The following is a 57,132-nucleotide window of genomic DNA, read 5'->3' on the forward strand; positions in this document are numbered from 1 at the left end:
CATAGCCACCCGATACGACAAAACCCGCGAATCCTACGAAGCAGCACTCACCATCGCGTCACTCCTGATCTGGATATGACCCTTTGAAGACAGGCCCTAGGGGCCGAAGGGCAGGGGCCGGGCGGAACGGTGAGGGTGCGGTTGGGCGGCCGGCACCGGGTTCTCCTGCATATGGAGGCCGAGGCGGAGGAGGACGGCCGCGGAACGTCCGTCGCGCGGATCGCAGCCGTGACCTCGGACCAGGGTCTCTCCGCTTCACCGGTGCTGCCGGATGCGGCGACCTGGGTGCTGCCCGACCTCGAGCTGCTCCGTACCGGGGCCATCGAGGCCGGTCAGCTGCACCCGCTGGTCGCGCGGGCCCTCGTACCGGATCTTCCGCAGCCGGCTCCGGCAACTGCGCGCTCCCGCACCGGCGACCGGGCGGAATCCTGGCGCCTCGTGGAATGCCGGGGAGCGCAGCACCGGATCGGCCTGGTCCAAGGGGCTCTGGCTCCGCTGGACCACGACCCGGCCGAGGTCCGCCGAGAAGAACTGCTGGTCGCCCTGACCGGTACTCCGCTGCCCTGCCTCCAGGCCATCGACGAGGCGCACCGACGGCCGGACTGTCTCACCGGTGTCCGCGAACGCCTCGACCACGGGGACATCGCCGGTGCTCTGGCCGTCGTCGAAGGGCTGCTCGGCCCCGAGGCGGTGCTGCGCGACGGTCCCCTGCGGGACGAACTGGAGGCCGCCGCGCAACGGCGGATCATCTACGGGCTGTTCAGAGTGGATCTGCCAGTCCCCGGCCCTGGCCGCCACCGCCCGGACCAGCGGCGTCCCGTTGGCCGTCGCCCGCGCCCGCATCGCATCACCGTCCGCTGAACCGGGGCCTCCGGCCCGGCCTATGTACTCATTCGCCCCTTCTCACACCCTCAGGTGATCACCCATGCTCGCTGTCGCCTCGTCCTCCGCCGATTCCCCACTCGCCGTCGCCGACACGCTGATGGCCCTGCTCCGCGACACCACCACCGAGCCGCGCCCCGACACCCAACTTGAGGCGCTGACCCTGGCGGTCTCCGCCGACCTGCCCGTGCTGCTCTGGGGCGAGCCGGGGATCGGCAAGACCGCGGCCCTCACCCAGCTCGCCGCCTCCCTGGACCTGCCGTTCACCACGGTCATCGCCAGCGTGCACGAGCCGTCCGACTTCTCCGGGCTGCCCATCGTCGGCGACGACCCCGCCGAACAGGGAGTGCCGATGGCCCCGCCGGACTGGGCCGTCCGCCTCGTACGGGCAGGGCGCGGGCTGCTGTTCCTGGACGAGCTGTCCACCGCGCCGCCCGCCGTGCAGGCCGCGCTGCTCCGCCTCGTACTGGAGCGACGCATCGGCGCCCTCCAACTCCCGCCCGGCGTACGCATCGTGGCCGCCGCCAACCCGCGCTCCTCGGCGGCCGACGGCTGGGAGCTGAGTCCGCCGCTCGCCAACCGCTTCGTACACCTCCAGTGGGCCCACGACCACGAGGTCGTCGTCCGCGGCCTCGCCGGGACCTGGCCCCGCGCGACGCTGCCCCGCCTCGCCCCCGAGAAGCTGCCCGAGGCCGTCGACTTCGCCCGGCGCGCGGTGTGCGGGCTGCTCTCCGCCCGGCCGACGCTCGTACACCGTCTGCCCACCACCGAGACGCGCCGGGGCGGTCCGTGGCCGTCACCGCGCAGCTGGGACATGACGCTGAGCCTGATCGCCTTCGCGACCGCCGCCGGATCCTCCAGGGAGGTGCTGTCCCTGCTGGTCAGGGGAACGGTGGGGGACGGCCCGGGGCTGGAACTGGTGGCGAGCCTGGACCGGATGGACCTCCCGGACCCCGAGACGCTGCTCGCCGACCCGGCGGGCGCCGTCCTGCCCGAGCGCGGAGACCTCCGGCAGGCCGCGCTGGAAGGAGTCGTCGCGGCGATCCGTACCCGCCCGGACAGGGCCCGCTGGGATGCGGCGTGGGCCCTCCTCGTCCGGGCGCTGGAGACCGGAGCCCCGGACCTGGTGGTCGTCCCGGCGACCACGCTCGCCGCGCTGCGGCAGGAGGACTGGGACGTACCGGCGGCCATCGAGGATCTCGCCGGGGTGGTGGCCCTGTCCCGGCGGGCGGACCGGGCGGCGGGCCGCAGCGCGATGGGGAAGGCGGGCCGGTGACGGCGACCGACGCACCGGGCGCACTCGACCTGGACAAACTCTTCGCCGCCCGACTGCAGGCGGCCCGGGCCCGCCCCTATCTGGCCACGGCGCTGTTCGCCCTGCACGCCGTGGAGTCATGGCAGGTCCCGACCATGGGCGTCGACCGGTACTGGCGGTGCTACGTCTCGCCCGTCTTCGTGGCGCGGACCCCGGTCGAGGAGCTGGCAGGAGTCTGGGTCCACGAGGTCTCGCACCTGCTGCGCGACCACCACGGCCGCAGCGACCGGGTCGCCCGGCAGCGCGGGTTGACCGGGCCGGGGGAGCGGCTGCGGATGAACATCGCCGCCGACTGCGAGATCAACGACGACGTGTACGGGGACGGCCTGGCCCGGCCGAAAGGCGCTGTCTACCCGTCGACACTGCACCTTCAGCCCGGAGAGCTGATGGAGGACTACCTGTATCAGTTCCGCCTCGGCCCGCGCACCCGGGAGCTCGCCTGGCTGGACTGCGGGAGCGGCGCCGACGGACTGGACCGTGAATGGGAGCTGGGGCCCGTGGGGGCACACGGGCTCAGCGCACAGGAACAGGACGCGGTCCGCTTCCGGGTGGCGCAGGGCATCACGGGCCGACCGGGAAACGCCTCGAAGGGGTGGAAGCGGTGGGCCGAGGAGGCGTTCCATCCGCCCCAGCCGTGGCGCCAGTTGCTGGGCGCGGCAGTCCGCTCGGCGGCTTCGAGCGGCGGAGCCGGCGAGGACTACACCTATGGCCGCCCATCGCGGCGTTCCACCGGACTGCCCGGAGTCGTCCTGCCCAGCCTGCGCCGCAGACCGCCCCGGGTCTCCGTCGTCATCGACACGTCCGGCTCGGTCAGCGACGCCGAACTGGGCAGCGCCCTCCTGGAGGTCGCCGCCATCTCCCGTGCGGTGGGCGGCCGCCGCGACCTGGTCACGGTCCTCGCCTGCGACGCGGCGACCCGGGTCGTGCACCCGCTGTGCCAGGCCGAGGACATTCCCCTGGTGGGAGGTGGCGGCACGGACCTCCGTACGGGCTTCGCCAGGGCGCTGCGGATACACCCCCGGCCCGACGCCATCGTCGTCCTGACGGACGGGCAGACACCATGGCCCGCAGCGCAACCGGCGTGCCGGACGGTCATCGGCCTGTTCCCGAGGGAGCACGGGCGCCGCTCCTGGGACGAGGACGACCCTGACTACATTCCGCCCGGGCCGCCGACGTGGGCGCGGGTGGTGGAGATCGGGTAGCTGGCCCCGACGAGGGCGGCGCGCCGCGTCAGCACGCCCCCACCAGCTCCGCCAGCGCCCCCGCCAGCGCGTCCAGCCCCGGGCCCGCGGGGCCGCCCGGCTCGGTCATGTACGTGTCGCGGCGGATCTCGATCATCAGGGCCGTGACCCGGCGGTCCGTGCCGTAGTGCTTCAGCGGGACGTACGTACCGGCGAACGGGCTGTCGACGCCCGTCCCGCCGAAGCCCGCGAACGCCGTCTCCGCCAGGGCGCGCAGCTCCGGCGGGGTGTGGAACGGGTCGGTGCCCAGGCAGACGGGCGGGCGGGGGCCGGTGCCGTGGAGTTCGTACGGGAGGGGTGCGCTCGGGTACGAGTGGACGTCGACGATCACCGCCCGGCCCGTGGCGGCGATGCGGGCGTCGACCGCCTCGGCCAGAGCATGGGCGTACGGGTGGAAGTAGCGTTCCAGCAGCGGGCGTTGGTCGACGTCCGGGGCGCGCAGGCGTTCGCGGTGGGTGGTGTCCGTGTAGACCGCGCCCATGCCGACCGCGCGCATCTCCTCGCGGTCGTCGGGGAAGCGTTCCGGGTCGACGACCAGGCGGGAGAGGGCGTTGACGTAGCGCCAGGGCCGGACAGGGCAGGACTCGGCCGCGCGGGTGGCCAGTTCGGCCGTGTGGGAGTCGGTGATGTGGTCGAGTTCCCGCTCCAGAGCACCGTCGTCCAGCAGGATTCCGTCGCGTACCTCCTCGGGAATCGTCCGGGATCCGTGCGGTACGTGCAGCAGTACCGGGGAGTCGGGGTTTCCGGGGACGAGGTGGAACGACGGCTGGGCGGCGGTGCTCATCGAGCGGGTCCTTCACGGCCGGGGCGGGGGCCCCGATCGTTTCATCTGCGGCGTCAGTTGGCGGAGCCGATCACCGGGTAGTGGTCGGAGAGGTTCGTGTACGTGTAGTTCGTGCCCCAGCTGGAGACCGTCCAGGGGGCGCTCTGCTCCTTGATCACATCGTTCTTCCAGCCCGACGGCTTCACATGACCGGCGCGGTGCAGGACGTGGTCCAGGTCCTCGCGGGGGTCGTTCGGGTAGCGCTCGGCGGCGATCGAGTTGTCGCGGGTGTCGAAGGAGTACGTGTGGCCCGTCTTGGTGTCGGCCGCCCTCAGGTCCGCGTCCTTGAGGAAGGAGGCGTACTCGGCGGAGTGCCCGTCCACGTTGAAGTCGCCCGCCACGATGACCTGTTCGGAGGCCGGGATCTTCTTGGCATCCAGGAAGGCGTCCATCGCCTTGAACTGGAGACTGCGCATCCGGGCGGCCTCGCCCGCCGAACAGCCGGGGTCGGTCGACTGGGCGTGCGTGCCGACGACATGGACGCGGGTGCCGTTGACGTTCAACACCGTGTAGGCGAAGCCCTTGTTGGACCACCAGTCGCCGCCGCAGGCGTCCTTGAAGACGTACTGCTCCTTGCGGATGATCGGCCACTTGCTCAGGATCGTGACGCCACCGTCCTCCGGGGTCGTCGCCGAGTACGAGCCGCTCGTGGCGTCCCAGCCGCTCTTGCTCCGGCCGACCACCGGCGTCTGGTACGGGTACTGGGCGGCGGAGTTCCGCAGCAGGGCGTCGGAGGCCCCGTTGTCGAAGGCCTCCTGGATCACGACCACGTCGTTGCCCCGGAAGAACGAGGTCTTCGGGATCTCTGCCGCCCGGTGGTCCTGGCCCCAGTTGGGGTACAGGGTCTTGCTGAAGATGAACGCGTTGTACGAGAGTACCCGCAGCGACGGGGTGTCGGCGGTGGTCGCCGCCGCGGCCTGGGGCGTGTTCACGGCCAGCGGGACGGCGGCGAGCGCGGCGGAGAGGGCCACGCCGGAAAGGCGGCGGAACGTGGAGTGCGGCACGAGGTCTCCTGCTGAATGAGTGGGGGCGTACCGGGTGGCACCCATCAAAGCAGCGGGAGTTACCCACGGGTAGACATCGGATGCCCTGAGTCTGTCCGGGCGAATGCCATCAGGATTCAGCCAGAGATCACATCGGCACGACGCAGCGCCGGTCAGCCCAGCTCGGCGTAGACGATGAGGTTGTCCACGGGGTGCCCCTCCGCGTCGAACGCGCCGTCGCAGGTCACCAGCCGCAAGGTGCTGTTCTTGGTGGCGCCGTAGACCCGCTCGGTGGGGAACGCGTTCTTGCTGACGGTCTCCTTGCCCGTGACGGTGAAGCGCAGCGACTTCCCGTCGCCGCCCCGGACGCGTACCTCGGCGCCCTTGCGGATGTCCTTGAGGTCGTGGAAGACGGCCCGGCCGAAGCGGGTGTCGTTGTGGCCGATCAGGACGGCCGGCCCCGGACGGCCGGGTACGGCTCCGCCCGTGTACCAGCCCGCCGTCATGCCCTTCTCCGCGGGCGGGACCTCGACCGTGCCGTCCGCGTTGAGCCCCAGGCGCATGAGGGAGCTGCTGATCTTGAGGGAGGGGATGGTGACCTGGGTGGGGGCGGCCGAGGCGTCCGTGGAGGGCGGTTGCTTGTGCGTGGTCGTGGGGGTCGGCGCCGAGGACGCCGGAGCGGACGCTGCCGCCGGTGGTGCGGCGGCCGACGGTGCCGGTCCCGCGCAGGCCGTCAGGGCCGCGCAGGTGACGAGTGCGGTCAGCAGGGCGGCCGGGCGGGGGTTGCGGGAGAAGGTGCTGCGGGAGAAGGCGCGGACGTGCATGGGGGCTCCAGGGGGTGACCACCGGGCGTGGCGCCGCCCCGGTGCGGGACGGCGCCACGCCCGGTCTCAGTGGTGAGGGGTGACGCGAGGTCAGCCGTTGCGGCGGCGCAGCACGAGCGTGCCCGCGCCCGCGAGCAGCGCGGCACCGGCCACCGAGCCGGCGAGGGCCGTCGTGCTGTTGTTGTCGCCGGCTCCGGCCGGGCGCTCACCGGCCGCCACGCCACCGCGCGGCGTGACCGCCGGGGCGGTCGCGGCCTCACGGGGTGCCGCGGGTGCCGGGCGGTCGCCCGCCGCGACGCCGCCACGGGGGGCGACGGAGGGGCGGGCCGCCGTCGGCGCGGCCTCGGCGGCCTTCGCCCGCTCCGGCGACACCTCCGGAACGCTCTCGGCGGGCGCCGACGGCCTCGGGGTCGCGTCGGCGAAGGCGGCGGTGGACGGGACCAGCACCGCGGCGGCGGCTGCGGCGGCGAGCACGGCGGTGCGCAGGGAGAGGCGAGCGGTCGAAGCTGTCATACGGATGGCTCCATTCATACGTCGCCCCGTGGCGGGCCCGGATGCCGTTGTGCACCGGGTACGGGGCAGGGAGCCAGGCTGACCGGAAGTTATGTGGAAGCTGTCAGGACACTGTGGTCATCCCATCAGGGCCACCTGCCGGGAGCCGGAGCGTGAAGGTGGAGCCCTCGCCCTCCGTACTGGTCGCGCTCACCGTCCCGCCATGGGCCTCGGCCAGCTTCCGGACGATGGCGAGGCCGAGGCCGCTGCCTCCCGTACGGCGGCTGCGGGACTTCTCCGCACGCCAGAAACGGTCGAAGATGTACGGGAGGTCTCCGGCCGGAATGCCGGTCCCGGTGTCCGCCACCTCGATCACCACCTCCCTGGCCCCGGATTCGGAGCCGTCCTCATCCCCGTCTTGGGTCCCGAAGGACCCGTACGCCCGCAGCGTCACCCTCCCGCCCGCCGGCGTGTGCCGTACGGCGTTGGAGACCAGGTTCCCCACCGCCTGCCGCAGCCTGACCGGGTCCGCAGGCAGAGTCGTGGCCGTCCCCGCCCCCGCCTCCACCGTCAGCGTGACCCCCGCCGTCTCCGCGCGCGCCTGGTGCGCGGCGGCGACCTGGCTCAACAGCTCCTCGACGCGGACCGGTTCGGGGTGCAGTCGCAGCACCCCCGCGTCGGCCGCGGCGAGGTCCTGGAGGTCGTCGATGATGTGCTGGAGCTGCACCGCCTCCTCAAGGAGCGAGGAGACGAAGGCCGGATCCGGGTCGGCCAGGCCGTCCTGGGCCGCCTCCAGCCAGCCGCGGATGTTGCTCAGCGGGGTGCGCAGCTCGTGGGCCACATCGCTGACCATGGCCTTGCGCTGTTCCTCCAGGCGCGCCCGGTGCGCGGACATGTCGTTGAAGGCGGCGGCGAGCCGGCCGATCTCGTCGTCCCCCGAGACCGGCACGGAGGCGTGCTCCTCACCGTCCCGCATCCGCTGCGCCGCCCCGGTCAGCGCGTGCAGCGGGCGGACCAGCCGGGCGCCCGCCAGCACCGAGGCGCCCACGGTCAGCGCCAGGACCAGCGCCGCCGCACCGGCGATCTTCGCGGTGTTGGCGGGCGAGAGGTCGAAGCCGGGCACCGTCGCGCCGCCCTCGTCCCCGATGAACAGGAGCGCGGGGGAGGCCACGTACGAGCTGAGCTGTTCGCTGCGCGCCGTCCCCACGCAGGAGGCGATGGCCCGGTCGTCCTCCCCGGTGAACTCCCGGGGCGGCTCGACCGCCGGGGCGGGGGCCGCCTCACGCGCGTCGCTGGGCTCAGGAGCGGGCCGGGGAGCGGGCAGAGGGCCGGGCACGGGTACGGCGACCCCCTCGCCCCACGACAGGTCCCGGTTCAGCCGCACCTTCCCTCGGTCCTGGCGCTTCAGGCAGGCGTCGGCCAGGTCGTTGAGCGCGGTGAGCGCCTTCTTCTCCGTACGGGTGGGCGCGTCCAGGTCCGCCGGATCGCACCGGGTCCCCAGCGCCCGTTCGGGGTCGTTGCCCACCATCTGCACCCGGGGCCGGCCGCTCGGCCCGACGACCACGTCCGCCGCGATCCCCACCCGGTTCAGGCACACCACCTGCCGGTCGGCGGTCCGCCGCAGCGCCGCCCGCTCGGCCGCCGGCAGCAGGAACGGCCCCACCGCCCGCGGGTCGATCCGGTCCGCGGCCGTGCCTTTGACCTCGGTGGACCGGGCGGCCAGCACGGTGTCCACGGACAACGGGTCGACCACCGCCGACGCCTCCGGCGGCAGCGCGGGCACAGTCGCCGCGGTGGCGGAGTCGGCGAGCGGCTGTCTGCTCTGCGTGGTCAGCGCCACGCGCCGGCCCGACTGCTCGGCCAGCTCCCGTACGGTCGCGTCCACCCCGTCCCAGGTCGGGTGGCGGGCCGCGTAACCGAGCAGGGTGTCGTAGATCCGGGCGTCGGCGGTGAGGTTCTGGCCCTGCTCCTGTTTGATCGCGCCCGAGGTGGTCTGGACGGCGAGCCAGGCCGTGGCCGCCACCGAGCACGCGGCGACCAGCGCCGACACACCGAGCAGCCGCCCCAGCAGACTCCGCCGCAACGGGACCCGGGAGCGGGCCCGGCCCCCTTCGCCACCCCGGTCCCTACGCACGCCGTGCGGCCTTCGCCGGGTCGGTCAGCTTGTAGCCGACCCCGAAGACGGTGAGCAGGCGCACCGGCCGCCGGGGAGCGGGCTCGATCTTCTTGCGCAGGTTCATGACGTGCACGTCGACCGTCCGGTCGCTGATGTACCGGTCGAAGCCGTGCAGCTCCTCCAGCAGCCGCTGACGGCTGAACACCCGGTCGGGACCGGCCGCCAGCGCGGCCAGGATCCGGAACTCACCCCGCGTGCACTCCACCGGCTCGCCGTCCACCGTCACCTCGTGCCGCTCCGGATCGACCACGAGGCCGCCCACCCGCAGAACGTGGTCGTCGGCCGCTGATGCCGCACCGCCCGGCCGCCGGGTGCGGCGCAGCAGCGTACGGACCCGGGCCATCAGCTCACGCGGGCTGTACGGCTTGGTCATGTAGTCGTCCGCGCCGAGGTCGAGCCCGAGCAGCAGATCGTCCTCCGTGGAGCGGGCGGTCAGCATCAGCACCGGCAGCTCCCGGGCCTCGGCCCGCAGCACCCGCACCACGTCCAGGCCGTCCGCCCGGGGCATCATGACGTCGAGAACGAGCAGGTCGGGTTCCTGGTGCCGGACGGCGTCGAGCGCGGCCAGCCCGTCGCCCACGATCCGTACGGCATGTCCTTCCCGTTCCAGATAGCGGCGTACGAGTTCGGCCTGCTTCTCGTCGTCCTCGGCAACTATGACGTCTGCGCACACGCCCCCGATCGTAGAGCGGGGCTACAGTGCGAGGCCGGGGCGGGTTCCGGAACACGGAAGCCGGGAAGGGGACCGGCGCGTTCATCTCGGTGAGGTGGCCGCACCGGCGGAAGGAGACGGGTTGAGCAGCCTCGGTACGGGTGGCGGCGGGACGACGCACAACACGGTGTCGGGGACGCCGTCGTCGTCGGGCCCCTCCTGATGGCGCAGCACATCGAGGGCATCCAGCTGCCGCCCGCCCCGCCCGACGCTCCGCCGAGTCAGGGGCCCCCGCCCAGCCGGGTGTTCGTCAACCGTACGAAGGAACTCACCGATCTGCGGGACGCCGCCCGGGCCCTGGCCGCCGGGCAGGAGCCGGGCGTCCTGATGGTGGTCGGGGTCGGCGGGGTCGGCAAGACGCAGCTCGTCGCCCAGTCCGTCCGGCGTGAACTCATGCAGTTCTTCCCGCAGGGGCAGCTCTACGTCGACCTGGAGGACCTGCGCCAGGACGGGGTGGTCGACCTCGCCGCGGTCCTCGGCGGGTTCCTGCGCGCCCTCGGGGTCAACAAGGACTACGTGCCCGGCGGACTCGCCGAGCGCACGGCCCTCTTCCGGAGCGTCGCCGCGCGCAGCCGCCTCCTGGTGATGGTGGACAACGTCCAGCACGCCCCGGAGGCCCGGGCGCTCGTGCCGCCGCGGGGGCTGCTGGTGGTGACCGGCCGCCGGGTCCTGCCGTCGCTGCTGATGGACGGGGCCGTCCTGATCGACGTCGCCCCGCTGGACGAGGCGGCCGGGACCGAGCTCGTACGCCGCTGGTACGCCGACGCGGACGAGGAGACCGCCGCCGACGTCGTACGGCTCTGCGCGGGGCATCCCCTGGCGCTGCGGGCCGCGGTGGAGTGGCTGGCGGCACGGCCGCACCTGACCCTGGAGGACGTGGTGCGCGATCTGACGGCCGGGCGGTACGGAACGGGCGACGACGGAGCACGTGAGGCGATGGGGGCGGCCATGGGCGCGAGCGAGGGAGCCGCCGAGGGCGGCGTGGGTGAGGCGGTCGGGGCCGTGCTGGACTCGGTGGTGGCCGGGGTGTCCGAGGAGACCCGTCACCTCTACGGCCTCTTCGGGGTCCTGCCCGGCACGACGGCGACGGCGGACCTGCTGCGGGCCGCTGGTGCCACCCGGGTCGACGAGGGGCTGGGTGAGCTCCTCTCCTCCCGGCTCGCGGTGCTGGTGGAGTCCGCGGACCGGCCCCGGCGCTACCGGTTGCACGACGTGGTGCGGGCCCACGCCCGGCTGCGCGCACGGGCGTTGCCCGAAGAGCGGCGGCGGGCCGTCCTGCGGCTCGTCGTGGACTTCTACGCCGACGCGGCGGCCCACGCCGATGCGTCGGTGCTGGGGGACCGGTTCAGGATCCAGCCGTCGCCTCTCCGCCCGCTCGCCGAACTCGGCCTGAAAAAACCGCTGTTCACGGGGCGCGCGGAAGCGCTGGAGTGGCTGGACGCGGAGCGCGTCAACCTCCAGGGCGCCATCCGTGTCGCCGCCGGCCAGGGGTGGCACCAGGAGGTGTGGCGGCTCTGCGAGTCGCTGTGGGCGCTCTACCACAGCCGTAAACACCTCGCCGACTGCGTGGAGTCGGGCCTCCTGGGCATCGAGGCGGCCCAGCACGAGGCGCGCCCCGACGTCGAGATCCGGATGCGGAACCAGGTGGCCCGGGCCGCTTACGAGCTGGGCGACCTGGACCGTGCGGAGTCCCAACTCGACGCCGCGGCAGGCCTTCTGGAGCTGGCGGGCGACCCGCGGCTGAGCGGCGTCGTCTGGGAGAGCCGCGGGCTGATCGCGCTGGCGCGCGGCCGGTCGGCGGGGTCGCCGCACGCGGCGGGTGAACGGGCCGAGGAGGCGCGGCAGTTGTTCGAGCGGGCGCTGGCGGCCAACCGCGCCGTGCCCGACCGGCACGGCGTCGTCGTACAGAGCTACAACGTGGCCCAGGCGCTGCTTGCGGGGGAGCGGTGGAGCGACGCGCTCGGCGTGCTGGACGAGGCGGCCGAGGTCGCCCGGGCCACCGGAGACGAACCCATGCTGCTCCGGATCGACCTCGTACGGGCCCATGCCTTCGTCGGGCTCGGCTCGCTGGATCGTGCGGTCACCGCGACGGTGGCGGCGGCCGACCGGGCGGCCGTGCTCAAGCAGTTCGCCAAGCTGGACCAAGCGCTCGAACTGCTGGCCGCACTCGCCGACCGGGCCGAGGACCGGCCCCTGAGGGCCGCCTGCGAGGAGAAGCTCGGCGCACTGCGGCGGACCATGGGACTGAGGCCACCGGCCGCACCCCCGGCCTGATCCTCTGCCTACCCTGTGGCCTGTCCCCTCACCTCTACCCGGAGCTCCGCGTTGTCCTCGGTGCCGTCGCTGCTCAGCCGTCCGTACGCCCGGTTCCGCCGTGGAGCCCGGCCCGGCCACGACCGGTGGAACACCTGGGACCCGCCGAAGGCGGAGGTGCTCGGGGTGGCGCGGACGCTCACCTCCGCCACCCGGCTGGTGGACGTCATGCACCTGCTGCGCACCGAGGACGGGATCGAGAAGTTCTTCACGGTCAACCCCGGGTCGGCGTTCGCGGACGGGCTGGACTCCTATCTCACCGGGCTCGGCGTCCAGGTGCTGAGCTGGAAGGAGGCCACCCGGCGCTCCTTCGACCTGGCGGTCAGCTGCTCGGTGCACCCGACGATGCGCCGGCTCGACGCCCCGCTGATGGTGCTGCCGCACGGCGCGGGGTACAACCGGCTCGTCACCGAGTCGACGGGCGACGCGCTGTCCCCGGCGGGGCTGTCCCGGCGGGAGCTGATGTGGCGCGGGAAGGTCGTCCCGCAGGCGATCGGCGTCTCGCACCAGGCCCAGATCGACCGGCTCGCCGAGACCTGCCCCGAGGCCGCCCCGTACGCCCTGGCCGTCGGCGACTGGTGTTTCCAGCGGATCATCGCGAGCATGCCGCACCGGGACCGCTACCGCTCGCGGCTCGGCGCGGTCGACGGGCGGCGGCTGGTGGTCGTCCACTCCACCTGGAGCCGGCACTCGCTGCTCGGCCGCCATCCGGAGCTGCCGCTGCGCCTGGTCACCTCGCTCCCGGCGGACGAGTTCGCCGTGGCGGCCGTCTTCCACCCCAACGTGTGGGCCCGGCACAGCCGCCCGGGGGTGCTGGAGCGGCTGGGCGCCGCGATGGACGCCGGGCTCATGATCATCCCGCCGCAGGAGGGGTGGCGTGCCGCCGTGGTGGCCAGCGACTGGGTGGTCGGCGACCACGGCAGTACGACGTTCTACTCGGCCGCCGCCGACCGCGTCACCCTGCTCGCCGCCACGGGCCTCGACGAGCTGGATCCGGCGTCGCCCGCCGCCGCGTTCGGGCAGGAGGCGCCACGCCTGGATCCCGACGGTGATGTGTACGCGCAGTTGCTCGCGGCGGCCCGCGGCCACGACCCGGCCGGGCTGCGGCCCGTCGTGGACCGCCAGCTCGCCTCGGTCGACACCTCCGGTGAGGTGACCCGGGCCAGGATGTACGCGTTCCTCGCCGGGCGGGGGGTCGGGGTGCCGGACGCGGCCCCACGGCCGCTGCCCGTACCGGCTCCGGAGCCCGTACGCCGTACCTCCGCCACGGCGTACGACGTGACCGGGGCGTACGACCTCGGGGGTACCGTCGATCTCCGGCGCCGGCCCCTGGTGGCCGGGCACCACACCGAGGCCCTCGGCTTCTATGCCGTCACGACGGAGGAGAACCATCCCCACTGGCCGCACGCGGCCGAGGTGCTGGCCCGGACGGCCGCGGACGCCGAGGTGGCGGCCCTGGACTGGGCTGCCGACGCCGCCGTGCGGTACGAGAACCTCAACGTCCTCGTGGCGCGGTTGGACGGGAGCCGCTGCCTCGTCCGGCTGCGCGGCGGACGCCAGTTGGAGGCCCGCACGGAACGCTCCTGGGGTGAGCGGAGACCCCTCCTCGACCCGGTCCTGCTGGGATCGGCCGTCAACCTCTGGATGACCGACGCGGAACGGGTCAAGGACCTCACGGACGGACTGACCTTGCGCACGGGCCGGTGGGAGGTCCGGGTCGCGTTCACCGAGCCGTCGGGTGGCCCCGGCGGCGGGCTCTGAGGCGGGCCCTGAAACGGCCCCGGCAGCGGGCTCTGAAGCGGAGGCGACGGGTCCGTGTCGATCTTGTGATCAAACCTGCGCAGATGTCGTACGGGAGTGGTCGCCGCAAAGGGTCGAGGCGGCCAGGAGCAGGCAGAAAAGGGCGTGATTCCGCCCCGTCGGTTCACGGAACCTCCTTATAGTGGTGCCGCGTTGATCGTATGGTCGCAACGCGCGAAGCCGTCGCCACTGGAGTCCGTACGATGACGAACCCCTCGTCCGCCACGCCCGTGCCCCCGGCCGGTGGAGGCGGTGGCTGCCCCATGGGCTCCGGCAGCGGAGCGGTTCCGCTCAGCGGGCCCGGCTTCCACACCGAACCCCAGGCGCTCTACCGCTCGATGCGGCGCGACCACGGCCCCGTCGTCCCGGTCGAGCTGCCCGGCGGATTCCCCGCCTGGCTGGTGATCGGCTACCGGGAACTCCACCAGGTCACCAGCGACGGGGAGTTGTACCCCCGGGACGTCTCCCTGTGGAACCAGTGGGAGAACATCCCCGCGGACTGGCCGCTGCTCCCCATGGTGGGCACCCCCATGCCGTCCATCTACTTCACCGCCGGAGCCGAGCACCGGCGCCATGTGGAGATGGTCGTCCCCGCGCTCGAAGCGGCCGACCCCTTCGAGATCCGGCAGCACTGCGAGCAGCTGGCTGACCGGCTCATCGACGCCGTGTGCAGCCGGGGCACCGCCGACCTGGTGGCCGAGTTCGCCGAGCCGCTCCCCGTCCTCGTGCTCGCCCGGCTCGTCGGCTTCCCCGACGACGAGGGCGCCGACATCGCCCAGGTGCTCAAGGACCTCGCCGACGGCGGGCCCGGCGCCCAGAAGGCCCACCTGCGCTTCGGCGAGCACATGCACCGGCTCGTCGCGGCCAAGCGGGCGCACCCCGGGGACGACGTGACCTCACGGATGCTCGCCCACCCCGAACCGTTCACCGACGAGGAGTACGCGCTCGACCTCATGGCCATCACGGCCGCCGGGCACCTGACCACCGCCGACTGGATCGGCAACTCCACCCGGCTGATGCTCACCGAGGACCAGTTCGCCGACGCCCTCTCCGGCGGCCGGCACAGCGTCGCCGAAGCCATGAACGAGGTGCTCTGGGAGGACGGCCCGACCCAGATCCTGGCCGGCCGGTGGGCCTCGCGCGACGCCCGGCTCGGCGGGCAGAACATCGCCCGCGGCGACATGCTGCTCCTCGGCCTCGGCGCCGCCAACGCCGATCCGCACATCCGGCAGCAGGTCACGGACCAGGTGGTCCGCTCCGGGCAGGGCGGCAACAGCTCCCACATGGCGTTCAGCCACGGCGAGTACCGCTGCCCCTTCCCCGCGCAGGAGATCGCCGAGATCATCGCCCGTACCGGCATCGAAGTGCTGCTGGACCGGCTGCCCGACCTCGAACTGGCCGTACCCGCGACGGAGTTGATGCGCAGGCCCTCCGCCTTCCTGCGCGGGATGACCGCGCTGCCCGTCCGCTTCACCCCCGTACGCACGACAGGAGACGCGTTGTGAAATGCCCGCACGCTGAAGCCGCGGAAGCCACTGGAGCCGCGGAAGCCGGCCTGAGCGCCGGGACCATCACCATCGACCCCATGGTCCAGGACCTGGACGGTGAGACCGCGCGGCTGCGCGACGCCGGTGTGCTCGCCCGGATCGAGCTGCTCGGGGTCCCGGCCTGGACGGTCACCCGGCACGCCGAGGCCCGCCAACTCCTCGTCGACCCGCGGCTGGTGAAGGACATCAACGCCTGGGGGCTCTGGCGCAGCGGGGCGGTCACGCACGCGTGGCCGCTGATCGGCATGATCGACGCCGGGCGCTCCATGTTCACCGTGGACGGGGCCGAGCACCGGCGGCTGCGCACCAAGACCTCGCAGGCGCTCACCCCCCGGCGGCTCGAAGCGATCCGCCCGGCCATCGAGAAGTTCACCGACGAGCTGCTGGACAACCTCGACGCGGCGCGGGGCGAGGACGGGGTCGTCGACCTGAAGGCCGTCTTCGCCCAGCCGCTCCCGATGAAGGTCGTCGGCATGCTGATGGGCGTCGACGAGTCCCAGCACGCGATGCTCACCCGGCAGTACAAGGCGTTCTTCTCCATGCTCACCCCGCAGGACGAACGCCTCGCCCTGCTCGCGGAGTTGGACGTCTTCTACACCGACCTCGTACGCGAGAAGACCGCGCACCCGACGGACGACCTCACCAGCGCGCTGATCCTGGCCGAGGAGGGCGGCGAGCCGCTCACCGAGGAGGAGGTGGTGGGCAACCTGAAGGCGATGGTCGCCGCCGGGCACGAGACGACGATCGGCCTCATCCTCAACGCCGTACGCGCGCTGCTCTCCCACCCGGACCAGCTGGCGAAGGTGCTGTCCGGCGAGGCCGGCTGGGACGCGGTGATCGAGGAGACGCTGCGCTGGGACACCCCCACCACCCACCTCCTGATGCGGTTCGCCGCCGAGGACATCACCGTCGGCGACACCGTGGTCAAGGAGGGCGAGGGGGTCGTCATCTCCTACCGCGCCATCGGCCGCGACACCGGGCAGCACGGCGAGGACGCCGACGCCTTCGACATCACCCGCGCCACCCGCAACCGCCACATGACCTTCGGCCACGGCCCCCACATCTGCCCCGGTGCCGCGCTCTCCCGCGTGGAGGCGGCCGTCGCCCTGCCCGCGCTCTTCGCCCGCTTCCCCGGACTGCGGCTGGCCATCCCGGACGCGGAGATCACCAAGCTCCCGGTGATGACGCAGAACGACATGGCCGCCTTCCCGGTGCTGCTGGGCTGAGACCCGGCCACCCGAGGCGCATGGGGTCGCGAGCGGGCCTCCACCGTGCACACGTGCACCACCAGCGGGTGGTCCGCGCTTCGGCGCGGGCCGCCCGCTCGGCGTTGCGCTCCTGGCGGTCCGCCGCGCCCGCTGAAGGGGACCCGGCGCACCCCCCCCATACACGCCTCCCGAGTGAGGTGCGTCACGCAGAGTGAAATTCTCGGCATACATTCCGGCGGACGGGGGAGGGGCCCCGACCGCTGGTGTGGCCGTACCCCGGTCCACCGCGCAGGACGCCCTCGGCCGAACCGGCGGGGGCATTTCGGGTACGGAAGGCGAAACACGACATGTCGGCGCTCAGCACCATCCACATCGACGGCACCTGGCGGGCCGCCGGATCAGGCGCGACGCGCGAGATCCTCGACCCCGCCGACGCCACCGTCCTGGCCGTCGTCGCCGAGGGCGGCGTCGAGGACACCGATGCGGCGATCGCGGCGGCGCGGCGCGCCTTCGACGACGGCCCCTGGCCGCACAAGCCCGTCGCCGAGCGGGCCGGGCTGCTGCGCCGGGTCGCCGAGCTGCTCCAGCGGGACCGCGAGGAGATCGCGATCACCGAGAGCCGCGACACCGGCAAGACCCTGGAAGAGGGCCGGGTCGACGTCGACGACGTGACCAACGCCTTCCGCTACTTCGCCGACCTCGTGATGAACGAGAGCGGCGGCCGGGTCGTCGACGCGGGCGACCCCGACGTCCACAGCATCGTCGTCCACGAGCCCGTCGGCGTCTGCGCCCTGATCGCCCCCTGGAACTACCCCCTCCTCCAGGCCAGCTGGAAGATCGCCCCGGCCCTCGCCGCCGGCAACACCTTCGTGCTCAAGCCCAGCGAGGTCACCCCGCTCTCCACCGTCCACCTGATCAAGCTCCTCGCCGAGGCAGGCCTGCCCGACGGCACCGCCAACCTCGTCACCGGCGCGGGCGACCCGGTCGGCGCCCGGCTCTCCGAGCACCCCGACGTGGACCTGGTCTCCTTCACCGGCGGCCTCGCCAGCGGTACGAAGGTGGCGCAGGCGGCAGCCCCCACCGTGAAGAAGGTGGCCCTGGAGCTCGGCGGCAAGAACCCCAACGTGATCTTCGCCGACGCCTGCGCCACCGACGACGGCTTCGACACCGCCGTCGACCAGGCCCTCAACGCCGCGTTCTTCCACAGCGGCCAGGTCTGCTCCGCCGGCGCCCGCCTGATCATCCAGGACAGCATCAGCGAGCGCTTCGTCACCGAGCTGGCCCGCCGCGCCGACGCCATCCGCCTCGGCCGGGGCACCCTCGACGGCATCGAGTGCGGCCCCCTCGTCTCCGCCCAGCAGCTCGCCAAGGTCGAGGCGTACGTCGCCTCCGCCCGCGAGGAGGGCGCGATCGTCCGGGCCGGCGGCGAACGGCCCAAGCCGAGCGACGTACGCCCCGAAGGCGGCTACTTCTACCGGCCGACCGTCCTCGACGGCTGCCACCGGGAGATGAAGGTGGTCCGCGAGGAGACCTTCGGCCCGATCCTCACCGTCGAGACCTTCCGTACCGAGGAAGAAGCCATCACGCTGGCCAACGACACCGACTACGGCCTCGCCGGCGCCGTCTGGACCACGGACGCGGGCCGGGCCCGCCGGGTCGCCGGACGGCTGCGCCACGGCACCGTCTGGATCAACGACTACCACCCCTACCTCCCGCAGGCCGAGTGGGGCGGCTTCGGGAAGTCCGGTACGGGGCGCGAGCTCGGCCCGACGGGGCTCGCCGAGTACCGCGAGTCCAAGCACATCTACCAGAACCTCAACCCGCGCCCCCAGCGCTGGTTCGCCGGCTGACACCTGCGGGGGCCCCGTAACGACTGAACCCCGGTGCCCCGCCCGGCTGTTCGCAGCACCACGCACACGCACGAACCTTGCAGAAGGAGCAGTGACCGATGCCTCCCACGCCCAGCAGCACCGCAGTGCCCGACCCCGAAGGCCCCGTGGCCGACTACGTGATCGTCGGCGGCGGCACCGCCGGATCGGTCATCGCCTCCCGGCTCACCGAGGACCCGGACACCACCGTCACGGTCATCGAGGGCGGCCCCACCGACATCGACCGCGACGACGTGCTGACCCTGCGCCGCTGGCTCGGCCTGCTCGGCGGCGACCTCGACTACGACTACCCCACCACCGAGCAGCCACGCGGAAACTCCCACATCCGGCACAGCCGGGCCCGGGTCCTCGGCGGCTGCTCCTCGCACAACACGCTCATCAGCTTCAAGCCGCTGCCCGGCGACTGGGACGAGTGGGCCGAGGCGGGAGCCGAGGGCTGGGGCGCGGCCGCGATGGACCCGTACTTCGCCAAGCTGCGCAACAACATCGTCCCGGTCGACGAGAAGGACCGCAACGCCATCGCCCGCGACTTCGTCGACGCCGCCCAGGCGGCGGCCGGGGTCCCGCGCGTGGACAGCTTCAACAGCAAGCCGTTCCACGAGGGCGTCGGCTTCTTCGACCTGGCCTACCACCCGGAGAACAACAAGCGCTCCTCCGCCTCGGTGGCCTACCTCCACCCGCACATCGAGGCCGGTGACCGCCCCAACCTCCAGATTCTGCTGGAGACATGGGCCTACCGCCTGGAGTTCGACGGCACCCGCGCCACCGGCGTACACGTCCGGACGAAGGACGGCGAGGAGATCCTCCTGCGCGCCGCCCGTGAGGTCATCGTCTGCGCGGGCGCGGTGGACACCCCGCGCCTGCTGCTGCACTCCGGGATCGGTCCGCGCGAGGAGCTGGAGGCGCTGGGCATCGAGGTCCGCCACGACCTGCCGGGCGTCGGTGAGAACCTGCTCGACCACCCCGAGTCCGTCATCGTCTGGGAGACCGACGGGCCCATCCCGGAGAACTCCGCGATGGACTCCGACGCGGGACTCTTCGTCCGCCGCGACCCCGGATCCCGGGGCCCGGACCTGATGTTCCACTTCTACCAGATCCCGTTCACCGACAACCCGGAGCGGCTCGGCTACGAGAAGCCCGAGCACGGGGTGTCGATGACGCCGAACATCCCCAAGCCGCGCAGCCGGGGCCGCCTCTACCTCACGAGCGCCGACCCCGAGGTCAAGCCGGCCCTGGACTTCCGCTACTTCACCGACGAGGACGACCACGACGGCCGCACCCTGGTCGACGGCATCAAACTCGCCCGCGAGATCGCCGCCACCGAACCGCTCGCCCACTGGCTGAAGCGCGAGGTCTGCCCCGGCCCCGAGATCACCTCGGACGAGGAGATCAGCGAGTACGCCCGCAAGGTCGCCCACACCGTCTACCACCCGGCGGGCACCTGCAGGATGGGCGCCGCCGACGACCAGGAGGCCGTCGTGGACCCGCAGTTGCGCATCCGTGGCCTCCAGGGGATCCGGATCGCCGATGCGTCCGTCTTCCCGACCATGCCCGCCGTCAACCCCATGATCGGAGTCCTCATGGTCGGCGAGAAGTGCGCCGAACTCCTCGGCGACCAGGCGCGTGACGCCGTCCCGGTCACCGGTACCAGCACCGGAGGTGATGTCCGATGACCGCAACCCAGGCCACCGAGGCCGCAGTCGAGGCCGCCGACGAGAACGCCGTGTTCTCCGTGCGCAACCTCTGGAAGGTCTTCGGCCCCAAGGCCGACCGCATCCCCGGCAGCGAGCACGCCTCCCTCCCGCCCGCCGAACTGCGCGAGGCCACCGGCTGCACCGCCGCCGTACGCGATGTCTCCTTCGACGTCCGCAAGGGTGAAGTCTTCGTCGTCATGGGCCTGTCGGGCTCCGGCAAGTCGACCCTCGTACGCTGTCTGACCCGGCTGATCGAGCCCACCAGCGGCACCCTCGCCATCGACGGCGAGGACGTCCTCGCGATGGACCGCTCCCGGCTCCGCGAACTGCGCCGCCACCGCGCCGCGATGGTCTTCCAGCACTTCGGCCTGCTGCCGCACCGCACGGTGCTGGACAACGTCGCCTACGGCCTGGAGATCCAGGGCCTCAGCAAGGCCGAACGCCGCGCCAAGGCAGCCGAGTTGGTCGAGAAGGTCGGCCTCGCCGGTCTGGAGGACCGCCGCCCCTCGCAGCTCTCCGGCGGCCAGCAGCAGCGCGTCGGCCTGGCCCGCGCCCTCGCCGTCGACCCCTCCGTCCTCCTCTTCGACGAGCCGTTCAGCGCGCTGGACCCGCTGATCCGCCGCGAGATGCAGGACGAGGTGGTCCGGCTGCACCGCGAGGAGGGCCGCACCATGGTCTTCATCACCCACGACCTCAGCGAGGCCTTGCGCCTGGGCACCCGGATCGCGCTCATGCGCGACGGAGGGATCGTCCAGCTCGGCACGCCCGAGGAGATCGTGGGCTCGCCCGCCGACGACTACGTACGCGAGTTCGTCCGGGACGTGCCGCGCGAGCAGGTCCTCACCGTCGCCACCGCGATGCGCCCCGCGCTCGCCGGGGAGAGCGAACGCGGCCCGGCCGTGCGCCCCGACGCCACGGTGTACGAGGCCATCGAGGCGGTCTCCCGCTCCGGCGACCCCGCCGCCCGGGTGATGGACGGCGGCCGGCTCGTCGGCGTCGTCGACCAGGCGTGCCTGCTGGACGTGGTGGCCGGCACGACCGACCCCGGCACGGCGACCGCCCCCGACGCCCCGGACGGCGGCCCCCGCGAGGTGACCGTCTGATGGCCACCGCCCAGGCCACCCCGGTCCGCCCCGCGCAGGCGGGCGCGCGCCGGGGACCGCTGGCCGCCCTCCGCGAACGCCCGGCCGCCGCGAAGCTCCTGCTCCTCGCGCTCGCCGCCGTCATCCTCGTCCCCCTCGTGCACAGCCGCTGGGGCGGCGGCATCTGGCCGGACGCGCTCACCGCCGACCTGTCCGGGCCGCTCGGCAGTGTCACCGACTGGATCGTCTCCAACCGGGACAACCACCCGCTCTTCCTCTACTTCTTCGGCCACATCAGCAACGCCGTCGTGCTCTCCGTACGCGCCGTCTACCTGGTGCTCCTGGCCCTCGGCTGGGCCGGAGTCACCGTGCTCGCCGCCGCCGTCGCCTGGCGCGTCGCGGGCATCAGGCTCGCGCTGACCGCGGCCGTGTCGTTCCTGGCCTGCGGGCTGCTCGGCATGTGGGTGCCGACCATGCAGACGCTCGCCCTGATGGTCGTGGCCGTCCTCGCCTCCGTCGTCCTCGGACTGCTCCTCGGCCTCGCCGCCGGGCTCTCCGACCGCACGTTCCGCGTGCTGCGCCCGGTGCTCGACACCATGCAGGTGCTTCCCGCCTTCGCGTATCTGCTGCCCGTGGTGCTGATCTTCGGCATCGGTGTGCCCGGAGCCGTCCTCGCCACCGTCGTCTACGCGGCTCCGCCGATGGCGCGGCTCACCGCGCTCGGCCTGCGCGGAGCGGACGGCGGCGTCATGGAGGCCGTCGCCTCGCTCGGCGCGACCGGACGGCAGCGGCTGCTCACGGCCCGGCTGCCGCTGGCCCGCAAGGAGCTGCTCCTCGGCCTCAACCAGACCATCATGATGGCGCTCTCCATGGCCGTCATCGCCTCGGTGATCGGCGCCGGCGGCCTCGGCGACCGGGTCTACCAGGCATTGTCCTCCGTCGACGTGGGCGCCGCCCTCGCCGCCGGTATCCCGATCGTGCTGCTGGCCGTCGTCCTGGACCGTACGACGGAGGCGGCCGGCCGGCGCATCGGCGCCGAGCCCACCGGCCCGGCCGTCCTCCGGGGCTGGCGCGGCTGGACCCTGGCTGCTGTGGCCACCGCCGCCGTCGCCCTCGTCGGGCGGCTCACCGACGGCCGGGTCTGGCCCGAGGACGTCACCGTGGCGATCGCCGGACCGGTCAACACCGCCAAGGACTGGATGGTCGACCACCTCTACACCGGCGTGCCCGTCGTCGGCGGCACCGCCGACCTGGCCTCCCACTTCACCAGCGGCGTCCTCAACCCGCTGCGCAGCGGACTCACCGGACTGCCCTGGTGGTCGGTGCTGCTCATCGTCGCCGCCCTCGCCTGGACCATCGGCACCTGGCGCACCGCAGCCACCGCCGTCCTCGCCATGGCCGCGATCGGCGTCCTCGGTGTGTGGGAGCCGTCGATGGACACCCTCAGCCAGGTCCTAGCCGCCGTGGCGGTCACCCTGGTCCTGGGCTTCGGCATCGCGATCGGAGCAGCACGCAGTGAACGCCTGGAACGGCTGCTGCGACCGGTCCTGGACGTCTTCCAGACCATGCCGCAGTTCGTCTACCTGATCCCCGTCGTCGCCCTCTTCGGCGTCGGCCGCGCCCCCGCAGCGGCGGCGGCCGTCGTCTACGCGCTGCCCGCCGTCGTCCGCATCACCACCCAGGGCCTGCGGGGTGTCGACCCGGCCGCGATGGAGTGCGCCCGCTCGCTCGGCGCCACCACCGGACAGCAGCTCCGCCAGGTCCAACTGCCTCTGGCCAGGCCCTCGTTGCTGCTCGCGGTCAACCAGGCCGTGGTCCTGGTCCTCGCCGTCGTCATCATCGGCGGACTCGTCGGATCGGGCGCACTCGGTTACGAGGTCGTCCTCGGCCTCGCCCAGGGCGACCTGGCCACCGGGCTCGTCGCCGGAGCCGCGATCGTCTGCCTCGGCCTGATGCTCGACCGGGTCACCCAGCCCACCGCCCGCCGCCAGCGACAGGAGAGCTGAGATGAACCGCTCCCGCATGCGCCTGCTCGTGGCGCTCGCCTCGGCCACCGCCCTGCTCACCACGGCGGGCTGCGGCGCCGCCGACATGACCAAGCAGTCCTCCCCGTTCGCCGCCCCCGCCGGGGTCAAGACGGTCACCCTCTCCGTCCAGTCCTGGGTCGGCGCCCAGGCGAACGTCGCCGTGGCCGAGCAGCTCCTCAAGGACGAGCTCGGCTACCGCGTCGACCTCGTCCAGACCGACGAGGTCCCCGCCTGGGACGCCCTCAGCCAGGGCCGCGTCGACGCGATCCTGGAGGACTGGGGCCACCCGGACCAGGAGAAGCTGTACGTCGACGAGAAGAAGACCATCGTCCGCGGCGGCGACCTCGGCGTCACCGGTCACATCGGCTGGTACGTCCCGAAGTACTGGGCCGACAAGCACCCCGACGTCACGGACTGGAAGAACCTCAACAAGTACGCGGACGAGCTGAAGACCGCCGAGAGCGGCGGCAAGGGCCAGCTCATGGACGGCTCGCCCTCCTACGTCACCAACGACGTGGCCCTGGTGAAGAACCTGGACCTGGACTACAAGGTGGTCTTCGCCGGCTCCGAGGCGGCCCAGATCACCCAGATCCAGCAGTTCGCCAAGGAGAAGAAGCCCTTCCTGAGCTACTGGTACCAGCCGCAATGGCTGTTCAACGAGGTGCCGATGGTCGAGGTGAAGCTCCCGGAGTACACCGAGGAGTGCGCGGCCAAGGACCCGAAGGACATCGACTGCGCGTACCCGACGACGCCGTTGCAGAAGTTCCTCAACGCGGACTTCGTGGAGCGCGGCGGGGACGCGGCCTCGTTCCTGAAGAAGTTCCGGTGGTCGGAGAAGGACCAGAACGAGGTCTCCGAGATGATCGCCTCCCAGCGGCTCACCCCGGAGGAGGCGGCGAAGCGCTGGATCGACCGCCACCCGGACGTCTGGAAGAAGTGGCTGGAGAAGGCCTGACGGGCCGGACGCCGCCCTGAGCGCAGGGCGGCGTCCTGTCCTCCTCCCGGCTACCGCGCCCGCACGGTGGCCAGCACATCCCGGTCCGGCTGAAGCGTCAGGCTCGGTACGGGCTCGATGACGCCCGGCTCGACGTCCAGCTCGAAGCGCCGGGCCAGCACGGCCAGGATGAGCACCGACTCGACCATCGCGAACCGGGTCCCCAGGCAGACCCGCGGCCCGCCGCCGAACGGGAACCACGCGTACTCCGCGATCTCGTCACCGTCCTCCGGGTCCCAGCGCTCCGGCCGGAACTCCTCCGGCTCGGGGAACCACCGCGCGTCCCGGTGCGTGGACCACTGGCTGGACCACACCCGGGTCCCCTCCTCGATCGGCAGACCGCCGAGCCGGGCCCCCTCCTTCGCCACCCCCGTGATCAGCCAGATCGTCGGGTACAGCCGCAGGGTCTCCTTCACCACGGCCTGGGCGTACGTGAGTTGGGCGTAGTCCTCGAACCCGGGCTCCCGGTCACCGAGCACCCGGTCCAGCTCCTCGGCGAGCGCGGCCCGCACCCGCGGATTGCGGGAGAGCAGATACCACGCCCACACCAGGGTCGAACTGGTCGTCTCATGGCCGCCGATGTACAGGGTGACCGTCTCGTCTCGGATCTCCTCGTCGCTGAGCCGCTCGCCGCTCTCGTCGACCGCGGTGAGCAACCGGCTGAGCAGGTCGGGCCGTTCGGTCTCCCCGTCGCGGTGCCGGGCCACCACCCGCCCCACCTCGGAGTCGATGACGGCGGCCGCCTTCCTGATCCGCGCCCGGCCCGGCGTCGGCACCCAGTCGGGCAGCAGCGCCCCGATCCCGGCGAACTCCTTGCCGATCTCCAGCTGGGCCACGTCCATCGCCCGGCCCATCGCCTCCGAGTCCGCCGGGGTGTCCACGCCGAAGATGGTGCGCACCGCGATCTTCTGCGTCAGGGCCGCCATCTCCCGCTTGATGTCGACGCGTTCACCGTCCGACCAGGCGTCGGCCAGCTCCACCGCGGAGGACGCCATGGTGGCCGCGTACGACTTGACCTGCTTGGGCCGCACCGAGGGCTGCACCAGCGACCGTTTACGCCGCCAGTCCCGGCCCCGCGCCACGATGAGCCCGTTGCCCAGCACCGCCCGGAACGCGACACCGAGCGCCGGCTGGTCGAAGGTGCGCTCGGTCTCGGTGAGCAGCTCGCCTATGCAATCCGGATCGGAGATGAACACGCACCGGTTGCGCCCGAACCTCCACCGCACCATGTCCCCGCGCCCCCGCAGGAGTTCGAAGAAGGCGAGGGGGTTCTTCCCGAACTGCGGCAGGTTTCCGAGCAGCGGCAGCCCCTTGGGGCCCGCTACGAACGCATGGCCGCGCGACGGGGTGTCGAGCGCCGGGCCGGTCTGCGTGGACATCGAAAGGACTCCGCTCCCTGGGGCGCGCCACGGGCGGCACGCGATCGTTCGCACCTCATCGGACGCGATGAGACCGGCACTCCGCCAGGGCGCCGGTCCGGCGTGGCCGGAATCCGTCAGCAGCCTCGTGGAGTACGCGAGTTGTCGAGCGTAGTCGCAGCTGCCGCCAGATTCGAACAGAAGATGACGGCGGATTTTCCTTCTCATATGACAATCCCGCCATGTCGATCGATGCAACGGCGGGCCGCGCCCGAGCGCTGTGGCAGGAGCTGGCAGCCGCACCGGACGCGGCCTTCGGAAGCCCGGGCCGCCTCGGGGTCTTCGCCTCCCCGGCCTCGTCCCTGGCGCCGCCGTCCTGGGTGGGCGTGGTGACCATCGGCGAGGCTGCCCTGATCACCGCGCCCACGGCTCCGGGCGCGGATTCCGTACGGACCGCCCTGACCGGCCTGCCGGCCGACCGGCTCACCGACCCCGCGACGGCCACCGCCCTCCTCTCGGTGTCCGACACCCTCGGCCCGGCGGTCCTCGCCTACCTGGCCCCGGAGGAACTCCGCCCGCCCGGGCCCACCGGCACTCCGACCGAGCGCCTGACCCCCGGTGACGCGGCGCTGCGGGCCCTGTCGGAGGAGGCGGGGGAGGCCGACGCGGGGGAGAGCGGTCTTGAGGAGATCACCTCACCGGTCTTCGTCGTACGGGACGGGGGTGCGCGGGTCGTCGCTGCCGCCGGCTACGCCCACTGGCCGCGCGACACCGCCCACCTCTGCGTCCTGACCGCACCGGACGCACGGGGCCGGGGCCTCGCCCGGCAGGTGGCGTCCGAGGCCACCACCCACGCCCTCGCCGCCGGACTGCTCCCGCAGTGGCGGGCCCGGCCGGCCGCCTCCCGCCGGGTCGCGGCGGCGCTGGGCTACCGGGAGCTGGGCGCCCAGCTGAGCGTACGGCTGCGGTGAGGGCGGTCGGAGCGGTCCCCGGGGACCAGGTAACGTCTTTCCCGTGTTCCTCCAGGCGCCGATGGACGAGTGAGAGCGTGATGGGCCCCTGCTGACGCCCTCCGGCGTCGCATCCGTAGATCACCGCACACCATCAACCGGGAGAACCCATGACCGTGAGCAAGAACATCAACAACCCCGTCGGCCAGGGCGGCGGCCAGCGCAAGCGGCAGTCCCGCGCCGAACGGCAGAACAACGGCCCGCACCGCAACCTCGACCGTCAGAGCGCGGCCGACCGCAAGGCGGAGCTGGTGCGCAAGATGCGCGAGAAGGCGGGCACGGCCGAGGGCACCGGGCAGACGGACGGCGACACCGCGCAGAGCTGACCCCGCGAGCCGGTGATCACCGGCTCGGTCACAGCCCCACGATCAGCTGGATACAGACGATCTTGACCAGGATGGCCAGCGCGAACAGTGTCGAGTAGCCGTTGTTGATCCGGCTGTCGCTCGCCCGGCTGTTGGCGTACGCCACGATCGCCGGGTTGCCCACATAACCGGACAGCAGCCCCATCGTCCGCTCCCGGCTCTGGCCCAGCCCCCTGGTGATCAGCACCAGCAGGGAGTAGCTCACCACCGCGCCGATCGCCAGCACGGCCACCAGCTTCAGGCCGAAGAGCGAGAAGGCGTTCTCGCGGAACGAGTAGCCCGAGGTGAGCCCCACCACGGCGAGGAAGAGCAGCAGGCCGATCTGGCGCAGGGTGAGGTTGGCCCGGGTCGGCAGGGTCCAGACAAGGGGGCCCGTGCGGCGGCGCCAGCCCAGGATCATGCCCATCACCAGCGGGCCGGCGCCCGTGCCCAGGGCCAGGGTGGTGGAGCCGAGGGTGAGGGAGGGGATGCCGATCAGGAACCCCAGGGTGAGGCCGAGGCCCAGGCTGACCGCGCTCACCTCGCTGACCTTCGCCTCCGTGTCGCCGAGGTAGGTGGTGACCTCGCTCGTCCGCTCGCGCGGCATCACCACCCGGACCCGGTCGTCGAGCTGGAGCAGCAGGTCGTCGTGGGCGAGCATGTCGAAGTCGCCGCGGCGGACCCGGCTCACCACGGCCCCGTACTTCTCGCCGAGGCCCAGTTCGGCGACCGTGTGCCCGGCCAGGTCGGGGTTGGTGAGCAGGACCCGCCGGTAGTCCACCGCGCTGCGGTCGTCCAGCAGGTGGCGCGGGGCGAGGGAGCCGAGCGCCTCCGTCGCCGCCCGTACGTCCGCCTCGCCGCCCACCAGGACGACCTGGTCGCCGGGGGAGAGGCGGTCCAGCTCCCTGGCCACCCGGGTGACCCCGCCGTGGGGGCGGTACTCGCTGGCCAGCACCCGGTGCGCGGGGACCCCGGGGACGTCGGGCCAGCGGGTTTCCCGGGCCACCTCGACCGTACGGGTGACGAGCGTGGCGGGGAGGCCCGAGTCGGGGTCCCGGCAGGCGGTCCAGGTACGGCGGGCCGCGACGGCCGAGACGAAGAGGATCGTGATCACCACGGCCAGCGGGTAGCCGATGGCGTACCCGACGGCGGGCTGCGTCGGGTCGGCCGAGGCGTCCTGGGCTGCGGCGAGGCCCGGGGTCGTCGTGCCGATGCCCGCGTACCCACCCGCGAGGAACGGGCCGCTGATGCCGAACCAGGCATGCCCCACGAACCCCACCACCACCGCCGTGACCGCCAGGGCGACCACGGCCCCGGCCATCACCGGGAGCTGGCCGCGCAGTTCACGGAAGAAGGCGGGGCCCGAGTCCAGGCCGACCGTGTACACGTACAGGGCCAGACCCAGCGCCGAGACCCCGGCGGGTACGGCGGCGGCGATGTCCTCGTCCAGCGCCCCCACGAGGAGGCCGACGAAGAGCACACCGGCCGCCCCCAGCCGTACCGGGCCGAAGCGCACCATGCCGAGCAGCGCCCCGAGCGTGATCACCGCGAACACGGTCACCCACGGGTTGTCCGCGAAGAACTGCCACACCGGCGGTGCCTCCCCGTCTCGAAGCGAACCCGTTCAGGATCTTCGAGGAGCGGGGAGGCCGCCACCTGACCTCAGAGCTGTCGGACGCCGTGCGGCACGTGCGCCGGGCGGCCCCGGCCCCGCGTCAGCGTGTAGCCGAACACGGCCGCCAGCGCGGCGAGCACACCGCCGCCGACCGTCCACAGCCAGCGGGTCGTCCACCAGCCCGACGCCCAGCCGTCCTCCGGCTCACCGGCTGTCCGGGCCTGCGCGCCTCCCGACGCGCCCGTCACCGAGATGCCCGGCACCAGCGGCTCCGCGAGCGCGCCGTCCACGTGGTGGGCGCCGCCGGCGTCCACCACGTCGGCCCGCACCTCGGCCTCGAACGGCAGCCCGAGCTCGTCGGCCGGGAGGTTCACCACCGTCAACCGCACGTAGTAGCTGCCGGGCAGCGGGTCGTTCGCCCACGGCTCGGACCAGGACCGTACGGTGCGCAGCACACAGGAGAGCTCGACCGCCGACGCGTCGGCCGCCGCCTTCCGGGTCTGGTGGCCGTACTGGCACGCCTGGCGGCGGCGCAGCCCGTCGTACACGTCGATCTGCCAGGTGGAGCCCGAGCGCTTCACCTCGCCCTCCGGGAGCTTCACCGTCGCCTTCACGGTGGCCCGCTCTCCGGCGTCGGCCGGGAACACCCAGTACAGGTAGTCGCCCGCCGACGCCTGCGCGGTGCCGCTCTGCCCCTGCTGGAGTGCGGTCGCCGTACGGAACGTGGTGCCGGCCTCGGTGGGCCCGGGGCCCTCGTCGCCGGGGCTCGCGCTCGCCGACGGGTCGTCGGCCACGGCCGCGCCCGCAGAGGTGAACAGGGTCAGCCCGGCCAGCAGCGCCCCGGCGAACGCGCGCCGCACGCCACGGGCGCGGCGGGAAGTCGTCGTCACCATCAGTTGGTCCTCCATACGGCGATGCGCCAGCGCGAGATCCAGCCGACCAGCAGCCCCGCGACCAGTCCGGTCAGCACGAGGACGCCGAGCAGCCACCAGCCGCGGCCGAGCCCGAAGGCCGCCACGTCGGACGCCTGGTCGGGTCCGTCCACCAGGTCCACGGTCAGCTCGACCGGCAGACCGGGCGTCCGCTTCACCGAGGCGGGCGCGGAGAAGGCGTTGGAGAGCTGGAGGCAGACGGTCTCGGCGGCGGGCTTGCCGCTGCCGTTGTCGCCGTCCTCGATCTCGGCCTTCGGGTAGCGCAGGCCGGACGAGATCACATCCGTACGTCCGGTGCCGGATTCCGAGCCCCGGACGATCTCGCGTCCGGTGTCCGTCACCGCGCGCAGCAGCACGCCGTAGTCGTTGTCGACGGCGCGGTCCGCCGCCACGCTCGCCGAGGCGCGAAGCTCCTGACCGGGCAGCACGTCGACGCGGTACCAGCGGTGCTCGCCGATCACCTGGCGGTCGGTGTAGAGGCCCGGCTTCAGCGCGGGTGCGGCGGAGCAGTCGGCCGCGCCTTCGGTGGCGACCGGAGTCACGACCGGCTCGGCCGCCCGGTCCACCAACTGCTTCACGCGGCGCGAGAGTTCGTCCTTGTGCTGGACGGCGGTGTACGTGCCGCCGGTGGCCTCGGCGATGCAGGTGAGCTGCTGGCGGATCTTGGCGTCGGGCACCAGGCCGAGGGTGTCGATGACCAGATGGGTGCCGCGCGCGGCGATCTCGCGGGCCACCTCGCACGGGTCGAGCGGACCGCAGGTGTCCTCGCCGTCCGTGATGAGGACGATCCGGCGGGTGGCCTCGCCGCCTTCGAGGTCGTCGGCCGCGCCGAGCAGTGCCGGGCCGATCGGGGTCCAGCCGGTGGGGGCGAGGGTGGCGACGGCGGTCTTGGCCTCGGTGCGGTCCAGCGGGCCGACCGGGTAGAGCTGCTTGGTGTCCTTGCAGCCGACCTTGCGGTCGTCGCCCGGATAGTCGGCGCCCAGGGTGCGGATACCGAGGTGGACCTCTTCCGGCACCGCGTCCAGGACGTCGTTGAACGCCTGCTTGGCGGCGTTCATCCGGGACTGGCCGTCGATGTCGCGGGTGCGCATGGAGCCGCTGACGTCGAGGACGAGTTCGACCTTGGGGGCGGGGGTGGCCGGTGGTTCGTCGGCGGCTGCGGGGAGCACGGAGCCGAGCCCGGCAGCCAGGGTGGCGAGCGCTATGCACACCCCGGTCGTCAGCCGATTTCTTGTGATCATCGCCGGATCTTATGGAAAATCAGTTCGTATTCCCAACCGGGGCCGTCGGCCACCGTCCCCGGCTCATCCGTCAGCCGCCGAGCAGTGGCTCCGCGGCCCGGTCCAGTACCGAGGTGACCCGCTGCCAGGTCTCCAGATCCCGCTCCACGGCGTCGAGTTGACTGCCCGTATCACCGGCGTCCCAGGAGGTCGCCAGGGCCACCGGGTCCCCGCCGCCCGCAGCCGACGCGGCGAGCGCGGCCGCGCCCAGGGCGACCAGCTCGCCGCCCGCCGGGATGACGACCGGGCGGCCGGAGAGCCGGCGCACCGTCTCCACCCAGCTCCGCCCCTGCGCGCCGCCGCCGATCAGCCGCAGCGGGCGGGCGGCGACCTCGGGGGCGTCCGGGTCCAGGCCGCAGGCCCGTAGCAGCGTGTCCAGGGCACGCAGGACGGTGACGGCCGCGCCCTCGTAGGCGGCGCCGAGGAGTTGCTGCGGGGTGGTGTCGTGGCGCAGACCGGTGAGGAGCCCGGACGCGGTGGGCAGGTCGGGGGTGCGCTCGCCGTCGAGGTACGGGAGCAGTACGGCTTCGCCGCCGGGGGCCGTGTCCTCGCGGTGCAGGCCGAGGAGGGAGGCGACCTTGTCCACGGCGAGCGTGCAGTTGAGGGTGCAGGCCAGCGGGAGGTACGTACCGTCGGCGGCGGCGAACCCGGAGAGCGCCGGGGCGGTGGAGCGCGTACGGGAGGCGGCGAAGACCACGCCCGAGGTGCCGAGGGAGAGGACCGGGTGGTCCAGCAGCCCGGCGCCGCCGAGCCCGAGGCCCACGGCCGCGCTCATGTTGTCGCCGGTCCCCGCCGCGACCGCGATCCCGGCGGGCAGCCCCAGCGCCTCGGCCGCCGCGTCGGTGAGCGACCCGATGCGGGTGGCCCCGGTGGGGGCGACCTCGGGGAGGAGCGCCGGGTCCAGGCCGAGGAGGCCCAGCAGTTCGGGGTCGTAGGCGCTTGTCGCGGTGGCGTACCAGCCGGTGCCGGAGGCGTCCCCGGGGTCGGTCGCCGCCACCCCCGCGAGGCGCTCGGTGAGGAAGTCGTGCGGCAGCCGCACGCCCGCGGCTCCCTTCGCCGCGTCCGGGTCGTTCTCCCGCAGCCACTGCCACTTGGAGGCGGTGATCGAGGCGACCGGTACGGAACCGGTCCGCGCGGTCCACGCGTCCGGCCCGCCGAGCTCGGCGGTAAGGGCGGCGGCCTGCGGGGCGGACCGGGTGTCGTTCCACAGCAGCGCCGGCCGCAGCGGACGCCCCGAGCGGTCGAGCACGACGAGCCCGTGCTGCTGCCCGGCCACCGCGATTCCGGTCACCGAGCGGGCGGGAAGCCCGGACTCCTTCAGCCCGGCCGTCACCGCGTCGCCCAGCGCCCGCCACCAGACCTCCGGGTCGCTCTCCCGGGCGCCGGACTCCCCGGTGACGACGTGCGGGGCGCGTCCCACCGCGAGCTGCTCGCCGGTCGCGGCGTCGATCACGGCGGCCTTGGTGGACTGGGTGGAGCTGTCCACGCCGATGACGACGGTACGTGACGACATGGGCGGCCTCTTTCACAGTGCGGATGCGCCGATTCGGTTCTGCCGCGAACAAATTACGTGATCCGCGGCCCGGCGAACAGGCCTCCCGCCGACTCGCCACGGACCAGGGGGTTACGCCGGACGAGTACCGTGTGCATGATTAGTCATGACACTGAACAAATAGGGGTTCGAGGCTTCCGGCCCAGCCCCGACGGCAGGCGAAGGCGGTCGGACGACGATGACGGAACGCTTCACCCCCACCCCCGAGGACAAGTTCAGCTTCGGCCTGTGGACCGTGGGCTGGCAGGGCCGGGACCCCTTCGGCGACGCCACCCGCGCGGCCATCGACCCCGTCGAGTCCGTCCAGCAGCTCGCCGAGCTCGGCGCCTGGGGCGTGACCTTCCACGACGACGACCTGATCCCCTTCGGCGCGCCGGAGACCGAGCGCGAGGCGGTCGTCAAGCGGTTCCGCCAGGCCGTCGACGCGAGCGGCCTCGTCGTGCCCATGGTGACCACGAACCTCTTCACCCACCCGGTCTTCAAGGACGGCGGGTTCACCGCCAACGACCGCGACGTACGCCGTTACGCACTCCGCAAGACCCTGCGCAACATCGACCTCGCCGTCGAGCTCGGCGCCACCACCTTCGTCGCCTGGGGCGGCCGCGAGGGCGCGGAGTCCGGCGGGGCCAAGGATGTGCGGCTCGCCCTGCACCGGATGAAGGAGGCCTTCGACCTGCTCGGCGAGTACGTCATCGAGCAGGGGTACGACCTCCGCTTCGCCATCGAGCCCAAGCCGAACGAGCCGCGCGGCGACATCCTGCTGCCCACCATCGGCCACGCCCTCGCCTTCATCGAGCGCCTGGAGCGCCCCGAGCTGGTCGGCGTCAACCCCGAGACCGGGCACGAGCAGATGGCCGGGCTCAACTTCCCGCACGGCATCGCCCAGGCCATGTGGGCCGACAAGCTCTTCCACATCGACCTCAACGGCCAGTCCGGCATCAAGTACGACCAGGACCTCCGCTTCGGCGCGGGCGACCTGCGCCAGGCGTTCTGGCTCGTCGACCTGCTGGAGAGCGGCTACGAGGGCCCGCGCCACTTCGATTTCAAGCCCCCGCGCACCGAGGACTACGACGGCGTCTGGGCCTCGGCGGCCGGGTGCATGCGCAACTACCTGATCCTCAAGGAGCGGGCGGCCGCCTTCCGCGCCGACCCCGAGGTCCGGGCCGCGCTGCGCGCCTCCCGCCTGGACGAACTGGCCCGCCCCACCGCCGGGGACGGCCTGGCGGCCCTGCTCGCCGACCGCACGGCGTACGAGGAGTTCGACGTGGACGCGGCAGCGGAACGCGGCATGGCCTTCGAGGCCCTGGACCAGCTGGCCATGGACCACCTGCTCGCGGTGCGCTGACGGCAAGGGTGAGCCGGGGCCCCCGGCTCACCCGCCCGACGGCTCCGCGTACGCCACCGGGTCGTCCAGCACGTCCTGCACCACCAGCGCCGCCGCGCCCCGCGCCGCGTCCCCCGCCACCGACGACGCGCGGAGCCGGCCGCTGCCCGGGGACCAGAGGCCCGACACCACCCTGCCGGTCAGCTCCTCGTCGGCCGGGGGCGACAGCCACGGCATCAGGCCCCGGTAGATCCCGCCGAGCACCACCGCGTCCGGGTCGACCAGGTTCACCGCACCCGACACCACCCGGCCCAGCATCCGCCCCGCCTCGGCGACCGCCGCCACCGCCCGCTCGTCCCCGGCCCGCGCGCGCCGCTCCAGCTCCAGCACGCCGGAGCCGCCCCCGGCCCCCGGCCCGTCGACCCCGGCCGCCCGCAGCAGCGCCGTCTGTCCGGCGTACTGCTCCAGGCAGCCCCGCGAGCCGCACCGGCACTCCGGCCCGTCCGGGTCCACCACCACATGCCCGATCTCCCCGGCGAACCCGTGCGCCCCGCGCAGCAGTTCACCGTTCAGCACCAGCGCGCCGCCGACCCCGATCTCCCCGGTCAGATACAGGAAGCTGTGGACGTCACCGAGGCCGCCGAACCACAGCTCGGCCAGCGCCGCGAGATTGGCCTCGTTCTCCGAGGCGACCGGCAGCACCGGGCGGCCGGGGCGCAGCGCGGTGAGCGCGTCGCCGAACAGGTCCTGCGCCGGGACCTCGTTCCAGCCGAGGTTGGGGGCCTGGCGTACCGCGCCGCCGGAGACCAGACCGGGCAGCGCCAGCGCGGCGCCCACCGGGCGGAGCTCCTGCTCGCGCGCCGAGTCCAGGGCCCGCGCGGCGATCGCGGCCGCGCGGGCGAGGACCTCCTCGGCGGGTGCGCCCCGGTTGTCGAGGTGTTCGGTCTGCCGGACCCGGCCGGTGCCCGCGAGGTCGACGACGCAGACCGAGACGTAATCGATGTTGATCTCCACACCGAGCCCGGCGGGACCGGTGCGGGCCACCTTGAGCGCGGTGCCGGGGCGCCCGGCCTGCCCGCTGAACGTCTTGCCCGACTCGGTGAGGAACCCGTTGTCCATCAGCTGCTCGACGAGCGAGGAGACCGCGGCCCGGGTGAGGCCGACCCGCGCGGCGACGCCGGCGCGGGTCGCCTCACCGCTCTCGCCCTCGTCCCGCACGGCGCGCAGTACCAGGCTCAGATTGTGCCGTCGCACGGTGTCCTTGTCGGCCTTGGGCCCCAGCGGAGTGAGGATGCTCTTCATATCGTCGCCGAGCCTATGCGATCGCGGACACGGCGGGCAGCGCGGCGGACACGGCCCCCCTCCGCGACGTGCGGAAGGGGGCCGGTCCACAGGGTGTCAGGGCTTCGCGCCCCGGGCCTTCAGCATGTCCGCCATCAGCCCGATCTCGGACTGCTGGCCGCTGACCATGCCCTGCGCCAGATTCCGGATGACGTCCGTCCCCGCCGCCTCGGCCCCGGCCCGCGCCATGTCCACGCCGGCGCGGTGGTGCGCGGTCATCAGCCGCAGGAACAGCACCTCGGCCGCCTTGCCCTCGGCCGCCTGTAGCGCCTCCAGTTCGGCGTCGGTGGCCATGCCCGGCATCAGCGAACCGTCCCCGGTCGGCTTGACGGTGTGACCCATCCACGCCATCGGCGGCTTCGCCGAACTCTTGGGCAGGCCCCACATCTCCAGCCAGCCCAGCATCATGCCGCGCTGGTTGGCCTGGGTGTTGATGATGTCGTACGCCAGCCGCCGCACGTCCTCGTCATCGGTGCGGTCCCGCACGATGAACGACATCTCCACCGCCTGCTGATGGTGGATCGCCATGTCCCGGGCGAAGCCCGCGTCCGCCGACTCCTCCGCCGGAGCGGACAGCGCCGCCTTCGCGGACGGGGACGCCGCGGACGGCCGGACCACCATCAGCGCCACCAGACCCACCGCGAGCAGCAGCACGGCGGTGCCCGCGAGCACCATCCGCCGGGTGGAGGAGAACGGTCCCGTCGCGGAGGTCACTTGTCGAGTCCGCCGGTGCAGGCGGCACCCGGCTCAGGGGTCTGCGGGCCCTGCACGTACTTGGAGAAGAACTGCCCGACACGGGAGTCGGAGGCGTCCTTGACCGTCACCTGCTTGCCCCACGCGCTGAGCATGAGGGGTTCCTTCTGGTCCTTGACCGGGCTGATGAAGGTGTACGGGGTGGACTTGACCTTGTCCGTGAGCGCCTTGACGTCCGCCTCCGGGGCCTTGTCGTTGTACGTGACCCAGACGGCGCCGTGCTCCAGGGAGTGGACGGCGTTCTCCTTCGGTATCTCGGCGGTGTAGACGTCCGCGTTGCAGTTCATCCAGACCTGGTTGTGGTCGCCGCCGACGGGCGGGTTCATCGGGTAGTCGACCTTGGTCGCCACGTGCTCCCGGCCCAGGTCGTCCCAGCTGCGCTCACCGGTGACGGGGGAGGCCTTGGCCTGCTCCTCCTTCTTCTCCTTCTCGTTCGCCTGGTACACCAGGTAGCCGCCTCCGGCGACCAGCGCGAGGACCACGGCGACCGACGCGCCGATGGTGATGAGGCGGCCCCGGCGCTCACGGGCGCGCTCCTGGCGGCGGGCCTCCTCCAGCTTGGCGCGGCGGGCGTTGGCGGGGGAGTTCTGGTTCTTGGCGGCAGCCATGGAAGGTCCTCGTCGTTCAGCGGATGCGGGGATGCAGACGGTCGTGCAGGAAAGCAAGGCGAAACAGGGCACGCGGGCAGCCGCTCCCGGGCTCCGGCACGAAGCGCGGAGCGGGAAGCGGGCCCGGCTCTAGATCCGTTGGACCTGAAGACGCAGCTGATCGACGGAGTGGGCACCGTCGTGGGAGGGCCCCCGGATCGCGGCCGCCCCGCACAGCGGGGCGACGGGCACGAAGGCCACGGGGGAGGGGAGGGCCACGGGCGCGGTCGACACCGGGAGCACGATGGCCGCCGAGTGGGTCGAGCTGCCGTGGCACGAGGTCCCGAGCCCCCGGTCGGCGGGGGCGGCCAGGACGACCGGCTCGACGGCCAGGTCGGGAACCGGCGTCAGCGTCCGTACGGGGGCCGGGCCAGGAGCCTCCATCGCCACCGGCACGGCAGCGGCGGCCGGGGTGGTGACCGAGCAGCAGAAGAGCAGGGACAGCAGGGCCAACGCCCAGCCCAGCGAGGCGGGCAGGCCTGCGCGGCATTGCTGCCGGTCGGTCCGAGCGCTCACCCTGGTCATGGCCCGTCATCGTAGTAGGTGCATGAAGATTCAAAGAATATGGGTCACCGATTCCGCGGGACAGTGTGCCGGACGGCCGGGCGGCGCGACAGGGGGCAAATCTTTTACAGGTGTAATACCTGTTAACGTATATGGGTGAGTGATACACCTGGTGACCCGTCCCCCCGGATCCGGCAGCCGTTCGCCCGCCGCCTCCCCCTCGCCGCCCCGCTGCGTCTCAACCGTCCCTCGGACACCTGGTTCAAGCCCGCGCTGAGCGTCGTCGCCGCCTCCGCCGTACCGCATCTGACGCTCCTGGCCCTCGGCCGGCTGGACCTCGTGATGTACACGATGGCCGGTTCGCTCTGCGCGCTGTACGGCCACGGCCTGCCGTACGCCCGGCGGGCCCGGACCGTGGCGGGCGTCGTGCTCTCCATGACCGCCGGGCTCGCGGCCGCCCTGGTCACCGCCTCGCTCACGCACTCCACCGCCGTGCTCGTCGCGGTGGGCGCGCTCCTCGCCGCCACGCAGAAGGCGGCGTGCGATGCGGTCCGGATCGGCCCGCCCGGCCATGTGATCCTCACCTTCGTCAGCTCCGCCGCGCTGTTCGCCCCGCAGCGCCTCGGCCAGGTCCCGGCCCACCTCGCGCTGACCCTGGGCGCGGGTGCGGTTGCCTGGCTCGTCTGTGTGGGGCCCGCGCTGATCCGCCGTGAGGGGCCCGAGCGCCGGGCCGTCGCCCGCGCCCTCGAAGCCGCCGCCGACCGCGTGGCCGAACCCGGGCCCCGTACGCGCCACACCGCGGCCGCCGCCGTGCACGGCGCCTGGCAGTGCCTGCTCGCCTCCGGCCGGCCCACCCCCGTACGGCGCTCCCTGGAACGACTCGTGGTGCACGCCGAGACGGCCCTCTCGGACCCGGACCGGCTGCGCGCCTGGGCCGCCCTGACCCGCGCCCGGGGGCCCGTCCCCGAACCACCGCCCGCACCCGGCACGGCCGCCGAGCTGTACGGGATCGGCGCTGAGCGGGCATCGCTGCGCGCCTCAAGTGGTCGCCGCGCCGCCCGCCGCACGCTGCTGCGCAGCCTCGGCCCCGGATCGCACCTGCTGCCCGTGGCCGTCCGTACGCTGATCGGCTGTGCGCTCGCCGGCTACCTCTGCGCCGCCCTCGGTGTCGGCCGCCCCTACTGGGCCATCGTCACCGCCGCCTCCCTCTACCAGGCCAACACCACCCTCACCTGGAACCGGACCCTCCAGCGCACCCTCGGCAACCTCCTCGGTGTCCTGGTCTTCGCCGCCGTCCTGCCGCTCTCCCGCACCGGCCCGCTCGCGCTCGTCCTGTGCTGCCTCCTCTTCAGCTTCGCCGCCGAGGCCCTGATCACCCGGAACTACTGGCTCGGCTCCGTCGCCGTCACCCCGATGGCCCTCCTGGTCCTGGAGTTCGGCGGTACCCACCCGGCCGGGGAGCTGGTCGGCGACCGGGTCCTGGACACCGTCCTCGGCGCGCTCGCCGGGTTCCTCGCGGCGGCGCTCGTCACCAACCGGAGGGCGGCGGGCCGCGTCGAGCGCGCCCTCGAAGCCGCCGCACAGGCCCGGACCGATGCCGAGAGGGCGTACGCGGACCGGGACCGCACCGGCCCCGCCGGGCTCGACCGGGCGCGCCGCGCGCTGACCGCGCGCCTCGTCGAACTGCGCGAGGCCGCCGACATCGCGGCGGGGGAGTGGTGGCAGCGCGCCCTGCCCGAGCAGGAGCTTCTCGCGGCCGAGCGGGCCGGACACCGTACGCTCGCCGCGACAGCACAACGGCTGGGCCCGCCGGTCCGCGCCCCGGAGACGCGGCGCGGCGCGGTGGCCCCTGCCCCGGCGAACGGAGCGGCGTGACCGACGACATCGTGGCCTTGGTGGTGCGGCAGTGGCAGGCCGTCGATCCCGAGCTCGACACCGGCCCGATGGAGATCATCGGCCGGATCAACCGCTGCGCCGCCCTGCTCCAGCAGGCGGAGGACGCCCCGCTGCGCTCCGCCGGACTGACCCGCCCCGAGTTCGACCTCCTCGGTGCTGTCCGCCGTACAGCCCGGGAACTCACGCCGGGCGAGCTGGCCCGGGAGACCTTCTCCTCCGGCGCCGCCGTCACCAAGCGGCTGCGCGCCCTCCAGGAACGCGGCCTGGTGGACCGCCGGGGCGACGAGCGCGACCGGCGGGTCGCCCATGTCCGCCTCACCGACGAGGGCCGCGCCCTGGTCGACCGGCTGCTGCCCGAGCAGCTCGCGTACGAACGGGCGGTGCTCTCGGGGCTCGACGACGGGAGCCGCGATGAACTCGGGTCCCGGCTGGCTGAGTTGCTGGTGCAGCTGGAGGGGCGGATCGGCGGAGCGCGGCGCTGAGGGCCGCGTACGCCCCTGGTCGCGCCGGGTCAGGGCGGCGGTGCGAGTGCCAGCAGCGCCGCCGACTCCCGTAGCCGCTCCGCCCGTTCGTCGAGCGCCGCTTCGCCGGAGCGGTCCGCCGGGGCCGCGGCCACCAGGGCGAGCCGGTCCCGCCAGCTCGACCCGGCCAGGGCGACGGCGACCGTGGTCATGCCCGGGACGGAGGCGCCCCGGCTGACCGCGTGGCCCCTCCGGCGGATCACCGCCAGCTCGTCCAGCAGAGCCGTCCGCGAGGTGAGCGTGGCCGGGGTGACCGCTTCCAGCTCCTCGTCCGGGTACAGCGCGCACACCTGGTCCGCCGTCATACGGGAGAGCAGCAGCAGCCCGCCCGAGCCCGCGTGGGCCGGGCCGGTCCGCCCCAACTCCAGTGCCACCCGCACCGGATGGGGCGACTCACGCCCGTCGGTGACGATCACCTGGTCGCCGATGAGCGCCTCGCTCCACACCGTCTCCCCGGTCCGCCGGGCCGCGTCCTCCAGCACCGGCCCCAGCCGATCGCGGGCCGCACGGCCGAAACCCGCCGGCCGGCCGAGCCGCACCAGCTCCGGGCCCGCCGCGTAGCCGCGCCCTGACGTGTCCCGGATCGCGAACCCCCGGCTCTCCAGGGTGCTCAGGACCCGGTGCGCGGTGGACCGTCCGACGCGGAGGTGCCCGGCGGCCTCGGTCACGGTGAGGGTGTCATGGGTGAGGAAGAGCCGCATGGCGCGGAGCCCCGTATCCAGCGAAGCGATCGTGTAGTCACCTGTCGCCGTCATGCTTCCGCCCGCTCCCTGTCGTCGTCACTCCGGGTACCCGCCGACGCCCCCGCGGGGTGGCGCCGACCGCCATGATCTCCGTTGCGGCGCCGCCCGCGCGGGGCGCTTCGGGGGTGCGTGGAATCTGCGGTCGTATACGCGTCAGCACAGCGATTTTCCGCGTCACCCGCCGAGTGTTCAGGAATCTGCTCCTTTCGATCCGGTTCGATCATCTGTGCCTCTGTCCTGTTCTGCGGTACGAAATCAAGCGCTGAATAAGCGAATTGATCGGGTATCACCTATCCCTGGATCGATTCCGTCCCGTCAGCCGGGACGCAGAGGGCGAGACAGGGCCCCTTTCCCGCCATCGTCACTCCTCGCGCACGCTCCACAGCGGTGAGTGGCAAAACTGGCGAGTGTATTCCTCTTCGCGGGCTCCCGCAGGGGGTTGGGTGAATATGCCGATCCCCTGTTCTGATCTGGCTAAGCTCACGCGCAGTGAAGTCGAGTTGATGCGAATTCGAGCACTTGTTCCTGAGTCTCCGCTCACGTGCGTATACATCCCGGAATCAACCGCCAGAGGGTTTTAGATGGTCCGTGTTGAATCACCGCCGACCGACAGAGAAGTCCCCGTCGTCCGCGTAGTCCTGCCGCCCGTGGTCCTGCTGGCCGGTGCCACCGCCGCCGGCGTGGCCCTGGTGGTCCCGGCCGCGCGGATACCAGTCGCCGTGTGCGGCGCGATCACCACGCTCGTGGTCGCCGTGCTCACCGTGGCGCTGCACCGCCGCAGGCGCGCCATGGCCGCCCAGCGCGCCGAGTACGAACAGCGCATCGCCTACCTGGAACACCGCATCCTCAGCCACGACTCCGAGACCGTGCGGCTCACCAAGGAGGTCATGCCCGCCGCCATCCGGCGTCTGCGGGTGGGTAATTCGCCCGAGGAGGTCATGCGCGACATCGTCGACGCGGACGCCGCCAACCGGCATCTGCCCAAGGCGCTGCGCGAGCAGATCTTCCAGGTCCTCGAAGTCATCGACAACGAGGAGGCCCGGCGTGACTCCGCGCAGCGCGCCTTCGTCAGCGTCGCCCGCCGCGTCCAGGCGATCGTGCACCGCCAGGCCAGTGAGCTGCGGGAGATGGAGGACCACTACGGGCGCAACCCCGAGGTCTTCGACGACCTGCTCCGCATCGACCACGGCACCGCGCTGATCGGCCGGCTCGCCGACTCCATCGCCGTCCTCGGCGGGGCCCGCCCCAGCCGCCAGTGGCCCAAGCCCGTACCGCTGTTCAGCGTGTTGCGCGGCGCGATGTCCCGCATCCTGGAGTACCAGCGCGTCGACCTGCACTCGATCGCCAAGGTCGCCATCGTCGGCACCTCGGTCGAGCCGCTCATCCACGCCTGCGCCGAACTCCTCGACAACGCGACCCGCTACTCGCCTCCCCAGACCCGGGTGCACGTCACCGCGGTCGAGGTGCAGACCGGTATCGCCATCGAGATCGAAGACGGCGGCGTCAGCCTCAGCGAGGAGGCCCGCGCCCGGGCCGAGAACATGCTCGCCCAGGCCCAGGCCGGCATCAACATGAACGACCTCGGGGAGTCCCCGCGGCTCGGCATGGCCGTCGTCGGACGGCTCTCGCGGATGTATCAGCTCCAGGTGTCGCTGCGCCAGTCGGCGTACGGCGGTGTCCGCGCGGTCCTCATCGTGCCGCGCGACATGATCACCACGGGACCCGCTCCGGGCATCGCCCACGGGATCGGCGCCACCTCGCGGCCCACCAGCTCGCTGGACATGTCGCAGCTCCAGCACGTGGTGCCGCCGCCCGGAAAGCGCAAGTCCAAGCCCAAGCCCGCCGCCACCGGCCCGGTGCCCTCGGTGGTCGCACCGGCCCCCGCCGGTGCCCCCGCCGCGGCCGCCCGTCCGGCCACGCCCGCCGCGGCCATGGAGGACGACGTCCCGGTGGTCACCGAGTGGACCGAGAACGGACTGCCGCAGCGCCGCAGCCGGGGCCGCGCCCCGCTCGGCTCGCACAATCTGCCGCAGCAGCCCCCGCCGCCCCCTGCCCCCGTCAACGGTGGCCTGCCGAGCCGGGGCGGACACCCCGACGGCGGATACGGCGGGCCTGCCGGACCCGGCGGGCCCGGTGGCTCCGGCGAGAAGCCCCCCGGCCTCTGGCTGGAGGCCTTCACCAAGGCCGTCAACGGCGTACCGCAGGAACCGAAGCACGGCGAAGACTCCGATGACGCGTGGGACAAGGGAGACCTGAAGTGATCCAGCAGCGGGGAAACATGGACTGGATGCTCAAGGAGCTGGCCGACGACGTGCCGAGCATCCACCAGATCGTGGTGCTCTCCTCGGACGGGCTGCGCATCGCCATGCACGGCGGCGACCCCGATGTCGCCGACCGGCTGGCGGCCGCCTGCGCCGGGCTCCAGAGCCTGGCCGCCGCGGTGGCCACCGAAATCCCGTACAGCGACGGTCTGATGAAGCTCGTCGTCATCGAGGTCACCGGCGGCTTCTTCTACCTGATGGCCGCCGGGACCGGCGCGTACCTCGCCGTGCTGGCGGGCGAGACCGTGGACGCCGGTCTGGTCGGCGCCCGGATGCGGGACATGGTCGTGCGGATCGGTGCCCACCTGACCAGTCCGCCCCGCCACGGCGGGCAGTCCGGATGAGCGGACCCCGACGAGAACGCCGCAAGACCGATCCGGCGCTCAGCGATCCGGAACGGCTGTACGTGATCACCGGCGATCTCGACGACAGCGAGCGCGCCGCGCTCGACCTGGTCACGATGGTCGTCGCGCAGGCCGAGCCCTCGCCGACGTTCCAGCCGGAGCAGGCCGCGATCCTGCGGCTCTGTCAGGCGCCCTTATCGGTCGCCGAGATCTCCGCCTACCTCAGCCTGCCGTTCAGCGTGGTCACCTCGCTCCTGAGCGATCTCCTCGCGACCGAACTCATCGAGTCGCGAGCGCCGATCGTCCGCGCCACACTCCCCGACAGGTCCCTTCTCGAAGCGGTGATGCATGGACTTCAGAAGCTCTGACACGATCACCGGACCCCGCACCGAGGACGTCCTCCCCACCACGGCCACCGCCGCGGTGAAGGTCGTGATCGTCGGCGGGTTCGGCGTCGGCAAGACGACCATGGTCGGCTCGGTCAGCGAGATCCGGCCCCTGACGACCGAAGAGACCATGACCCAGGCCGGCGTCGGCGTGGACGACAACGCCGGGGTGGAGACGAAGACCGCCACCACCGTCGCCATGGACTTCGGCCGGATCAGCCTCAGCGAGGAGCTGATCCTCTACCTCTTCGGCACCCCCGGCCAGGAACGCTTCTGGTTCCTGTGGAACGGCCTCTTCGAAGGAGCCCTCGGCGCCGTCGTCCTCATCGACACCCGGCGGCTCGAAGTCAGCTTCGACGTCATCGGCCGGCTGGAGGAGCGCGGAGTGCCGTTCGTGGTGGCCGTCAACACCTTCCCCGACGCACCGCACCACCCGGTCGAGGCCCTGCGCAGAGCCCTCGACCTGCCGGACGAGGTCCCGATGATCGACTGCGACGCCCGGCTGCGGGCCTCCAGCCGCGATGTGCTGATGACCCTCATGCGCTATCTGCACAGCCTGGCCGTCCCGCTCGCCTGACGGGCCTCGGAACGGCTCCGGCCGTTCGCCTCGCCCCGTCCCGTGGGAGCGGTTCCGGCCGTTCCCGCCCGCCCGGTGCCCCGTCGGCCCCGGGACGGTTCCCGGCCGTCCCGAGGCCGGGAGCGCGCGCCGTTCCCCCGGCGCGCGCCCCCGCGCACACCCTGCCCACCTGCGCTCGCCCCTTGGCCGTCCTGATCCCTGGAGCCACTGTGACAACCCCCTTCCACCACGAGCCCGGCGCCGCCCCGCCGCCCCAGTGCCCGGCCCACAACCTCGGCGTCGGCCCCGGCGGCCTGCGCCGGCTGTACGGCCCCGAGGCGGAGAACGACCCCGCCGGCCTCTACGACAAGCTCCGCGCCGAACACGGCACGGTCGCCCCGGTCCTGCTCCACGGCGACGTACCCGCCTGGCTCGTCCTCGGCCACAGCGAGAACCTCCACCTCACCCGGACCCCGTCCCAGTTCTCCCGGGACTCCCGGCGCTGGCGGGCCCTCCAGGACGGCAGCGTCGCCCCGGACCACCCGCTCGCCCCGATCTTCACCTGGCAGCCCGTCTGCGTCTTCGCCGACGGCGCCAAGCACGAGCGGCAGCGCGGGGCGGTCACCGACAGCATGGAGCGCATCGACACCCGGGGCGTGCGGCGCCACATCAACCGCTTCAGTAACCGCCTGGTCAACGACTTCTCCGAGAAGGGCAGCGCCGACCTGGTCAGCCAGTTCGCGGACCATCTGCCGATGATGGTGATGTGCGCGATCTTCGGCATGCCCGAGGAGTACGACGAGCGGCTCGTCCAGGCGGCCCGCGACATGACCCGAGGCACCGAGACCGCCGTGTCCAGCAACGCCTACATCGTCGGGGTGCTGACCCGGCTCGTGGAGCGCCGCCGCGCCGAACCGGCCCCCGACTTCGCCTCCTGGCTGGTCGAGCACCCCGCCACGATGACCGACATCGAGGTCGTGGAGCACCTGCGCCTCATCCTCATCGCCGCGTACGAGTCGACCGCCAACCTCATCGCCAACGTGCTGCGCATGGTCCTCACCGACCCGCGCTTCCGCGCCCGGCTCAGCGGGGGCCATATGACCGTGCCCGAGGCGGTGGAGCAGACCCTCTGGGACGAGCCGCCCTTCACCGCGGTCTTCGGCCGGTGGGCGGTCGGCGACACCGAGCTGGGCGGCCAGCAGATCAAGGCGGGTGACGCCCTGCTCGTCGGCATCGCCCCGGCCAACACCGACCCCACGGTCCGCCCCGACCTCACCGCCAACATGGAGGGCAACCGCGCCCACCTGGCGTTCAGCGGCGGTCCGCACGAGTGCCCCGGCCAGGACATCGGCCGAGCGATCGCGGACGTGGGCGTCGACGCCCTCCTGATGCGCCTGCCGGACCTGGAGCTGGGTGTGCAGGAGAGCGAGCTGCGCTGGGTCGGCAACATCATGTCCCGCCACCTGGTGGAGCTGCCGGTGAAGTTCGCCCCCAGCCCGCAGCAGAAGCTGGACTCCGACCCGCTCTCGGTGATGGCCCGCGCCGCCCGTCCGAGCGGCGACTGGGAGATCTCCTCCCCGGCCCGCCCCGTCCCCGAGCCCGCGCACTCCCTCGCCGGGACGCAGCCCGCCCACGCCCCGGGCGCGGCGCCGCAGCCCCGCCCGGCCCCTGCTCCCGCAGCGGCGCCCGCCGAGCCGGCGCCGGAAACCGCTGTGGTCCCGCAGCAGCGCCGCCCGGCCGCGCCCGCCCGGCTCTGGCAGGCGGTCTCCCGCTGGTGGAACGGCTACTGACCCGCTCCGGCGGCGGCACCGGACCCGTGCGTGAGGTCCGGCGCCGCCGCCGACGTGCGCGGGGCGCACCCCCGTACCATCGAGCAGCGTGAAGCTGACAATTCTTGGCGGTGGCGGATTCCGGGTGCCTCTCGTGTACGGGGCCCTGCTCGGCGATCACGCCGAGGGCCGCGTCTCCAGGGTCACCCTGTACGACACCGACGCCGACCGGCTCACCGCCGTCGCCCGGGTGCTGGAGGAGCAGGCGCGGGGCGTGCCCGACGCGCCCGCCGTCGTCGCCACCACCGAACTCGACGAGGCGTTGCGCGGCGCCGACTTCGTCTTCTCCGCGATCCGCGTCGGCGGTCTGGCCGGCCGGGCCGCCGACGAACGGGTCGCCCTCGACCTCGGTGTGCTCGGCCAGGAGACGGTCGGCGCCGGGGGCATCGCGTACGGGCTGCGCACCGTCCCCGTCGCCGTCGAGCTGGCCCGGCGCATCGCCCGGCTCGCCCCGCACGCCTGGACCATCAACTTCACCAACCCGGCCGGGCTGGTCACCGAGGCCATGTCCCGCCACCTCGGCGACCGCGTCATCGGCATCTGCGACTCCCCGGTCGGTCTCGGGAGGCGAATCGCCCGGGTCCTGGGCGCCGACCCCGACCGGGCCTGGATCGACTACGCCGGACTCAACCACCTCGGCTGGGTGCGGGGGCTGTACGTCGACGGGCGGGACGAACTGCCCCGGCTGCTCGCCGACCCGGAGCTGCTGGGCTCCTTCGAGGAGGGCCGGCTCTTCGGCCCGGAACTGCTCCGGTCACTCGGCGCGATCCCCAACGAGTACCTGCACTACTACTACTTCAACCGCGAGGCCGTCCGCTCCTACCAGGAGGCCGAGCAGACCCGGGGCGCCTTCCTCCGCGACCAGCAGGAGGGGTTCTACGCCCGGATGCGGGAGCCCGGCACACCTGCCCTCGCCACCTGGGACCGTACCCGTGCCGAGCGCGAGGCCACGTACATGGCGGAGAACCGGGAGGTCGCCGGGGCGGGGGAGCGGGAGGAGAGCGACCTGGAGTCCGGCGGCTACGAACAGGTGGCCCTCGCGCTGATGCGGGCCGTCGCCCGGAACGAACGCACCTCGCTGATCCTCAACGTCCGCAACCGCACGGCCCTTTCGGTGCTGGACGCCGATGCCGTGGTGGAGGTGCCCTGCCTGGTCGACGCCAACGGGGCCCACCCGGTGGCCGTTTCGCCGCTCCCGTACCACGCCGTCGGTCTCGTCACCGCGGTGAAGGCCGTGGAGCGGGCGGTGCTGGAGGCGGCGGGGAGCGGGTCCAGGTCGGCGGCCGTGCAGGCCTTCGCGCTGCACCCGCTGGTCGACTCCGTCGCGGTGGCGCGGCGGCTGGTGGACGGATACACCGAGGCCCATCCGCAACTCGCCTTCCTCGACCGGCCGTAGGAGGCGGCCTCAGGGGGCGGTCTCAGAAGGTGGCCTCAGGGGGCGGGGACGACGCTCCGGGCCCAGGTCGGTGCCACGCCCGCCACCTGGCAGACCATTAAGAAGAGCGGGATCGGCGGGGTGTACGGGGTGAGGCTGTCCGGCGAGTGGATCAGGCGGGGGCGCACGGCGGGGACGTCGGCGCCCCGGGCGTACATCACCTGCTCGGGCCAGTCCAGATCCAGGTCGGAGCCGGCCGGGACGATCCACCACCAGCGGTCCGCGTCGGCGAACACGCAGCCGGTGCGCGGGAGATGGGACATCAGCCGGAAGCCGTGCCGCGCGGGCACGCCGACCGCGTCACACCCCAGACTGGCCGACATCGAGGGCGGCAGCGACAACTGGACCCGGCCGCCCCGGGATTCCTCGGCGGCCCGCGGGCGCGGCGTACCGCGCAGCCGGGACAGCGCGTTCCTCAGCATGGCTGCTCCACACCGTGCGGCAGCTCCGCCCACACGATGCGCCCGGAGTGGTCGCCCGCGTCATGGGAGCCCCACGAGCTGCTCATCGTGTCGACCAGCAGCAGGCCGCGCCCGTGCTCGTCGTCGGAACAGCGCCGCAGCCGGGGGCCGCCCGGCTGGTGCCCCTGGTCCTGCACGGCTATCCGCAGCCGTCTGCCGAGACAGCGCAGCTCGCACACCACACGGGTGCTCGCGGTGTGCACGACCGCGTTGGTGACCAGCTCGGACACGATGAGAACGGCCGCGTCGTACACATCGCCGCCCAGCTTCCAGCTCTCCAGCCGGGCCCGGGTCAGCTGCCGCGCACCGGCCACCGACTCGGGGTGCGCGGGCAGCGCGAAGCAGTAACGGAGCGCTTCCGTCCCGGGGCTGAGGTCCATGAGCCGGGGGATGAGCGCACTGCCAGGTGCCACGACCGATTCCTCACAGTGGGGGCTGCGTCACGCTTCGCTCCCCGGTGTGAGAGGAGCGGTCATGACTGAGCGAACTGGTTCGACACCCAACTCTCCCCCTGACGAGGACACTTGGCAAGGGGCACTCTGAAATTTTCAGAGTGGCTGTGTCGTTGGGGGCGCACGCGTGGCACACTGCTCGCAAAACAGCGCATGGGGAGGTCTGAAGTGAGCGAACCGCGGTCCGCCCCGACCGTGGGCCAGGTCGTGCTCGGCAAGCGCCTGCAGGATCTGCGGGAGCGCGTCGGCCTGACCCGTGACCAGGCGGCGAAGGTGCTCAGGGTCGCTCCCGCGACGATACGCAGGATGGAGACGGCCGAGGTCGGCCTCAAGATCCCCTATGTCCAGCTGCTGCTGAAGGCCTACGGCATCGCCGACGACGAGGCCGAGGCCTTCGTCGACCTGGCCGAGGAGGCGAACAAGCCGGGCTGGTGGCAGCGGTTCCACGACGTCCTGCCCGACTGGTTCAGCATGTACGTCAGCCTGGAGGGCGCAGCGAGCCTGCTGCGCATGTACGAGCCGCACTTCGTCCCCGGGCTGCTCCAGACCGAGGACTACGCGCGCTCCGTGATGCGCACCGGAGCCGTCGGCCAGACCCGGCCCGAGGACATCGAACGCCATGTGGCGCTGCGCATGGAGCGTCAGTCGCTACTCGCCAAGGAGGACGCCCCCCGGCTCTGGGTGATCATGGACGAGACCGTCCTGCGGCGGCCGGTGGGCGGCCCCCAGGTGATGCGCGCCCAGATCGACAAGCTGCTCGAAGCCACCGAGCTGCCCCATGTCACCCTGCAGATCGCGGAATTCGCGAGCGGCCACCACCCGGGCACCTACGGGCCGTTCGTCCTCTTCCGGTTCGCCGTACCCGAACTTCCGGACATGGTCTTCAGCGAGTACCTCACCGGAGCGGTCTACTTCGACGCCCGGCCCGAGGTCGCCTCGTACCTCGAAGTCATGGACCGCATGGCGGCTCAGGCCGCAACTGCACAACGCACGAAGGAAATCCTCCGGGACTTCCGCAAGGAGCTGTGATGAACCATATATACAACGGCATGCCGGCCGCCGACCTCGGCTCCGAAGGCTGGTACAAGCCCTGGAGCGGCGGCAACGGGGGCAACTGCATCGAGGCCATGAAGCTCGCGGACGGCCGGGTCGCGGTGCGCCAGTCCGCCGATCCGGACGGCCCCGCGCTCATCTACTCCAACGGCGAGATCGCCGCGTTCATCCAGGGTGCCAAGGCGGGCCAGGCGGATTTCCTTCTCACCTGACGCACTACCACTTATGCTGTCCGACCCCTATCCACGGAGTGCGCCATGACCGGGCAAGACCCTCAGGCCATCGAGATCGACACGAGCAAGCCGCATCCCGCCCGGATGTACGACTGGTTCCTCGGCGGCAAGGACAACTACCCGGTCGACGAGCAGATGGCCCGCCAGCTGCTCCAACTGGACGCCCGGGGGCGGGACATGGCCCGGGTCAACCGCGCCTTCATGCACCGGGCCACCCGCTGGCTCGCCGAGAGGGGCGTACGCCAGTTCCTGGACATCGGCACCGGTATACCCACCGAGCCGAACCTCCACCAGGTCGCCCAGCAGACCGCGCCCGACGCGCGGATCGTCTACTGCGACAACGACCCGATCGTCCTCGCCCACGCGGCGGCCCTGCTGCGCTCCACCCCCGAGGGCGCCACCGAGTACATCCAGGCCGACGCCCGCAAGCCCGAGACCATCCTGGCCGCGGCCGGCAAGGTCCTGGACTTCGAGAAGCCGATCGCGCTCTCCCTGCTGGCCCTGCTGCACTTCATCGACGACGAGGACGGCGCGGCCGAGCTGGTCGACAAGCTCGTCGACCAGCTCCCCTCCGGCAGCTATCTGGTGCTCTCGCACACCACCGGCGACTTCAACCCGGAGGGCGCCGCGCAGGCACGGGCCATGTACAAGGAGCGCGGGATGACCCTGCGCCCCCGCTCGCGCGCCGAGCTCACCGCCTTCTTCGACGGCCTGGAGCTCGTCGAGCCGGGCGTCTCGCTCTCCGCCGACTGGCGGCCGGAGCTCGGCGAGGTCATCGACGTACCGGGTGACGAGCCGATCCCGGGCTACGCGGGAGTCGCGCGCAAGCCCTGAAGCCGGTCCGTGAGCGCGTGGCCCGTCGTCGCGTCCACATGGTCCGGTACGGGGTCGTGGGCGTCGCCCACCGTCGACGTACCGGAGGGCTCGAAGAGCAGCAGGGAGGCACCGTCCGCCGCGTACGGGCGGTGCCAGGTCCCACGCGGCACGACGAAGACCGCGCCCCGGGGGAGCGTCACGGTCCGCTCGTCCTCCGGCCCGTCCCCGTCGCGCAGGGCGATGTCCAGCTCGCCCTCCACCACCAGGAAGAACTCGTCCGTGTTCTCGTGCACATGCCAGACGTGCTCGCCGTGGACCTTGGCGACGCGTACGTCGTAGTCGTTGACGCGGGTCATGATGTGCGGGCTCCACAGCGCGTCGAAGGAGCCGAGGGCATCGTCGATCAGGATGGGTTCGGTGGCAGGTCGTGCCGTGTCCGTGGTCATGTGCCCATGGTCGGCACTGGACCGCAGCACCCGTGAGTGCTACGAATCGCATATGGCGAAAGAATCCTCGCACCGGACCCCGCACCGGAGCTCCCACCGGAACGCGCACCGGGTCGTCATGATCGTGTCGGCCGGCTCGAACCCCTTCGAAATGGGCGTGGCGACCGAGCTCTTCGGCCTGCGCCGCCCCGAGCTGCCCGTGGACTGGTACGACTTCGCGCTCTGCTCGCCCACCCCCACGGTCCGGATGCACGCGGGCTTCTTCCAGCTCTCCGGCGTCCGCGGGCTCGACGCCGTGGACCGCGCCGACACCGTCATCGTCCCCAACCGGCCCGACCCGCTGGAGGACGCCGGGCCGGAGGTCCTGGCGGCGATCCGGCGCGCCGCCGAGCGCGGCGCCCGGCTGGTCAGCTTCTGCACCGGGACGTTCACACTCGCCGCCGCAGGCGTTCTGGACGGCCGGCGCGCCACCACGCACTGGCGCTGGGCGGAGGCGTTCACCGCCCGGTACCCGCAGGTGGACCTCCGGCCCGACGTGCTCTTCGTCGACGACGGACAGGTGATCACCGCGGCGGGCAGCGCAGCCGCCCTGGACACCTCACTCCACCTCGTCCGCGCCGACCACGGGGCCGAGATCGCGGCGGCCGTCAGCAGGCGACTGGTCCACCCGGCGCACCGGGACGGCGGTCAGCGCCAGTTCATCGAGCACCCGCTGCCCGAGGTCGCCGACGCCTCGCTCGCCCCGCTCCTGGACTGGGCCGCCGAGCACCTGACCGAGGGCCTGGACGTGTCCGCGCTCGCCGCCCGCGCGGCCGTCAGCCCCGCCACCCTCCACCGCCGCTTCCGGGCCCAGCTCGGCACCACCCCGCTGGCCTGGCTGACCGAGCAGCGGACCACCCTGGCCTGCCGCCTCATGGAGCGCGGCGAGGACCGTCTCGACGTGATCGCCCGCACCTGCGGCCTCGGCACGGCGACCAACCTGCGGACGCAACTCCGCCGCCGTACGGGGCTGACGCCCACGGAGTACCGCAGCCGGTTCGCGGCGGGGCGCTGAGGGGACGGGGCGTCCAGCGGCAGGAGGGCGAGCGGACGGGGCGGGGCACCGGCCCCGTACGCCCAGGCCACAATGGACCCATGTCACGACGCACCTCCCGCCCCCGGCAGCCCGCCGCCCCGCAGGCCCCGCGCATCACCCCCGCCTCGCCCTGCCCCTGCGGCCTGACCGCGACGTACGGGGAGTGCTGCGGCCGCTTCCACTCCGGCAGCGCCGCAGCCCCGACCTGCGAGGCCCTGATGCGCTCCCGGTACGCGGCCTTCGCCGTCCAGGACGCGGCGTACCTCCTGCGCACCTGGCACCCCGAGACCCGGCCGCCGGGCGTCGACTTCGACCCCGCGATGCGGTGGACGGGGCTGGAGATCCTGGAGACCACCGAGGGCACCGCCTTCCACACCACGGGGACCGTCACCTTCCGCGCCCACTACACCGACGACGGGCGCCCCGACTCCCTCCACGAGCACAGCCGCTTCGTCCGCCACGAGGGCGCCTGGGTCTACGCGACGGCGGTCTTCGTCGACTGAGACCGGGCCGGCGGTACGACCCCGTAAACCCTTTCCCACCAGGGCGGAAGGCCCCGTACGATCCGCGTATGAACGAGGACGAAGCCGAAGCGCCGTACGCCGGGCGGCAACGGTTCTGGCGCGGCGAGCACCTGGCCTTCACCCCCATGGAGCCGGACGACGCCGAGCTGATCCAGCACTGGCGCGCCGACCCGGTCGCCGCCCAGGAGATCGGCGTGTGGCCCGGACCGCTCCACGAGCTCCACGAGCGGCTCGTCTCCTACGTCGAGGACCGCACCCGCGACGACTTCCTCATCCTGCTCCCGGACGACACCCCCATCGGCCACATAGCCCTCACCGACGAGGACTTCGTCGACGGCACCGCCGAGGCCTGTCTCCTGCTCGCCCCCGAGCACCGCTCCAACGGGTACGGCGCCGACGCGCTCGCCGCCCTGACCGACCTGGCCTTCGGCGAACTGCCCCTGCACCGCGTGGAAGCCGTCACCCACACCGGGAACGCGGCAGCTCTCGCCACCCTGAAGAGGGCCGGGTTCACACAGGAGGGCGTACGCCGGTCCTCCTGCCTGCACCGGGGCCGCCGCCACGACAGCGCGCTCCTCGCCCTGCTCCGTACGGAGTGGGAGGCGCAGACCCGCCCCCGGGCCTGGGACCACGTCTGACCCGAGGGATCAGGCCGGGGCCCCCACCCGGGTGGAGCCGCCCGGGTGGGGCGCCGGGGACAGCTCCTGGGTCAGGTCCTCCGCCAGGAGCCGCTTCGCGATCACGTCCACGGCGATGCGGAGCCGCGCGTCGTCCGGCCGGGCCCCGTCCTCCGCGAGCCGCTCGTTGAGCCAGCGGCCCCAGGCGTCGGAGATCACGGCCGCCTCGCGCCGGCCCGCCGCCGTATGGGAGAAGAGGCGGCCGTCCCCGCTGAGATAGCCCTCCTCGATCATCCGGTCGAAGACGGGGACCAGCACCTCCGGCGGCAGCCGGTGCCGGGCCGCGATCAGCCGCAGCCCCGCATGGCCGACCATCCGGGTGAAGAGGTCCACCTGCATCACCGCCCAGGCTCCCGCCATGTCCAGCCGGGTGTCGGACCCGGTGACGATCCGCCGGGCCGTGTCCGGTCCGGCGCCGTGCAGGATCGCGGCCACCGAGATCTCCAGGAGCTTCTCGGAGTCGCCGCTGCCGGGCTGGGCGAAGCCCTCGCCCATGTCCGTGGACGCGAGCCGGGCCGAGTCCCGCAGCTTCACCTCCTTGAGGAACAGCGCGACGACGAAGCCGATCAGCGCCACCGGAACCGTCCAGAGGAACACGGTGTGCAGCGTCTGCGCGTACGCCTGGGCCAGCGGCTCCACCTGGGCGGCGGGCAGCGCGTGCAAGGCCTGCGGGCTCTCCGACGCCCGGGCCAGGACCGCCGGGTCGCCGCCGGCCGCCACCGCCTGGGCGATCCCGTCGGTGAGGTTCGGCGTCAGCGCGTTGGCGTAGATCGTCCCGAACACGGCCGTGCCGAAGGCGCTGCCGAGCGTACGGAAGAAGGTCACGCCCGAGGTCGCCGTACCCAGGTCCGCGTAGTCGACGGTGTTCTGCACGGCGATCGTCAGCACCTGCATGGCCAGGCCGATCCCGAGCCCCAGCACCACCATGTACAGGGACTCCAGCCACACCCCGCTCTCCGGCCCCATCCGGGAGAGGAGGAAGAGCCCGGCCGCCATGACCAGCGTCCCGACGATGGGGAAGACACGGTAGCGGCCCGTCTTGCTGACCACGTTGCCGCTGAAGATCGAGGCGGCCAGCAGACCGGCGACCAGGGGCAGGGTCCGCACACCCGAGAGCGTCGCCGAGTCCCCGTCCACGTACTGGAGGTAGGTCGGCACGAAGATGATCGAGCCCAGCATCGCGAAGCCCACGATGAAGCTGAGGATCGAGCAGACGGTGAACACCGGGTTCCGGAACAGCCGCATGGGCAGCATCGGCTCCTCCGCCCGCAGCTCCACCCGGTGGAACAGCGCCAGGGCGACGATCCCGGCGAGGAACAGCCCGATGATCACAGGTGAGCCCCAGGCGTACTCGTTCCCGCCCCAGCTCGTCGCGAGGATCAGCGCGCTCGCCCCGGCGGCGACCAGCGCGATGCCGGCGTAGTCGATGACCGGCCGCCCCACGCCCTTCACCGACGGGATGTTCCGGGCGGCGGCGATCACCACCACGATCGCGATCGGCACGTTGACGTAGAACGCCCAGCGCCAGGTCAGATGGTCCGTGAAGAGTCCGCCGAGCAGCGGCCCGATCACCGTCGAGATACCGAAGACCGCCCCGATCGCACCCTGGTACTTGCCCCGCTCGCGCAGCGGGATCACATCCGCGATCAGCGCCATCGACGTGACCATGATCCCGCCCGCGCCGATGCCCTGCATACCGCGCCAGATGATCAGCATCACCATGTCCCCGGCGAGACCGCAGAGGAACGAGCCGGTGATGAAGATGACCGTGGAGATCTGGAAGACCAGCTTCCGCCCGAACAGGTCACCGAACTTGCCGACCAGGACGGTGGCGACCGTCTCGGCGAGCAGATACGCGGTCACCACCCACGTCATGTGTTCGCCGCCGCCCAGGTCCGAGACGATCGTCGGCAGGGCCGTGCCCACGATCGTCTGGTCCAGCGCCGCCAGCAGCATGCCGAGCACGATGGTGGCGAAGATGATGTTGCGTCGCCGCCGGTCGATGACGGGCGGCGGCGCGGCGGAACTCTGCTCGGCGGGGGCTTGCTCGCTGGCAGTGGTCACGTCTGCACCCTCACACCGGCCCCCGCCGCCCGCATGCGGGGACAGTCCGGATGGGCGTCAGCCGATCAGCGAGGCGACCGACGCCTTCAGCCGCGCGATGAACGCCTCCCGGAGCTCCTCGTCCACCCGGTCCAGCGAGAGGTACGGATTGAGGTCCTCCAGCTCCACGAGGAGCAGCTCGCCCTCCTCCGTACGGCAGGCGTCGACCCGCTGGATGCCGTGGCCGAGCGCGTTCCACTCGATGAAGCGCCGTGCGAACGCCAGGTCCGCCGCGTCGGCCGCGTACGGCTCCAGCACCCACCGCCGCTCCGGGTCCGGCGCGTACAGCGCGTACTGGAAGTCGTGGTCGACGAAGTAGAAGGACACCTCGTGGCGGAAGTCGACCCGGGGCTGCACGAGCAGCACGCCCTCGGCCTCCCGCTCCAGCTCGCCCGCGACCTCCGCCCCGCCGACGAACCGCAGCCCCACCGAGTCCGCCCCCAGCTTCGGCTTGACCGCGTACACCCCGGCCTCGGGCAGCAGCCCCAGATCCGCCGCCCGGTCCACCGTGGGGATCACCGGGAACCCGGCCCGGCTCAGCTCCACCAGATACCCCTTGCCCGCCATGTCCCCCCGCCCGTCCAGCGGGTTGTAGACCGGCACGCCCAGCTCCAGTGCCCGCGCGCGGAACGCGTCGTACGCCTCCTGGTAGTGCAGGACGGGCCCGCTGTTGCGTACGAGGACGAGATCGAAGCGGTCCAGCAGCGCGGCCGCGTCCCGGGGGTGGCAGAGCGCGACGTCGAACGCCTCGCGCAGCCGGGCTGCCAGGAAGATGTCCTCGTCGCAGTAACGCCGCCCGCGCGCCTCGTAGGTGAGATCGGTGACGAGGAGGAGGGCGGGGCGGGGGCCGACGGGGGCGGTCATGGCTTCTCCGGGGTGAGCGTGAGGGAGCGGACGCTCACTATCCCTGACGGCCCCGCCCAGGTCCCCGCCGGGCCCCGCTCCGCCACCGGACCCCGGCCCGCCGCGCCCGTGTCAGGTCAGGAGAACGAGCCGGGACCCACCGCCAGCCGGGGGTGGTGAGCGGCCAGCACCTTGTTGGCGCGCGCCAGCTCGGCGAGGGCCTGTTCGCGGTCGGCCTGGTCCTCGATGCCCAGCCGGGGCCCCCGGAACCTGCGGACCTCGCGGGCCGCGCAGTCGGCCTCGAACTCCGCCTCCAGGATGTGCGGCGGGATGCACGAGCCGATCAGCGCGGCGACCCGGTCCGGGATCGGCACGGGGACGAGGAGGTGCGAGGCGGTCATGGGGCGTTCCCTCTCGGATGGTTGGCCAGGAGGCGGTACGTGGGTGCTGCCGCCGGATGAGCGGCAGACCCCTCCTTGTGTACGGGACGCGGTTCCGGGTTTCTCGTCGGATACGTCTCCGTGTCGCAACCGTTTGGGACTGACCGTCTATTTCGCCTTACGCACGGGTAAGTTGACCTGTCGCGCCAAACATGATCCGGATCAGGGGGATGTGCCGGCCGAGCGGGCGCGCAGCCGCAGGGCGCGGAGCACGGCCTCCGTCGCGAAACGGCTTTCCGGGTCGACGAGTTGATCACCGAAGATGGTCTCCAGGCTGCGCATGCGGTAGCGCACGGTCTGCGGGTGCACATCGAGCAGTTCGCCCATCTGGGCCGCCGTGCCCCGGGTGTCGAGCCAGATCCGCAGTGTCTCGATCAGCCGCTCACGGCGGGTGTTGCTGATCCCCGCCACGGCGGCCAGTTCCCGCTGGGCGAGCTGGTCGAGCAGGGCGGGGTCGGAGAGCAGCCACAGGGTGATGAGGTGGTCCTCGCAGCGGATCAGCGGGGCGTCGTCGATCACGCCGGAGTCGACGAGCTCCAGCACCCGGCGGGCCCAGCGGATCGAGTCGCAGGCCAGGGCGGTCGGGACGGTCAGCCCGATCGCCGCGTGGCCGGCGGGGAGGGCCTGTTCCAGCATGGATCTTCGCGCGTCGTTCAGGGGGCCGGGGACGAGTAAGTGCGGCTGGGGGTCGCTGAGATCGAGGAGGAGGTCCCGGTCGGCGCTGAGCCGGTCGAGGGCGGCCGGGGCGCGGACGGCGACCAGGGTGACCTCGTCGGGCAGCGCCCAGCCGGTCTGCTCGCAGAGGTCGGCGATGGCGCTGCGGGGGGCGGGGCGCCCGGCGAGGATGAGGTGGAGCAGACGCCGGCGCAGCGCCTCGCTCTGCTCCCCGGACTGCGACTGGACCTCCAGGAAGCCCTCGCGGGAGAGCGATTCCAGTTCGTCGACATAGGCGAAGAGCGCGTCGGCGAAGCTGAGCATCAGGGTGGGGGAGAGGTGGTAGCTCTGGCCCACCTTCTTGGCCCGCCGCAGCGCCACCCGCGCGCCGAGCCGGTAGGCGCCCTGGAGGGTGTCCATCGTCCGCCCCTCGTACGCCTCGAACCGCCCGAACCGCCGGCACATGTCGTCCCGAAGCGTGGTGGGGGTGGTGGGCTCGGCCACCAGGTCGACGAAGGAGGCGAGGCTCTGCTCGACGCCCACCCGGATGGCCTGGCCGTTCGGGCCGTCCAGCAGCCGGGCGTATTCCGGATAGGCGCGGGTGACCTCCACGCCGATTTCCTTGATGAGGCTGGGGAGTTCGGGCCGCATGATCGCGGCGA

Annotated in this window: 51 protein-coding genes and 1 pseudogene (1 of these 52 only partly in view); 29 read left to right on the forward strand and 23 right to left on the reverse strand. The window is 72.7% G+C overall.

Annotated features, from left to right (window positions below):
- Positions 1-96 precede the first annotated feature (96 nt).
- From IF17_RS0132465 to IF17_RS0132475, 3 genes and pseudogenes are all read left to right on the forward strand, one after another.
- Positions 97-861 (forward strand): annotated as a pseudogene (locus IF17_RS0132465) (hypothetical protein); the annotation flags it as partial.
- A gap of 64 nt (positions 862-925) precedes the next feature.
- Entirely contained in the window at positions 926-2,158 is a 1,233-nt protein-coding gene (locus IF17_RS0132470) for an AAA family ATPase (RefSeq protein ID WP_030573901.1), read from the forward strand.
- Complete coding sequence (locus tag IF17_RS0132475; RefSeq protein WP_030573902.1) at positions 2,155-3,399, forward strand: vWA domain-containing protein; 1,245 nt, start codon at positions 2,155-2,157, stop codon at positions 3,397-3,399. Before IF17_RS0132470 ends, IF17_RS0132475 begins: the two co-directional genes overlap by 4 nt.
- A gap of 28 nt (positions 3,400-3,427) precedes the next feature.
- On the opposite strand, the gene IF17_RS0132480 is transcribed toward IF17_RS0132475, so the two are convergent.
- The 6 genes from IF17_RS0132480 to IF17_RS0132505 all read right to left on the reverse strand — a co-directional run bounded on the left by IF17_RS0132480 (position 3,428) and on the right by IF17_RS0132505 (position 9,409).
- Complete coding sequence (locus IF17_RS0132480) at positions 3,428-4,222, reverse strand: N-formylglutamate amidohydrolase (protein ID WP_030573904.1); 795 nt, start codon at positions 4,220-4,222, stop codon at positions 3,428-3,430.
- A 53-nt stretch (positions 4,223-4,275) separates the two neighbouring features.
- Complete coding sequence (gene sph, locus IF17_RS0132485; protein WP_030573907.1) at positions 4,276-5,265, reverse strand: sphingomyelin phosphodiesterase; 990 nt, start codon at positions 5,263-5,265, stop codon at positions 4,276-4,278.
- Positions 5,266-5,417: 152 nt separating this feature from the next.
- Positions 5,418-6,068, reverse strand: coding sequence for a class F sortase (locus IF17_RS0132490; protein WP_030573910.1), 651 nt, complete (start codon positions 6,066-6,068; stop codon positions 5,418-5,420).
- Positions 6,069-6,158: 90 nt separating this feature from the next.
- Positions 6,159-6,581, reverse strand: coding sequence for a hypothetical protein (locus tag IF17_RS0132495; protein WP_030573913.1), 423 nt, complete (start codon positions 6,579-6,581; stop codon positions 6,159-6,161).
- A gap of 103 nt (positions 6,582-6,684) precedes the next feature.
- The gene (locus IF17_RS0132500) at positions 6,685-8,694 is read right to left on the reverse strand and encodes a sensor histidine kinase (RefSeq protein ID WP_078616107.1); all 2,010 of its coding nucleotides are present in this window, start codon (positions 8,692-8,694) and stop codon (positions 6,685-6,687) included.
- Complete coding sequence (locus IF17_RS0132505; protein ID WP_030573919.1) at positions 8,687-9,409, reverse strand: response regulator transcription factor; 723 nt, start codon at positions 9,407-9,409, stop codon at positions 8,687-8,689. Before IF17_RS0132505 ends, IF17_RS0132500 begins: the two co-directional genes overlap by 8 nt.
- 201 nt (positions 9,410-9,610) lie before the next feature.
- On the opposite strand from IF17_RS0132505, the gene IF17_RS0132510 reads away from it, so the two are divergent.
- The 9 genes from IF17_RS0132510 to IF17_RS0132550 all read left to right on the forward strand — a co-directional run bounded on the left by IF17_RS0132510 (position 9,611) and on the right by IF17_RS0132550 (position 23,963).
- Positions 9,611-11,722, forward strand: coding sequence for a tetratricopeptide repeat protein (locus tag IF17_RS0132510; RefSeq protein WP_030573922.1), 2,112 nt, complete (start codon positions 9,611-9,613; stop codon positions 11,720-11,722).
- A 51-nt stretch (positions 11,723-11,773) separates the two neighbouring features.
- Positions 11,774-13,522, forward strand: a complete 1,749-nt coding sequence (locus tag IF17_RS0132515; protein ID WP_030573927.1) for a hypothetical protein — start codon at positions 11,774-11,776, stop codon at positions 13,520-13,522.
- Positions 13,523-13,764: 242 nt separating this feature from the next.
- Positions 13,765-15,066: a cytochrome P450 gene (locus IF17_RS0132520; protein ID WP_030573929.1), complete on the forward strand. Its 1,302-nt coding sequence runs from the start codon at positions 13,765-13,767 to the stop codon at positions 15,064-15,066.
- Positions 15,063-16,334, forward strand: a complete 1,272-nt coding sequence (locus IF17_RS0132525; RefSeq protein WP_030573932.1) for a cytochrome P450 family protein — start codon at positions 15,063-15,065, stop codon at positions 16,332-16,334. Before IF17_RS0132520 ends, IF17_RS0132525 begins: the two co-directional genes overlap by 4 nt.
- Positions 16,335-16,663: 329 nt before the next feature.
- Complete coding sequence (locus IF17_RS0132530; RefSeq protein WP_030573936.1) at positions 16,664-18,166, forward strand: aldehyde dehydrogenase family protein; 1,503 nt, start codon at positions 16,664-16,666, stop codon at positions 18,164-18,166.
- Between the two features lie 98 nt (positions 18,167-18,264).
- The gene (locus tag IF17_RS0132535; protein ID WP_030573939.1) at positions 18,265-19,878 is read left to right on the forward strand and encodes a GMC family oxidoreductase; all 1,614 of its coding nucleotides are present in this window, start codon (positions 18,265-18,267) and stop codon (positions 19,876-19,878) included.
- Positions 19,875-21,002, forward strand: coding sequence for a quaternary amine ABC transporter ATP-binding protein (locus IF17_RS0132540; RefSeq protein WP_030573941.1), 1,128 nt, complete (start codon positions 19,875-19,877; stop codon positions 21,000-21,002). Before IF17_RS0132535 ends, IF17_RS0132540 begins: the two co-directional genes overlap by 4 nt.
- Positions 21,002-22,987, forward strand: coding sequence for an ABC transporter permease (locus IF17_RS0132545; protein ID WP_030573943.1), 1,986 nt, complete (start codon positions 21,002-21,004; stop codon positions 22,985-22,987). The genes IF17_RS0132540 and IF17_RS0132545 overlap by 1 nt, the downstream gene beginning before the upstream one ends.
- Position 22,988: 1 nt before the next feature.
- The gene (locus IF17_RS0132550; RefSeq protein ID WP_030573946.1) at positions 22,989-23,963 is read left to right on the forward strand and encodes an ABC transporter substrate-binding protein; all 975 of its coding nucleotides are present in this window, start codon (positions 22,989-22,991) and stop codon (positions 23,961-23,963) included.
- A 50-nt stretch (positions 23,964-24,013) separates the two neighbouring features.
- Here IF17_RS0132550 and IF17_RS0132555 read toward each other — a convergent pair whose 3' ends face one another.
- Positions 24,014-25,381, reverse strand: coding sequence for a cytochrome P450 (locus IF17_RS0132555; protein WP_030573948.1), 1,368 nt, complete (start codon positions 25,379-25,381; stop codon positions 24,014-24,016).
- 221 nt (positions 25,382-25,602) lie between these two features.
- On the opposite strand from IF17_RS0132555, the gene IF17_RS0132560 reads away from it, so the two are divergent.
- Together IF17_RS0132560 and IF17_RS0132565 are read left to right on the forward strand one after the other, a co-directional pair.
- A complete protein-coding gene (locus tag IF17_RS0132560) occupies positions 25,603-26,331 on the forward strand; it encodes a GNAT family N-acetyltransferase (RefSeq protein WP_030573951.1) in 729 nt (242 codons plus the stop codon).
- A gap of 149 nt (positions 26,332-26,480) precedes the next feature.
- Positions 26,481-26,696 (forward strand): DUF6243 family protein, encoded by a 216-nt coding sequence (locus IF17_RS0132565; RefSeq protein ID WP_030573953.1) that lies wholly within the window; start codon positions 26,481-26,483, stop codon positions 26,694-26,696.
- A 28-nt stretch (positions 26,697-26,724) separates the two neighbouring features.
- Here the strand turns inward: IF17_RS0132565 and IF17_RS0132570 are convergent, their stop codons facing one another.
- The 4 genes from IF17_RS0132570 to xylB form a co-directional block, all read right to left on the reverse strand.
- Positions 26,725-28,305 carry an aspartate:alanine exchanger family transporter gene (locus IF17_RS0132570; RefSeq protein ID WP_030573955.1) on the reverse strand — a complete coding sequence of 527 codons (1,581 nt, stop codon included), beginning with the start codon at positions 28,303-28,305 and terminating at the stop codon, positions 26,725-26,727.
- A 71-nt stretch (positions 28,306-28,376) separates the two neighbouring features.
- Positions 28,377-29,222: a hypothetical protein gene (locus IF17_RS0132575; protein WP_030573957.1), complete on the reverse strand. Its 846-nt coding sequence runs from the start codon at positions 29,220-29,222 to the stop codon at positions 28,377-28,379.
- A complete protein-coding gene (locus tag IF17_RS0132580) occupies positions 29,222-30,502 on the reverse strand; it encodes a VWA domain-containing protein (RefSeq protein WP_030573959.1) in 1,281 nt (426 codons plus the stop codon). The genes IF17_RS0132575 and IF17_RS0132580 overlap by 1 nt, the downstream gene beginning before the upstream one ends.
- Before the next feature lie 70 nt (positions 30,503-30,572).
- Positions 30,573-32,054, reverse strand: a complete 1,482-nt coding sequence (gene xylB, locus IF17_RS0132585; RefSeq protein ID WP_030573961.1) for a xylulokinase — start codon at positions 32,052-32,054, stop codon at positions 30,573-30,575.
- 217 nt (positions 32,055-32,271) lie between these two features.
- On the opposite strand from xylB, the gene xylA reads away from it, so the two are divergent.
- The gene (xylA, locus tag IF17_RS0132590) at positions 32,272-33,438 is read left to right on the forward strand and encodes a xylose isomerase (RefSeq protein ID WP_030573963.1); all 1,167 of its coding nucleotides are present in this window, start codon (positions 32,272-32,274) and stop codon (positions 33,436-33,438) included.
- Between the two features lie 27 nt (positions 33,439-33,465).
- On the opposite strand, the gene IF17_RS0132595 is transcribed toward xylA, so the two are convergent.
- The 4 genes from IF17_RS0132595 to IF17_RS0132610 form a co-directional block, all read right to left on the reverse strand.
- A complete protein-coding gene (locus IF17_RS0132595; RefSeq protein ID WP_030573966.1) occupies positions 33,466-34,719 on the reverse strand; it encodes an ROK family protein in 1,254 nt (417 codons plus the stop codon).
- Positions 34,720-34,815: 96 nt separating this feature from the next.
- Positions 34,816-35,433, reverse strand: a complete 618-nt coding sequence (locus IF17_RS0132600; RefSeq protein WP_030573968.1) for a DUF305 domain-containing protein — start codon at positions 35,431-35,433, stop codon at positions 34,816-34,818.
- Between the two features lie 35 nt (positions 35,434-35,468).
- Positions 35,469-36,119, reverse strand: a complete 651-nt coding sequence (locus IF17_RS0132605) for a thioredoxin-like domain-containing protein (RefSeq protein ID WP_030573970.1) — start codon at positions 36,117-36,119, stop codon at positions 35,469-35,471.
- 129 nt (positions 36,120-36,248) lie between these two features.
- Entirely contained in the window at positions 36,249-36,683 is a 435-nt protein-coding gene (locus tag IF17_RS0132610) for a hypothetical protein (protein WP_030573972.1), read from the reverse strand.
- Positions 36,684-36,818: 135 nt separating this feature from the next.
- Between IF17_RS0132610 and IF17_RS0132615 the strand changes: the two genes are divergently transcribed.
- Both IF17_RS0132615 and IF17_RS0132620 read left to right on the forward strand, forming a co-directional pair.
- Positions 36,819-38,537, forward strand: coding sequence for an FUSC family protein (locus IF17_RS0132615; protein WP_030573974.1), 1,719 nt, complete (start codon positions 36,819-36,821; stop codon positions 38,535-38,537).
- Positions 38,534-39,040, forward strand: coding sequence for a MarR family winged helix-turn-helix transcriptional regulator (locus IF17_RS0132620; RefSeq protein ID WP_030573976.1), 507 nt, complete (start codon positions 38,534-38,536; stop codon positions 39,038-39,040). Before IF17_RS0132615 ends, IF17_RS0132620 begins: the two co-directional genes overlap by 4 nt.
- 29 nt (positions 39,041-39,069) lie before the next feature.
- Here the strand turns inward: IF17_RS0132620 and IF17_RS0132625 are convergent, their stop codons facing one another.
- Entirely contained in the window at positions 39,070-39,834 is a 765-nt protein-coding gene (locus tag IF17_RS0132625) for an IclR family transcriptional regulator (protein ID WP_030573978.1), read from the reverse strand.
- A 569-nt stretch (positions 39,835-40,403) separates the two neighbouring features.
- On the opposite strand from IF17_RS0132625, the gene IF17_RS0132635 reads away from it, so the two are divergent.
- The 6 genes from IF17_RS0132635 to IF17_RS0132660 all read left to right on the forward strand — a co-directional run bounded on the left by IF17_RS0132635 (position 40,404) and on the right by IF17_RS0132660 (position 46,654).
- Complete coding sequence (locus IF17_RS0132635; protein ID WP_030573980.1) at positions 40,404-42,083, forward strand: sensor histidine kinase; 1,680 nt, start codon at positions 40,404-40,406, stop codon at positions 42,081-42,083.
- Positions 42,080-42,487: a roadblock/LC7 domain-containing protein gene (locus tag IF17_RS0132640; RefSeq protein ID WP_006128841.1), complete on the forward strand. Its 408-nt coding sequence runs from the start codon at positions 42,080-42,082 to the stop codon at positions 42,485-42,487. The genes IF17_RS0132635 and IF17_RS0132640 overlap by 4 nt, the downstream gene beginning before the upstream one ends.
- Complete coding sequence (locus IF17_RS0132645) at positions 42,484-42,855, forward strand: DUF742 domain-containing protein (protein WP_026241710.1); 372 nt, start codon at positions 42,484-42,486, stop codon at positions 42,853-42,855. Before IF17_RS0132640 ends, IF17_RS0132645 begins: the two co-directional genes overlap by 4 nt.
- Positions 42,836-43,450, forward strand: coding sequence for a GTP-binding protein (locus tag IF17_RS0132650; RefSeq protein ID WP_010058144.1), 615 nt, complete (start codon positions 42,836-42,838; stop codon positions 43,448-43,450). Before IF17_RS0132645 ends, IF17_RS0132650 begins: the two co-directional genes overlap by 20 nt.
- Before the next feature lie 209 nt (positions 43,451-43,659).
- Positions 43,660-45,219 (forward strand): cytochrome P450, encoded by a 1,560-nt coding sequence (locus IF17_RS0132655; protein WP_030573984.1) that lies wholly within the window; start codon positions 43,660-43,662, stop codon positions 45,217-45,219.
- Between the two features lie 88 nt (positions 45,220-45,307).
- Complete coding sequence (locus IF17_RS0132660; protein WP_030573987.1) at positions 45,308-46,654, forward strand: 6-phospho-beta-glucosidase; 1,347 nt, start codon at positions 45,308-45,310, stop codon at positions 46,652-46,654.
- 35 nt (positions 46,655-46,689) lie between these two features.
- Here the strand turns inward: IF17_RS0132660 and IF17_RS0132665 are convergent, their stop codons facing one another.
- Entirely contained in the window at positions 46,690-47,115 is a 426-nt protein-coding gene (locus tag IF17_RS0132665; RefSeq protein WP_030573991.1) for a hypothetical protein, read from the reverse strand.
- Positions 47,109-47,567 carry an ATP-binding protein gene (locus tag IF17_RS0132670; RefSeq protein WP_030573994.1) on the reverse strand — a complete coding sequence of 153 codons (459 nt, stop codon included), beginning with the start codon at positions 47,565-47,567 and terminating at the stop codon, positions 47,109-47,111. Before IF17_RS0132670 ends, IF17_RS0132665 begins: the two co-directional genes overlap by 7 nt.
- A 207-nt stretch (positions 47,568-47,774) precedes the next feature.
- Here IF17_RS0132670 and IF17_RS0132675 point away from each other — a divergent pair, with 207 nt between their 5' ends.
- The 3 genes from IF17_RS0132675 to IF17_RS0132685 are packed head-to-tail and all read left to right on the forward strand — an operon-like array spanning position 47,775 to position 49,726.
- The gene (locus IF17_RS0132675; RefSeq protein ID WP_030573997.1) at positions 47,775-48,635 is read left to right on the forward strand and encodes a helix-turn-helix domain-containing protein; all 861 of its coding nucleotides are present in this window, start codon (positions 47,775-47,777) and stop codon (positions 48,633-48,635) included.
- Positions 48,635-48,871: a DUF397 domain-containing protein gene (locus tag IF17_RS0132680; RefSeq protein WP_030573999.1), complete on the forward strand. Its 237-nt coding sequence runs from the start codon at positions 48,635-48,637 to the stop codon at positions 48,869-48,871. The genes IF17_RS0132675 and IF17_RS0132680 overlap by 1 nt, the downstream gene beginning before the upstream one ends.
- 45 nt (positions 48,872-48,916) lie before the next feature.
- Positions 48,917-49,726, forward strand: coding sequence for an SAM-dependent methyltransferase (locus IF17_RS0132685; protein ID WP_030574002.1), 810 nt, complete (start codon positions 48,917-48,919; stop codon positions 49,724-49,726).
- On the opposite strand, the gene IF17_RS0132690 is transcribed toward IF17_RS0132685, so the two are convergent.
- On the reverse strand, positions 49,699-50,154 hold the full coding sequence (locus IF17_RS0132690) for a cupin domain-containing protein (protein WP_030574005.1): 456 nt from the start codon (positions 50,152-50,154) through the stop codon (positions 49,699-49,701). The genes IF17_RS0132685 and IF17_RS0132690 overlap by 28 nt on opposite strands.
- A gap of 52 nt (positions 50,155-50,206) precedes the next feature.
- Between IF17_RS0132690 and IF17_RS0132695 the strand changes: the two genes are divergently transcribed.
- From IF17_RS0132695 to IF17_RS0132705, 3 genes are all read left to right on the forward strand, one after another.
- A complete protein-coding gene (locus tag IF17_RS0132695) occupies positions 50,207-51,208 on the forward strand; it encodes a GlxA family transcriptional regulator (protein ID WP_030574008.1) in 1,002 nt (333 codons plus the stop codon).
- 80 nt (positions 51,209-51,288) lie between these two features.
- The gene (locus IF17_RS0132700) at positions 51,289-51,732 is read left to right on the forward strand and encodes a YchJ family protein (RefSeq protein ID WP_030574010.1); all 444 of its coding nucleotides are present in this window, start codon (positions 51,289-51,291) and stop codon (positions 51,730-51,732) included.
- A 68-nt stretch (positions 51,733-51,800) separates the two neighbouring features.
- A complete protein-coding gene (locus IF17_RS0132705; protein ID WP_030574013.1) occupies positions 51,801-52,391 on the forward strand; it encodes a GNAT family N-acetyltransferase in 591 nt (196 codons plus the stop codon).
- A gap of 9 nt (positions 52,392-52,400) precedes the next feature.
- Here the strand turns inward: IF17_RS0132705 and IF17_RS0132710 are convergent, their stop codons facing one another.
- The 4 genes from IF17_RS0132710 to IF17_RS0132725 all read right to left on the reverse strand — a co-directional run.
- Positions 52,401-54,494: an MDR family MFS transporter gene (locus tag IF17_RS0132710; protein ID WP_030574016.1), complete on the reverse strand. Its 2,094-nt coding sequence runs from the start codon at positions 54,492-54,494 to the stop codon at positions 52,401-52,403.
- A 57-nt stretch (positions 54,495-54,551) separates the two neighbouring features.
- Complete coding sequence (locus IF17_RS0132715) at positions 54,552-55,397, reverse strand: ATP-grasp domain-containing protein (protein ID WP_030574019.1); 846 nt, start codon at positions 55,395-55,397, stop codon at positions 54,552-54,554.
- A gap of 116 nt (positions 55,398-55,513) precedes the next feature.
- Positions 55,514-55,777: a hypothetical protein gene (locus tag IF17_RS0132720; protein ID WP_030574021.1), complete on the reverse strand. Its 264-nt coding sequence runs from the start codon at positions 55,775-55,777 to the stop codon at positions 55,514-55,516.
- A gap of 201 nt (positions 55,778-55,978) precedes the next feature.
- Positions 55,979-57,132 carry the 3' portion of a PucR-like N-terminal domain-containing protein gene (locus IF17_RS0132725; RefSeq protein WP_030574024.1) on the reverse strand. It continues 61 nt past the right edge of the window, so only the last 1,154 of its 1,215 coding nucleotides appear in the window; the start codon falls outside the window, past its right edge; it ends in the stop codon at positions 55,979-55,981.

The sequence above is a fragment of the Streptomyces cyaneofuscatus genome (assembly GCF_000718135.1).
GTDB lineage: Bacteria > Actinomycetota > Actinomycetes > Streptomycetales > Streptomycetaceae > Streptomyces > Streptomyces cyaneofuscatus.

Bases quoted from the DNA above. Each gene is read 5' to 3' on its own strand.
- IF17_RS0132695 (WP_030574008.1), top strand. From the start codon at position 50,207: ATGGCGAAAGAATCCTCGCACCGGACCCCGCACCGGAGCTCCCACCGG.
- IF17_RS0132685 (WP_030574002.1), top strand. From the start codon at position 48,917: ATGACCGGGCAAGACCCTCAGGCCATCGAGATCGACACGAGCAAGCCG.
- IF17_RS0132690 (WP_030574005.1), bottom strand. From the start codon at position 50,154: ATGACCACGGACACGGCACGACCTGCCACCGAACCCATCCTGATCGAC.
- IF17_RS0132650 (WP_010058144.1), top strand. From the start codon at position 42,836: ATGGACTTCAGAAGCTCTGACACGATCACCGGACCCCGCACCGAGGAC.
- IF17_RS0132545 (WP_030573943.1), top strand. From the start codon at position 21,002: ATGGCCACCGCCCAGGCCACCCCGGTCCGCCCCGCGCAGGCGGGCGCG.
- IF17_RS0132555 (WP_030573948.1), bottom strand. From the start codon at position 25,381: ATGTCCACGCAGACCGGCCCGGCGCTCGACACCCCGTCGCGCGGCCAT.
- IF17_RS0132520 (WP_030573929.1), top strand. From the start codon at position 13,765: ATGACGAACCCCTCGTCCGCCACGCCCGTGCCCCCGGCCGGTGGAGGC.
- IF17_RS0132700 (WP_030574010.1), top strand. From the start codon at position 51,289: ATGTCACGACGCACCTCCCGCCCCCGGCAGCCCGCCGCCCCGCAGGCC.
- IF17_RS0132480 (WP_030573904.1), bottom strand. From the start codon at position 4,222: ATGAGCACCGCCGCCCAGCCGTCGTTCCACCTCGTCCCCGGAAACCCC.
- IF17_RS0132565 (WP_030573953.1), top strand. From the start codon at position 26,481: ATGACCGTGAGCAAGAACATCAACAACCCCGTCGGCCAGGGCGGCGGC.
- IF17_RS0132665 (WP_030573991.1), bottom strand. From the start codon at position 47,115: ATGCTGAGGAACGCGCTGTCCCGGCTGCGCGGTACGCCGCGCCCGCGG.
- xylA (WP_030573963.1), top strand. From the start codon at position 32,272: ATGACGGAACGCTTCACCCCCACCCCCGAGGACAAGTTCAGCTTCGGC.
- IF17_RS0132625 (WP_030573978.1), bottom strand. From the start codon at position 39,834: ATGACGGCGACAGGTGACTACACGATCGCTTCGCTGGATACGGGGCTC.
- IF17_RS0132510 (WP_030573922.1), top strand. From the start codon at position 9,611: ATGGCGCAGCACATCGAGGGCATCCAGCTGCCGCCCGCCCCGCCCGAC.
- IF17_RS0132550 (WP_030573946.1), top strand. From the start codon at position 22,989: ATGAACCGCTCCCGCATGCGCCTGCTCGTGGCGCTCGCCTCGGCCACC.
- IF17_RS0132645 (WP_026241710.1), top strand. From the start codon at position 42,484: ATGAGCGGACCCCGACGAGAACGCCGCAAGACCGATCCGGCGCTCAGC.
- IF17_RS0132535 (WP_030573939.1), top strand. From the start codon at position 18,265: ATGCCTCCCACGCCCAGCAGCACCGCAGTGCCCGACCCCGAAGGCCCC.
- IF17_RS0132705 (WP_030574013.1), top strand. From the start codon at position 51,801: ATGAACGAGGACGAAGCCGAAGCGCCGTACGCCGGGCGGCAACGGTTC.
- IF17_RS0132580 (WP_030573959.1), bottom strand. From the start codon at position 30,502: ATGATCACAAGAAATCGGCTGACGACCGGGGTGTGCATAGCGCTCGCC.
- IF17_RS0132530 (WP_030573936.1), top strand. From the start codon at position 16,664: ATGTCGGCGCTCAGCACCATCCACATCGACGGCACCTGGCGGGCCGCC.
- IF17_RS0132635 (WP_030573980.1), top strand. From the start codon at position 40,404: ATGGTCCGTGTTGAATCACCGCCGACCGACAGAGAAGTCCCCGTCGTC.
- IF17_RS0132715 (WP_030574019.1), bottom strand. From the start codon at position 55,397: ATGACCGCCCCCGTCGGCCCCCGCCCCGCCCTCCTCCTCGTCACCGAT.
- xylB (WP_030573961.1), bottom strand. From the start codon at position 32,054: ATGTCGTCACGTACCGTCGTCATCGGCGTGGACAGCTCCACCCAGTCC.
- IF17_RS0132605 (WP_030573970.1), bottom strand. From the start codon at position 36,119: ATGGCTGCCGCCAAGAACCAGAACTCCCCCGCCAACGCCCGCCGCGCC.
- IF17_RS0132600 (WP_030573968.1), bottom strand. From the start codon at position 35,433: ATGGTGCTCGCGGGCACCGCCGTGCTGCTGCTCGCGGTGGGTCTGGTG.
- IF17_RS0132495 (WP_030573913.1), bottom strand. From the start codon at position 6,581: ATGACAGCTTCGACCGCTCGCCTCTCCCTGCGCACCGCCGTGCTCGCC.
- IF17_RS0132680 (WP_030573999.1), top strand. From the start codon at position 48,635: ATGAACCATATATACAACGGCATGCCGGCCGCCGACCTCGGCTCCGAA.
- IF17_RS0132490 (WP_030573910.1), bottom strand. From the start codon at position 6,068: ATGCACGTCCGCGCCTTCTCCCGCAGCACCTTCTCCCGCAACCCCCGC.
- IF17_RS0132540 (WP_030573941.1), top strand. From the start codon at position 19,875: ATGACCGCAACCCAGGCCACCGAGGCCGCAGTCGAGGCCGCCGACGAG.
- IF17_RS0132470 (WP_030573901.1), top strand. From the start codon at position 926: ATGCTCGCTGTCGCCTCGTCCTCCGCCGATTCCCCACTCGCCGTCGCC.
- IF17_RS0132575 (WP_030573957.1), bottom strand. From the start codon at position 29,222: ATGGTGACGACGACTTCCCGCCGCGCCCGTGGCGTGCGGCGCGCGTTC.
- IF17_RS0132610 (WP_030573972.1), bottom strand. From the start codon at position 36,683: ATGACCAGGGTGAGCGCTCGGACCGACCGGCAGCAATGCCGCGCAGGC.
- IF17_RS0132560 (WP_030573951.1), top strand. From the start codon at position 25,603: ATGTCGATCGATGCAACGGCGGGCCGCGCCCGAGCGCTGTGGCAGGAG.
- IF17_RS0132720 (WP_030574021.1), bottom strand. From the start codon at position 55,777: ATGACCGCCTCGCACCTCCTCGTCCCCGTGCCGATCCCGGACCGGGTC.
- IF17_RS0132595 (WP_030573966.1), bottom strand. From the start codon at position 34,719: ATGAAGAGCATCCTCACTCCGCTGGGGCCCAAGGCCGACAAGGACACC.